This window comes from Bradyrhizobium sp. CCBAU 51753 (genome assembly GCF_015291565.1).
Taxonomy (GTDB): domain Bacteria; phylum Pseudomonadota; class Alphaproteobacteria; order Rhizobiales; family Xanthobacteraceae; genus Bradyrhizobium; species Bradyrhizobium ivorense.
Genome location: NZ_CP030037.1, coordinates 3,548,547 through 3,606,217, shown reverse-complemented (window position 1 = coordinate 3,606,217; position 57,671 = coordinate 3,548,547). Strand labels below are relative to the sequence as shown.

The following is a 57,671-nucleotide window of genomic DNA, read 5'->3' as shown; positions in this document are numbered from 1 at the left end:
GCGCGCCGCGGCGTCTGCATCAGGCGGTCGCGCGTCAATGAGAGGCGCGGCTGCATCTCGATCCGTCCCGCGTACGAGCGACGGCGCTCGTGATGCCGGGCGCGGTCATCGAGTCCTGCGGCGCAAAAGTTCCATCAGCCGACGATTTGATTCGATTTTTGCGGTTGCCGGCGGCGGTTGTGCGACCGGCCTGCGCAGCGGTGCGGCGGCGAGCTTCAGCACGCTCGACACCAGCCGCTCGATCATCTTCCCGGGCTTCTTCGGCACCGCCCGCGCCCGCTACGATGCCACCACCGCGCAGGTGTTCGGCGAGATCGGTTATGGGCTGCCGCTCGGCCGCGTCGCGCTCGAGCCGTTCGCCGGCCTCGCCTGGGCGCATCTCGACACCGGCCGCTCTGGCGAAACCGGCGGCAGCGGCGCCGCGGCGCTGGTCGGCATCAGCAACAACCAGGACGTCGGCTACTCCACGCTCGGCGGCCGCATCGCCACCAGCTTTGCCGTGTTCAACGACATGCAGCTGACGCCGCGGGCCTCGGTCGCCTGGCAATACGCCTTCGGCGATGTCACCCCGACGGCGGCGCTCGCGTTCCAGAGCATCGGAACCGGCTTCACGGTGGCCGGCGTTCCGCTCGGCCGCAGCACGGCGCTGGTCGAAGGCGGGCTCGACCTGCGGGTCGCCCCGCAGGCCAGCGTGGGGATCGCCTATGTCGGGCAACTCGGCGACCGGGTCCAGGACCACTCGGTGAAGGCCAGTTTCAACTGGAAGTTCTGAGAAACGGGCTCCGGCCACGCCCCGCGATTGGCTTCCGGACCATTAACGACGCCATTTGCTGCACTGCACACGATGCCATGCTGCTATGCAAACAAGATCGTTGTATCTGGCATCTGGTATACGTAGATTGTCTCCAATGACGCGCCGGCCCGTTGCCGGCCACCTGGAAAAGGGGACACCCCATGTCAAAGACCTCCGCTATCGCGCTTGCGCCGTCCGCCTCGGTGCTCAGCCGCCTGCTCGCCACGATCGACCGCCTGCTGATGAAGAGCGCGGAAATCTCCAACCGCAATGGCGACCTGCCGCGCTTCGGCCTGTAAGGGCTAGCGTGATTCCGGCGGGCCTAAAGCGCGATCACGCTTTGGCTTTTCGCCGGAGCATGATGTTTTCGGAAGACCGGCTCGCCGTTTTCCGGACCAGGCTCCAGCGCCGGACGCGCCCTTTCGCCGCGAAACCCGACCGACATTGAACCTTCGACCAATGGCCCCGTTTTTCGGGGCCATTTTCGTGTCCGTTGAACTAATCTTGTTGTGCGCGCCGCTGCGGCATAAGCGCACGCCAGCCATGCGACAGCTTGATCCTTGGCATATCAAATACCAAGATGGCCGGCGCGCGCGAGAAGCAGAATGACGACAAACGCGCATGGGAGGATCTATGTCGGACATGGTTCAGGCAACTGCGGCCCCCACAGCCGCGCGGGTCAGCGACACCTATCGCTGGACGCAACTTGTGATCGGCGTCGCCGCGATGGTGATGATCGCAAACTACCAATACGGGTGGACATTCTTCGTCCCCGACATCCAGAAGAAATTCGGGTGGGATCGTGCATCGATCCAGTGGGCCTTCACGCTCTTCGTCTTGTTCGAGACCTGGCTGGTGCCGGTCGAGGGCTGGTTCGTCGACAAATACGGTCCGCGGATCGTGGTGCTGATCGGCGGCATCCTTTGCGCGCTCGGCTGGGTCATCAACGCCCAAGCCACCACGCTCAACGGCTACTATCTCGGCATGATCATCGCGGGCATCGGCGCCGGTGGCGTCTACGGCACCTGCGTCGGCAACGCGCTGAAATGGTTTCCTGACAAGCGCGGCCTGGCCGCCGGCATCACCGCCGCAGGTTTCGGCGCAGGCTCCGCGCTCACGGTGGCGCCGATCCAGGCGATGATCAAGGACTCCGGCTTCCAGACCACCTTCCTCTATTTCGGTCTCGGCCAGGGCATCATCATCGTGCTGCTCGCCTTCTTCCTGCTCTCGCCGAAGCCCGGACAGGTGCCGCAGGTGGTGGCGAACGCCAATCTGCTGCAGACCCGCCGCAACTATCAGCCGACCGAAGTGCTGCGCCAGCCGATCTTCTGGCTGATGTACTTCATGTTCGTGATCGTCGGCGCCGGTGGCCTGATGGTGACGGCAAACCTGAAGCCGATCGCGGCCGACTGGAAGATCGACAACGTGCCGGTCACGCTGATGGCGGTGACGATGACCGCGGTGACGTTCGCGGCGACCATCGACCGCGTCCTCAACGGCCTGACGCGTCCGTTCTTCGGCTGGATCTCCGACATGATCGGCCGCGAGAACACGATGTTCATCGCCTTCGGCATGGAAGGCCTCGGCATCTACGCGCTCTATCTGTTCGGTCACGATCCGGTCTGGTTCGTGCTGCTGTCGGGCTTCGTGTTCTTCGCCTGGGGTGAGATCTACTCGCTGTTCCCCTCGACCTGCACCGACACGTTCGGCGCCAAGTTCGCGACCACCAATGCGGGCCTGCTCTACACCGCAAAGGGCACCGCGGCGCTGCTGGTTCCGCTCGGCAACTACATGCAGCAGACGTCGGGCCATTGGGACACGGTGTTCCTCATCGCCGCCGGCGCCAACATCCTGGCATCGCTGCTCGCGATCCTGTTGCTCAAGCCGTGGCGCAAGGTCGTGGTCTCCAAATCGACGGCGCAAGTCGCCGCGTAAACAAAACCCGACTACTGACGACGAAACGCCCGGCGAAATGCCGGGCGTTTTCGTTTCTGGGGGCGCTCCGGCGTCAGCCGAAGGCCCATGCGCGGCCCGTCATTATTGCTGCAATGCAACAGAAGATCGCCCTTGCAATCTGGAATATGGTATACCAACATCCGCCGACCGCTTGCGACGATACGCCACAACAATTGCGACACTGGGTCACAACTGAGACCCGCGCGTTCGGGGAGGACTTGATGGTTTCCAGCACTACCGCCGCCACACCGGCGCAACCTTCGTCCAGCGGCTTCCGCTGGCTCCAGCTCGCCATGGGCATCGTCTGCATGGCGATGATTGCCAACCTGCAATACGGCTGGACACTGTTCGTCGACCCGATCGACGGCGCCCACCACTGGGGTCGCGCGGCGATCCAGTTCGCCTTCACCATCTTCGTGGTGACCGAGACCTGGCTGGTGCCGGTCGAGGCCTGGTTCGTCGACAAATACGGTCCGCGGATCGTCATCATGTTCGGCGGCGTCATGATCGCGCTGGCCTGGGTGCTGAACTCCTACGCCGACTCGCTCACCCTGCTCTACACCGCCGCCGTGTTTGGCGGCATCGGTGCCGGCGCGGTGTACGGCACCTGCGTCGGCAATGCGCTGAAATGGTTTCCCGACCGCCGCGGTCTCGCCGCGGGTGCGACCGCTGCGGGCTTCGGCGCCGGCGCGGCGCTGACCATCGTGCCGATCGCCAGCATGATCGCCTCGAGTGGCTACCAGGCCGCGTTCTTCGATTTCGGCATCGGCCAGGGCCTGATCGTGTTCGTGCTCGCCTTCTTCATCCGCAAGCCCGACGTCGCGATCCCGCCGCGGAAGAAGCAGCTCAATCTGCCGCAGACCAGGATCGACTTCACCCCGCCGCAGGTGCTGCGCTCGCCGATTTTCTGGGTGATGTATCTGGTGTTCGTGATGGTCGCCGCCGGCGGCCTGATGACCGCGGCGCAGATCGCTCCCATCGCGCACGACTACAAGATCGCCAACACCCCGGTGACGCTCGCCGGCTTCCAGATGGCGGCGCTGACCTTCGCGATCTCGCTCGACCGCATCTTCGACGGTTTCGGCCGCCCGTTCTTCGGCTGGGTGTCGGATACGATCGGCCGCGAGCACACCATGTTCATCGCGTTCGGCACCGCGGCGCTGATGCTGCTGACGCTGTCGACCTGGGGCCACAACCCGCTGGTGTTTGTGCTGGCGACCGCGGTCTATTTCGGCGTGTTCGGCGAGATCTACTCGCTGTTCCCGGCGACCTGCGGCGACACCTTCGGCTCCAAGTTCGCGACCACCAACAACGGCATGCTCTACACCGCGAAGGGCACCGCCTCGCTGCTGGTGCCGGCTGCCAGCATCATCGCCACCACCTATGGCTGGCAGGCGGTGTTCGTGGTCGCGGTCGCGCTCAACGCCACCGCCGCGCTGATGGCGCTGTTCGTGATCAAGCCGCTGCGGCGCGCCTTCATCCTCGGCAGCGAGGCCGCGGCCGAGGCTGCGACGGTAACCAAGACCAGCGCCGAGACCGCTTAATCCCTGGTCCCGATACTCTCCTCCGGGACGAACTTGAGGCGCACTTCGGTGCGCCTCTTTTCTTTGAGCCAAACAGGGATGCCAGATACCAGACCGGCGACAGGCTCCCCCAACCCACCCTTTCACTTTCACACGAGATCGGCCGAAATGTCAGTAATGCTGCCTATTTCAGCTGTTTCTTGGTGGTAGATTTCGCCAGCCGCGCCATTGACAATTGGTATTTTGTATACCAGACTCCAGCCATCATAAACAAGGGAGGTTGCCATGCAAGTCGGAGATATCCTGCGCAAGAAGACCGCTCGCGTCGCGACGGTTCGCATGAACGAGACGGTGGCGATCGCCGCCCAGCTGATGCGCGCCAGCAATATCAGCGCGCTCGTGGTCAAGGATGTCGTCCGCACCGAAGGCAACACCGCTGTCGGCATGTTCACCGAGCGCGACGTGGTGCGCGCGATCGCCGAGCACGGCGCGGCCGGCGCCAACATGCGGGTGTCGCAATTCGTCTCGGTGCAGCAGCTCGTCTCCTGCACCTCGACCGACACGCTCGAGCACATCCGGCATCTGATGACCAAGCACCACATCCGCCATGTGCCCGTGATCGATAATTACAGCCTGATCGGCGTCGTCAGCATGCGCGACATCGCGGCGGCGTTCGACGAGGAAGCCACTGCGGCGAAGCAGGCCGTGCCGGCCTGAGCGCAGCGTTCCGCCTATGCTAGAGGCGCCGCGTGCGAAATCACCGGCGCTTGAGCTGATGAACCGAAACGTCAGCCCACCCCTCGCCTCGCCATCGTGAGCCCTCCATTTCCGCATGGGCGCGCCGCCCGCGCGGGATAGACTTTTGCCGGATCGGACTGCATCCTTCCGCTCGAAAACTCAAAAACCGCGCGCGGCTTGTCCGCAGCACGGAAAATTCGAGCGGAAACCGAGGGCAGGATGATCAAGACTCGCTTCACCGAAATGTTCGGCGTCGACCACCCGATCGTGCAGGGCGGCATGCAATGGGTCGGGCGCGCGGAGCTGGTCGCGGCCGTCGCCAATGCCGGCGCGCTCGGCATGATCACTGCGCTGACCCAGCCGACGCCGGACGATCTGCGCAAGGAGATCGCGCGCTGCCGCGAGCTGACCGACAAGCCGTTCGGCGTCAACCTCACCATCCTGCCCGCGATCAAGCCGCCGCCCTATGCCGAGTATCGCCAGGCCATCATCGAGAGCGGCATCAGGATCGTCGAGACCGCCGGCAACAAGCCGCAGGAGCATGTCGACGAGTTCAGGAAGCACGGCATCAAGGTGCTGCACAAATGCACCAGCGTGCGCCACGCGCTGTCCGCCGAGCGCATGGGCGTCGATGCGATCTCGATCGACGGCTTTGAATGCGCCGGCCATCCCGGCGAGGACGACACGCCCGGCCTGATCCTGATTCCCGCCGCCGCCGACAGGGTGAAAATCCCGATGATCGCGTCCGGCGGTTTCGGCGACGCCCGCGGCCTGGTCGCGGCGCTGGCGCTCGGCGCCGACGGCATCAACATGGGCACGCGCTTCATGTGCACCAAGGAAAGCCCGATCCATCAGCTGGTGAAGGAGCGCATCGTCGCCAATGACGAGCGCGAGACCGAGCTGATCTTCCGCACCATGCGCAATACCTCGCGCGTCGCCAAGAACGCGATCTCGACCAAGGTGGTGCAGATGGAGAAGGAAGGCGCCAAGTTCGAGGACGTCCGCGAGCTCGTCGCCGGCGCCCGCGGCAAGATGGTCTACGCGTCAGGCGATGCCGACGAGGGCATCTGGTCGGCCGGCCAGGTGCAGGGCCTGATCCACGACATCCCCTCCTGCGCCGAGCTGATCTCGCGCATCGTGCACGAGGCCGAGACGATCATCGCCGCGCGGCTCGGCGGCATGATGTCCGGCGCCAAGCGCCAGGCGGCGGAATAAGACGAAGCGTTACCCGTCACCCTGAGAGAATATGAAGCTTTGCCCTCATCTACCGTTGTCATCGCCCGGCTTGACCGGGCGATCCAGTACGCCGCGGCCTCTCGCTTCTATCACCGGCGTCTCTGGAATACTGGATCACCCGGTCAAGCCGGGTGATGACACCGAGCAAGCTGAGCAAACCATCCCCGTCATCCTGAGGTGCGAGCTCTTGCGAGCCTCGAAGGATCGACGGCCACCGGCCGGGCCGTTCATCCTTCGAGGGCCGCTGAAGAAGCGGCCACCTCAGGATGACGGAACTAAAAATTAATTCGCGTCAGACGACACAAACGAGAACAAGCCCATGAAAGCCTATGTGTACGGCGCCAACGGCCCCGAAATATCAGACGTCGCAAAGCCCACGCCGAAGGGCACGCAGGTGCTGGTGAAGGTTCATGCCTGCGGGCTGAACCGCGCCGATCTCGGCATGACCAAGGGCCACGTCCATGGCGCCGCCGGCGGCGTCGGCACGGTGCTCGGCATGGAATGGGCCGGCGAGGTCGCCGAGCTCGGGCCCGACGCCAAGGGCGTCAAGGTCGGCGACCGCATCATGGGCTCGGGCGGCGCGGCGTTTGCCGAATACACGCTGGCCGATCACGGCCGCCTGTTCCGCGCGCCCTCGAACATGAATTTCGACGAGGCCGCCACCCTGCCTGTCGCGCTGGCGACGATGCATAATGCCGTCGTCACCAACGGCGCGCTGCAGGCGGGCCAGAGCGTGCTGATCCAGGGCGCGAGCTCCGGCGTCGGGCTGATGGCGATGCAGATCGCAAGGCTGAAAGGCGCAAAGCTGGTGATCGGCTCGTCGACCGATGCGATGCGCCGCGGCCGGCTGAAGGAGTTCGGCGCCGACCTCGCGGTGGACTCGAAGGATCCCGGCTGGGTCGATCAGGTGCTGCAGGCGACCGGCGGCGAAGGCGTCGACCTGATCGTCGACCAGGTGTCGGGCCCGGTCGCCAACCAGAATCTGAAGGCCACCAGGGTCAAGGGCCGCATCGTCAATGTCGGCCGGCTCGGCGGCACCCACGGCGACTTCAACTTCGACCTGCACGCGGCGCGCCGCATCCAGTATATCGGCGTCACCTTCCGCACCCGCACGATCGAGGAGATCCGCGAGATCTTTGACGAAGTGCGCAAGGACATCTGGCCGGCGGTGGAGGCGCGAAAGCTGCAGCTGCCGATCGACAAGGTCTTCAAATTCGCCGACATCGGCGCGGCGTTCGCCCACATGGAGGCGAACCAGCACCTCGGCAAGATCGTGGTGACGCTGTAGCGGATTTGGCGGTGGCAAGCCGCCGCGCGCCGGTGCAGTATGCGCGCGAAAACTCCGCCCGGTAGGTGGACCATGGCAAGGCGCGCGGCTGCAATCCTCGTTCTCGGTGCTTCACTCCTCGCCGGCGGCACCTGCTGGGCGCAAACCGCCGGCTTCCCGAACAGCGCGCCAATCGTCCTCGAGGAGCCTCCCGAAGGCCAGATGGCGCCTGGAATGGTCCTGCTGGTCGACGACGGCAGCTGCGGCAAAGGCAGGGTCAAGCAGGTGACCGGCGGCGAGATCGCCGGGCTGAACGCCAGACCGCGCACCAGAAAATGCGTCGCGAGGCCCGCGCGGTGATTGCACGCACCTCGCGGCCTCTGGTTCGATCAACGGCCCTGATGCTGGCGCCGTTGCTGGGGCTGCTGTGCAGCGCTGTGGCTACCTCCGCCGCCGGCCTGCAATCGGAGCTGGTCGCGCGCGGCGACTATCTCGTCAACGGCATCCTGATCTGCGGCAACTGCCATACGCGCCGAGGGCCGTCCGGAGAAATCCTGCCGTCGCGCGAAGTCGGCGACACGGCGCTTTCCGGCGGACAGACCTGGGACGAGGCGGCCTTCAAGGTCACCGCACCGAACATCACCCAGGACAAGGACACCGGCATCGGCAATTACACCGACGCCGAGCTCAGGCAGGTGCTGCGCAAGGGCATCAAGCGCAACGGTGCGCAGGTCGCCGTGATGCCGAGCGGCTTCTACGAGATCATGACCGAGCACGATCTCGATGCGGTCATCGCCTATCTACGCACACTCAAGCCGGTCAGCAATGCGGTGCCGGCGCCGATCTACAAGACGGCGCAGCGGCACGAGATCCCGCCGGGCGGCGAGACGCCGTACACCGACGCGATGCTGAACGACAAGATTGCGCGAGGCTTCTATCTCGCGACCGTTGGGCTGTGCATGGAGTGCCACACGCCGTGGCAGCCGCAAGCGTTTGCCGACCGGCTGGGCGCCGGCGGCAACGAATTTCACGGCCCGTGGGGCGTCTCGGTCTCCCGCAACATCACGGCGAGCAAGAGCAAGGGCATCGGGGACTGGACCGACGACGAGATCAAGCGCGCCATCACGCAAGGCATCGCCAGGGACGGCGGCAAGCTCAAGCCGCCGATGAGCTTTCAATACTACGCCAACGTGTCGGCCGCCGATCTCGACGCCATCGTCGCCTACCTGCGGACCGTGCCGCCGCGCGAGTAGCGGCGGACGCTTCACCTCTTCCCGTCGGGGAGAGGCACAGGCCGCCTCCGGCGGCCGTCCTAAAAAAGAACGCCGAAGCGAAGCTTCGGCTTTGGCGAAGCGGCGGGTGAGGGCTCTTCTCTCCCGATAGACCATAACCCCTCACCCGATTTTGCTGCGCAAATCGACCTCTCCCAAAGGAGAGGTGAACCTTCAATGCCGCTCCGGCCAAAACCTGATCTCATCATGCAGCCCGCAGCCATCACCGCGCTTCGCCCGCAAACCCCTGGCGCAATTCCGACAGCCGGTCGAGCGCGGCCTGCGGCAGCGGCCCCTTCCCGGCCGCGGCCAGCGCGTCGTCGAACTGCTGCGGTGTTGCCATGCCGACCAGGATGGTGCCGACCGCCGGATGCGACAGCGCGAACCGCGTCGCGGCTTCGGTGAGGCTCGTCGCAAAGCCTTCCTTGACCAGCGGCATCAGGCGCCTTGCCCGCGCGATATCGGCATCGTAGCTCATCGCCGAACCGATCGGCTCGGGCGCCGGCCCCGCAATCGGATGCCGCTCGGCCGAGGCAGACAATGCGCCGCCGGCCAGCACGCGGATGCCCACGACACCGACGCCGGCAGCCTTTGTGTGATCGAACAATCGCCCGTAATCCTGCGCCGGATAGTCTTGCGGCAAGCTGGCCGCGGCGGATGGATTGAGCATGTTGTAGACCACCTGCGCGCCATCGAAGACTCCGGCATCGATCACCTCTCGCAGCGCCGCCGTCTCGCCGATCGCGGTCATCCCGAGGAAGTCGAGCTTGCCCTGCCGGCGCAGCCGCTCGAATGCGGGCACCACCTCGTCCAGCACCTGCCTGACGCCCAGCGCCCCTGCGCCACCATCAGCGGTAACCGGATTGTGCAGATAGAAGATGTCCACCCGGTCACGCCGCAAGCGCGAGAGGCTGCCTTCGAGCGATTGCGTGACAGTGTCCGCGACGCTGCCGACGCGATCGGGCGGTAAGCGCACCTTGGTGCCAACGACAACGTTGGCCGGCTTCAGCGTGTGCAGGACGCGGCCGAGGTTTTTTTCGGATTCGCCATTGCCGTACTGCACCGCGGTGTCGAAGTAGTTGACGCCGGCGTCAATCGCGCGCGCGACGGTGCGCTCCTGATCGGCGGCATCGCCGCGCACCATCAATCCGCCCACCGCGCCGCAGCCGAAGCCCAGGGTAGAGAGCTGTAGTCCGGTCCGCCCAAAGTTCCGCAACTGCATCGCCATTCCTCCGATGGAATGGAGAGTATGCGAGGCGGAGCGGTGATTGCTCAACCCCAGTTGCCCTCCAAGAGTTGCCCTGGCCGCCGATATTGATCCAGATCAACACATTCTGCCGTTTCCGTGATCCGATCGAAAAATTGCCTTGCTCGTTCGCTCGCTACTGCGGAGCATGAAAATGGCCAATTTCCGGATCGCCGCTATTGCATCAAGCTTCCTGATTGGTACTTGCACGGCCGCGCTGGCACAGGGGCCGACCGGCACCCCGGGTTCACCGGGCGCCACGATCACAATCCCCGGTGACCGGCTTCCGTTTCCTCCACAAAAGTTCGGGGGCAAGATCGAGCGCGACGCGACCAATTCGACGCCGTACTGGCCGTCTCGCATCGTGCCGCCGAAGGGTGCGCCAAACGTCCTGCTGATCATCACCGATGATTCCGGATATGGCGTGCCGAGCACGTTCGGCGGCGTGGTTCCGACACCGACGCTGGATCGCATCGCGGAGAACGGACTGCGCTTCACCAATTTTCATTCCACCGCACTTTGCTCGCCGACGCGCGCCGCCCTGATCACCGGGCGCAATCATCATTCGGTCGGCTACGGCGTGGTCGCCGAACAGGCGACCGGCTATCCGGGCTACGACAGCGTTATCACCAAGGACAAGGCGACGGTTGGCCGGATCCTGCGCGATAATGGTTATCGCACCGCGTGGTTCGGCAAGAACCACAACACCCCCGAATATCAATCGAGCCAGGCCGGCCCCTTCGACCAATGGCCGATCGGAATGGGCTTTGAGTATTTCTATGGCTTCATGGGCGGCGACACCAACCAGTGGCAGCCCGGCAATCTGGTCCGCAATACAACGGCTATTTACCCCTATCAGGGAAAGCCCGGCTGGAATCTGATGACCGCGATGGCGGATGACGCGATCGACTACCTGAACCGGATGAATACGCTGTCGCCGGACACCCCCTTCCTGGTCAAGTTCGCGCCCGGTGCGACGCATGCGCCACATCACCCGACCCAGGAGTGGGTGAAGAAGATCGGTGACATGCACCTGTTCGATCAGGGCTGGAACAAGCTGCGCGAGACCATCTTCGCCAACCAGAAGCGGCTCGGCGTCATTCCGCAGAACGCAAAACTGACGCCCTGGCCGGATGACCTGATCAAGACCTGGGACAAGCTGTCCGACGACGAGAAGAAGCTGTTCGTGAGGCAGGCCGACATCTTCGCCGCCTACACGGCCTATTGCGACAACGAGATCGGACGCGTCGTTCGGGCCATCGAGGAGATGGGCAGGCTCGACAACACCCTCATCATCTACATCAATGGAGACAATGGCACGAGCGCGGAGGGTCAGCCGAACGGCACGCCCAACGAAGTTGCGATGTTCAATCAGATCAATCCCTCGGTGGAAGATCAGTTGAAGTATTTCTACGACGTCTGGGGCACCGACCGGACCTACAACCACATGTCGATCGGCTGGGCCTGGGCATTCGATACGCCATTCTCCTGGACCAAGCAGGTGGTGTCGCATTTCGGCGGGACGCGCCAGGGCATGGCGATTTCCTGGCCGAAGGTGATCAAGGACAAGGGCGGCATCCGCCACCAGTTCCACCATGTGATCGACATCGTGCCCACCATCCTGGACGCGGCGAAGATCAAGCAGCCGCAATTCGTCGACGGCATCAAGCAGAGTCCGATCGAAGGCGTCAGCCTGACCTACACGTTCGACGCCAAAAACGCGAATGCCGCATCCACGCACAAGACCCAGTATTTCGAAATGTTTGCCGATCGCGCCATCTACAACGATGGCTGGATCGCCAGCACCAAGGTTCTGCGGCCGCCCTGGGTGACCGTGGCGAAGCTGCCGAGCCCGCTCGACTACTCCTGGGAGCTTTACGACCTCCGCAACGACTGGACGCAGTTCGAGGACGTCGCCGCCAAGTACCCCGACCGGCTGAAGCAATTGCAGACGCTGTTCTGGAAGGAGGCGCGGAAGTACTAGGTCCTGCCGCTCGACTCGTCGGTAGCCGCCCGGCTCATCACGCCGCGTCCGAGCCTCAGCGCAGGCCGCACCTCGTTCACCTGGACGCGCGCGATGACGGGCACTCCCAATGGCGATGCTCCGAGCATTCTCAACTCATCCTACAATTTCCGGGCGGAGGTCGAGATCCCGCAGGGCGGCGCCGAGGGCATGCTGATCACGCAAGGCGGACGATTTGGCGGCTATGGGTTCTATGTTCTGAAGAACAAGCCGGTGTTCCTGTGGAATCTGGTTGATCTGAAGCGGGTGCGCTGGGAAGGTCCCGACCTGTCGCCGGGCAAGCACGTGCTCGAGTTCGATTTCAAGTATGACGGGCTGGGTGCCGCAACGATGACATTCGGCGATTACAGCGGCATCGGAAAGGGTGGCACCGGTGTCCTCAAGGTGGACGGCAATGCCGTAGCGACGGAGAAGATGGAGCACACACTCCCCTTCATCCTGCAGTGGGACGAAGCGCTCGACATCGGCTCGGACACGGGGAGCCCGGTTGCCGATGCCGACTACAGCACGCCCTTCGATTTCACCGGAAAGCTGAACAGGATCACGCTGTCGATCGATCGACCAAAATTGTCGCCGGAGGATATCAAGAAGCTCGATAAGGCGAGAGAGGCCGCGGCGGCTGCCAAGTAGAACCCGGAGGCGCGGCACGGATCATGCGCCCTGCTGTTCATTGGCGCGCTCATCCTGCTTTGCCCGTTCCTGATCAACCTGGCGCGCGAGACGCGGATTGCCCTTCACGACATCGACCTGCGAGCATAGTGAGGCAACGGGTTTCGCTTCCGCCTTCGTTCTACCCATCCGACGGACCGATCCGCTTCAATGCTCGACCCGGTACAGGCGCCATCGCTCGGGCACGCCCTTGAGCTGGTGAATGCCGCGATCCCTAAAGCGGATGCCGGATTGCGCCATCAGATCCTTGACCGCGCTCGAGACCAAAATTTCGCCGGCGCGCGCTTTCGCGGCGACGCGTGCGCCGATGTGGAACGCGAGACCGAACACCTCCGCGCCGCTCACCCGGTATTCGCCCGCGTGCAGCCCCACCCTGATCTCGAGCCCCAAGGTGCGCACCGCCTCGCGGATCGCGGTCGCGCAACTGACCCCGGCCGCCGGCGCGCGGAACGTCGCCAGCAGCCCGTCTCCCGTCGTCACCACTTCCTTTCCGCGCAAGGTCTTCAGCTCCCTGCGGACGGCTGCATAACAGTGATTCATCACCTGGGCCCAGCGCGAGTCGCCGAGCCGTGCGGCTTTTTCGGTGGATCGGACGATATCGACGAACAGGATGGTGGCGAGCGCTTGCTTGAGCTCGGCGTCACGATCGGCGGTGCGGCGCCGGTTCGCGATATTTCCAGCCAGCGGTTCATAGCGATGGCTGCGCCGCCGCGCGATTGCGGATTTTACATAGTCCTGGGCACGCTCCACCGTGCCGCAACGAATTGTCTTGTCCCTCGGTGGGAGCGCCCAATAGACCTTTCGCCCGGCGCCGACGCCATGGACCTCCACGGCACCCCACTTCAGGAAAACCGTCGAGCCAACCCGTCGAACGCACCATGCCTTCGACGTGTATCCGGAAACGTTCGACTGATGGATTCCGATGCGAAGGAATTTGGGCATGAACGTGCTGCCGACCGCAAGACCATGTGGGCCTACCTGGGCAAAGCGTAGTCAGACATTTTTGCGTTGGCAACAGTAGTTGCAATCAAAACGCCGGACTGCGGTGTCGGCTGGGTCACACATTTTTTGCCATCGCGGCCCGCCGCGCTCTAGGATGCGCTTCCCGAAGCTATCGGCACCGTGAAGTGAAACATCGCGCCGCGGGCACGATTGGGGGTCACCCACAATCGCCCATGATGCGCCTCGATGATCGACCGGCAGATCGACAGCCCCATGCCCATGCCGTCCGGCTTGGTCGTGAACATCGGGTTGAATATTCGATCCACAGCATCGGTCGCGATGCCATTCCCGGTGTCTTCCACCGACACCATCACATATCCGGAGTCACGCACTTCGGAGCTGATGGAGAGCACCCGCTCCCCATTCGTCATGGCCATTGCGTCGATCGCGTTCGTCATCAAATTCACCAGCACTTGTTGCAGCTGAATCCGTTCGCCTGTTATCCGTGGCAGCAGTCCGTGAAGATCGGCGCGAACGGCGACCCGATGCATCCGTAATCTGTCGCGAACGGCGGCCAGCGCTCCCTGAATGACATCGTCGATATCGAGCGAAGTGTGGGTCCGCGCACCCACCTTGAAATGCGCCCGGATATTTTCGATGACGGCGTCCGCACTCTGTCCGGCGGCCTCGACGCGCCGCAATGCGTCTCTGGCACGATCGACGTTAGGGTCGGGATCGACACGATCGAGCCAATTCAGTCCGGCCTTCGCACTGGCCGCAATCGCCGTCAGCGGCTGTTTGATTTCGTGCGCAATTGAAGCCGAGACCGTGTCGCCGGTTAACAGTCGCGCCTCGCGCTCGCGACGATGCGCCAGGACCGCGCGCAGCAGTTGCGTGTAAAGCGTGGTTATCTCATGCAGCAGGACGGAGAGCACCAGGATGCTGGACACGAACGCGAAGATTCGGGCCGCGATCCAGGCAGCACTGAATCGCGCCGGACCGACAAACGCGCTCAAGTAGATCTCGATTGCATACGCGCAAAGGGCCACCATCAGCCACAGATCGAGCACCGACAGCCGGCGGAACCAGAGCAAGGTGATTGCAACCGCGCACCACACGATGAGGCAACTGGCAAGATAACGCCAGAAGGTGGAAAAATGCACCCGATCGATTGCGATCGCAGGCAAATACGCATCGCTCGCGATGACCAGAACGGTCGCGATGCACACGATGGCCGTGGACATCGCGACGTGCGAGAGGATGGTCGCGCCCACCGAGCCCTCCCACGATCCCTTGGGCGGATCGGCATCCTTGAGAAGCGCGTATCCGATGATGAAGGCAGGAAAACCGAAGTACCGCAGCACCGAGAGCCAAGCCGTGCTCTGTAGTCCCGCGCCCAGCAGGCCGCCCGGGGCGAACACCCCCGGAAAGGTCAGCAGCCACGGGATGACCATAAGTCCTGCGAAGAGATACGCACTCGCAACGGCAAGGGTGGCCCGCGAACGCGAGATGGCGGACTGGTTGAGCAGCAGCACCGCGGTGATCAAGTCATTCACGACAATCGCCGTGCCATAGCACGGGACGAAGGCATCGATCCGCGGAAGCTGGAAGGTCGAGAGCGGCCCGGCCACGATGGAGAACGCAACCAGCGAGGCGAGCACGACGCCAAGGGCTAGCCGTCTCTGCGTCCGGCTGGGCGGTAAAGTCACAAGGGTGAGAGGCCGCTCCTCCGGGACAGCAGAGACTGCACGCATCGCCGCAACCTCATCAGCTGAAATGCTCTTGACCGCCCCCGCGTTCGAGACGGCCCATCGTACCCCGCGAGGATACTGAACCGGAAGCGGTAAGGTGCGCCTGCGGGCACATGCCGGCCAAGACTGACGTCAAGGCCCCTCGGCAATGTCCGTTTACGTCAGGCTAAAGCTGCGTAGCTCCGCTACTGAAGCGTGTCGTTTCGACCCCGTCGGTGTGCTGTCATATCGTCCTTGTCCGAACAGCCTGCTAGAGCAGATTCTGATCAGACGCGATCATAGCCGGCAGCGGCGAAGAAGTTCAGACACTCTTGGGCGGTGAAGGCGGCCAAGGCGAGGGCGATAGCGTTGACCAAAGCCTCGATAGATCTGGCGGCCGCCTTTCGAAGGGCGGCTTTGAGCTTGGCGAAGGCCATTTCGATCGGATTGAGGTCGGGCGAATAAGGCGGCAGATAGAGGAGCCGAGCGCCCGCTGCATCGATTGCGATGCCGACCTCGGCCCGCTTGTGTGCTGCGAGATTGTCCATCACCACGATGTCGCCGGGCCTGAGTGTCGGCACGAGGACTTGCGTCACGTAAGCCTCGAACGCCGAACCATCCATGGGGCCATCGAGGACCATCGGCGCCGTCATGCCAGTCGCCCTGAGCGCGCCGACGAAGGTCGTCGTCTTCCAATGACCATGCGGGAGCGCTGCAACACAGCGCTGGCCGTACGGCGAACGGCCATAGAGCCGCGCCATCTTGGTCGAGGCTCCGGTCTCGTCGATGAACACCAACCGGTGGATGTCGATCTCAGGCTGGGATGCCTTCCACGCCGCGCGTTCAGCGGCGACGTCCGGCCGATCCTGCTCGCTGGCGTGCGATGTTTTTTTTGAACGTGATGTTGCGGCGATCGAAGAACCGCCAGACCACGCTCGGCGCGAAACGCTCGCCGTGGACTTTGAAGAGATGATCGGCGATCTCGGCCAGCGTCATGTCAGGCGTAGCCTCGACCAGGGAGAGGATCTCTGCAGCATGCCCCTCGATCCGAGCCGAACGCCGGTCGCCACCCTGCGCTCCCGCCTCACAGGCGCCGGTGCTTCGCCACTCGCTGACCAGTTCGATCGCTGTCGACGGCGCCACGCCGAACCGGCCGGCGGCGCCCCGACAGCTCATGCCTTCATCTTCCACGGCCCGAACAATGCGAAGGCGAAGATCCGGCGAGAGGGGTTTAGCCATGGGGGCTGGCCTCCATCACCAGCCCTCAGGGTGAATCACGATTTGCCCCGGAAGGGAATCCCTTTCGATTCCGCCAGATCGGAAAATGCTCTAGACGCAGCCGTCGCCCGAAGTGTTGCGCATTCGACACGACGGGCAAGTCACCGGCAAAATCCGTCAAGCCCTCATCGCAAAAATATTTCGGTTTACACGAACGGAAAATTATCCTATGGTGCGCCGGTCTCACCCGATCGAGGGGCGCTTCGCGATCGTCACGAACGTTGCGGTGAGATGCGGTGGCCGCTGCGGCGCACGAGACGAACGTGCCGCAGCGGACGGTGAAATCGTGCAGGCCTGACGCCCTAGTGGCAGGTGTCCTCTCGCAAAACGCGCAAGCGTTTTTGCGAAGGCGGTGACAACAAAGCCCAGTCTCGCCGGGGTGAGCACGTATAGGCCGTAAAACCATCGCGCAGGGAATGCCGGAGTGCCTCCGCTGAACCTGTATGCTCGTGTGCGTCACTTTCTACCCATTGGCACACGAGACCGCGGGTGCAGCGCGCCCCCGGCATTCCCTGCGCCCTCTGTTTTCAGAGAGCGGAACGACAGACAAAACTCGGGCAATTCATGTCGCGAGAATGTGGAGCCGCATCTTGATGGCCAATGGACTTAACCAACACCGTCATCCTGAGGTGCTCGCCCGGCAGCGCAATTGCGCTGCCGGGCGAGCCTCGAAGGATGAATCGGCCCCGCTGGTGGCCGTCGATCCTTCGAGGCTCGCCAAAGGGGCTCGCACCTCAGGATGACGGGACTGATGGCCGAGTTTGTTGAGTCAGAATGATCCCCAGCGTCGTCCGTCCCGGCGCCGGGACGACGGCGCGCTGTTGGCGCGACCGTCGGCCCGCGCAAATGCGCGTCTGGACTCGGAATAGTTCGCAACACGGAGGCTGTTGCAAGTGAGTTGCGATAGCGTGTCGCTGACGACACTTGAAGTTCACCGCCTCCCTGCTAGACAGCCGCGCATGAACTCCACCAGCGCATCCAGCAGCAAGACGTCCGTCGCCGCCATCTCGATCCTCGCCAGCGGCAGCATGGCGGCCGCCAAATTCGTCGTCGGCGTCGCGATCGGCTCGCTGGCGCTGATCTCCGAGGCGTTGCACTCGACGATCGACCTCGTCGCCACCATCATCACCTGGGCGGTGGTGCGGGTATCGGACCAGCCGGCGGATGCCGAGCATCATTACGGCCACGGCAAATTCGAGAGCGTTTCGGCGCTGTTCATCATCGCCCTGCTCTACGTGCTGGCCGGCGGCATCCTGGTGCAGGCCTACAGCCATCTGCGCGAGGGATCGCCGCCGCCGTCGATCTCGGCCGTTCCGTTCGTCGTGCTCGTGCTCGACATCGCCGTCAACCTGTGGCGCGCCCGCGCGCTGCACCGCGCGGCGCGCGACACCAAGAGCCAGGCGCTCGCCGCCGACGCGCTGCATTTTGCCTCCGACGTGATGGGATCCGCGGCCGTCATCGTCGGCCTCGTGCTGGCCGCGTTCGGCTTCTGGTGGGGCGATGCGGCGGCTGCGATCGCGGTCGCGGTGATGATCGCCCTGCTCGGCCTGCGCATGGCGCGCGAGACCGTCGAGACCCTGCTCGACCGCGCCCCGGAGGGCGCGCAGGAAAAGGCCACCGCCGCGATCAAGGCGGTATCAGGCGTCCTCGGCGTCGATCGCCTGCGCGTCCGCATGGTCGGCGCGACCCATTTCATCGATGCGATCGCCACCGTGCCGCGCACCTACCCGATCGACCGCGTCGAGGAGATCAAGCGCAGGGCGCAGCAGGCGGTGTCGAAGGCGCTCGGCGATGCCGACCTCACCTTCACCGCGGTTCCGGTCGCGCGCGACAATGAGAGCGTGCGCGAGCGCATCATGGTGATCGCGCGCAACTCCGGCCTCGCCATCCACCATGTCACCGTGCACGATCTCGGCGGCAAGCTGACCGTCAGCATCGACCTCGAGGTCGACGGCGAGATGGAACTGGAGGCCGCGCATGCCATCGCCCACGATCTGGAGCGCGCGATCCGCGAGGATTTCGGCGAGGATGTCGAGGTCGACACCCATATCGAGCCGCTCGAGCCCGAACTGCCGCTCGGAACCGACGCCGCGCCCGAGCGCGTCGAGGCCATCAAGGCGGCGCTGACCGGCTTCGCCGCCGGCGGCGCCATCCATGACATCCATAATGTGCGGGTCCGCGACACCGAGGCCGGCGAGATCGTCAACTTCCACTGCCGCGCAGTACCGTCGATGAGTGTGATCAAGGTGCACGATGGCGTCGACGAGATCGAACGCGCGCTGCGCCGCGCCTTCCCGACCATCAAGCGCGTGATCAGCCACGCCGAACCGGCACGAGCATGATCCGGTAAAGTGCGAGGCGGTTTTCCGAAGAGATCATGCTCAAACAAAGACGTCTGTAATTTTACGGAGTCGTTCTTGGTTCGGACTCAATTAGCGACTACCGATTCTGTATTGAGCAAGAATTATTTCGCATTAACGAATCGTTGACTCTCGACAGCCTGCGAAATCTGGATTCAAATCATCATGATTCGGATGCAGCGTGGGGAGCATCCGGACCGGGTAAAACAGCAGCTTAGAGTGGGGGTCTAAGGCATGGCGCGCGCGCATGCAGCGAACGCGTGCGTCCAATCCGATTCGATCAAGGGATTGGCGCAGTCGATCGCGAAACCGGCCTATCACAGGCTCTTGACGGCCGAGCCTGCATTGCGCCGCGCTGTTCCTACGCTGATCATCGCGTTCCTGATCACGATCTGCCTCGGCGCCTTCGTGCAGGTGGTCGACCAGACCCGGCAGAAGCGCGGCTCGATGAAGCGCGACCTCGCCGCGCTGTCCGACATTCTCGCCGAACGTCTCGACCGCCTGACCTCGGTGCGCCGCGACCGGCTGGCCAATATCGAGCACATGCAGGAACTGCTGCCCGACCTCATTCCGTCCTGGGGCATCGCCTACGGCCGCCACGTCATCATCACCAGCGCCGATCACCGCGTGCTGGCCCGCGTGCCGATCGACGGCCTCGGCGAGAACGATCGTATCCTCGATATCGTCTCCACCGCGCAGCTGATGGTTGCGCCCGGCCAGCAGGGCGTGGTCAGCGACATGACGCTGCCCAATGGCTCGAGCGCGCTGGCGATCTCGCGGCTCGTCAAGTCGCTGCCCGGCCAGGTCGTGGTGATCCAGGAGATGAACGAGCCGATCTGGGGATCGGATGCCGCGCTCTCGATCACGCTGTCGGCGACCACGAGCTTCGTGGTGCTGATCCTCGGCTTCGCCTTCCACTGGCAGTCGACCCGCGCCCGCGAGGGCGATCTGATCAACGACGCCGTGCGCGGCCGGATCGACACCGCGCTCAACCGCGGCCGCTGCGGGCTGTGGGACTGGGACCTATCGCGCGGCCGCATCTTCTGGTCGCAGTCGATGTTCACCCTGCTCGGGCTCGACAGCCGCAACGACCTGCTCACCTTCGGCGAGGTCAATGCGCTGGTGAATTCCGACGACATCAACCTGTTCGACATTGCCGACCAGCTGATCTCCGGCAAGATCGACCACATCGACCAGAGCTTCCGCATGCAGCATGTCGGCGGCCACTGGATCTGGCTGCGCGTGCGCTGCGAGCTCAGCCATGCCGCGGCCGACAGCGGCCTGCATCTGATCGGCATCGCAATCGACGTGACCGAGCAGAAGAGCCTCGCGGAAAAGTCGGTCGAAGCCGATCTGCGCCTGCGCGACGCGATCGAGACCATTCCGGAGGCCTTCGTGCTGTGGGATGCCGACGACCGCCTGGTGCTCTGCAACTCGCACTTCCAGCGGCTGCACAAGCTGCCCGATTCCGCGGTGATCCCCGGCACCTCCTACGAGACCGTGATCGAGGTCGGCAGCATGCCGGAGGTGCGCACGAAGTTGCACGAGAGCGGCGTGCCGGCGCCCGGCGCGCGCACCTTCGAGGCCCAGCTCGACGACGGCAGCTGGCTGCACATCAGCGAGCGCCGCACCAAGGACGGCGGCTACGTCTCGGTCGGCACCGACATCACCCGCATCAAGGCGCACGAGCAGAAGCTGGTCGAGAACGATCTGCGGCTGCGCGCCACGGTGATCGACCTGAAACGCTCGCAGGCCGAACTGGAGCGGCAGGCCGCCGAGCTGGTCGACCTCGCCGCGAAATATGCCCAGGAGAAGACCCGCGCCGAGGTCGCCAACGCCGCGAAGTCGAAATTCCTCGCCAATATGAGCCATGAGCTGCGCACGCCGCTCAACGCCATCATCGGCTTCTCCGAGATCATGGGCTCTGGCCTGTTCGGCCAACTCGGCTCGGACAAGTACCAGGAATACTGCCACGACATCCTGACCTCGGGAAAATACCTGCTCGATGTGATCAACGACATCCTCGACATGTCGAAGATCGAGGCCGGCCGCATGAAGTTCGACATGGAGCCGCTCGACCTCTCCGGCATCCTCGCCGAGTCGCTCCGGGTGGTGTCCGGCCGCGCCGAGCACAAGGGGCTGTCGCTGGAGTCGGATATCGAAAGCACGATCTCGGTGGTCGCCGATCGCCGCGCGGTCAAGCAGATCATCGTCAATTTGCTGTCCAACGCGGTGAAATTCACGCCCGACAACGGCCGCGTGCTGGTGCGCGGCCAGATGCTCGACGACTCGATCGTGCTGTTGATCGCCGACAGCGGCATCGGCATCGCGCCGGACTCGCTGCGGCGGCTCGGCAAGCCGTTCGAGCAGGTCGAAAGCCAGCTCACCAAATCCTACCAGGGCTCCGGCCTCGGGCTGGCGATCGCGCGCTCGCTGACCAACCTGCACGGCGGCACCATGCGGCTGCGCTCCAAGCTCGGCGTCGGCACCGTGGTCCGCATTACCCTGCCGCGCGACCCGCGCACGCAGGCCAAGCTGTCCCGGGCGGCGTAAACCAAACTACTTCGCCAGCACCTCCTCCAGCAACGCCGGATCGCCGAGGATCGCGAGCGTCTCGCGCGGCGTCAGATGGTCGACCGCCTCGTCAAAGCTCTCGCTGGCCTCGATCCGGGCGCGCGCCAGCGCAAGGTGAAGATCGATCTGGCCGGGGCCACAGCGCCGCGCCGGCGGCAGCGCCGAGAGATGACGATGCCGCAATCCGGCATCCTGCCGCAACGTCGCGAGCGCCGGCGCGGGCGCGTGTGCAGGCGATGACGCGAGCTCGTTGGCGCGCACCAGCACGGCCGGCGGCTTTGCCTCCTCCGGCGTCACGAACAGCGCGCGCAGCGCCGGCTTCGCCGTCCAGGCCCCGATCGGGATCGCAAACAGCAGGCCGACGATCACCGGCGACATCCACAGCAGCAGCGGCAACGACACCGCGTATGCGGCTGCCGCCATCGCGACGCCGCACGCGGTCGGGACGCCGTATTTGCGGTACAACTCGCGCCGCTCGACCTCGCCATCGTCGCGTCGCTGCGTCTGCCAGCCGGCGTCGCGGCCGAGCAGGATCTCGACGACGGCGATCGACTGGAACACCATCATGACAGGTGCGATCATCGCCGAGATCAAGAGCTCGGCAATCACACCTGAAAGCGCCCGAAACCCGCCGCCGAATTGCCTGCGCGTATCCCGCCTGGTCAGCAGCAAAACAAAACCGAGCAGCTTCGGCACGATCAGCAGCGCCATCGTCAGACCGAACACCCAGGCGGCGAGCACGGGGTCCTGTGCCGGCCAGTTGGGAAACAGCGCAAAACCCTTCGGAAAATACTCCGGAAGAATGAAGCGCGCCTGCAACGAGATCAGGATTCCGAGCAGCAGGAACGAGAGCCAGAGCGGCGCGGTGATGTAGGAGCCGATCCCGGTCATGAAATGCAGCCGCGAAATCCAGTGCAAATGGCGCGTGCGCAGCACGGCGAGATGCTGCAGATTGCCCTGGCACCAGCGCCGGTCGCGCGCGGCGAAATCCAGGAGCGACGGCGGCACCTCCTCAAAACTGCCGCCGAGCGTCGGCGCCATGTAGATGCCCCAGCCGGCGCGCCGCATCAGCGCCGCCTCGACGAAATCATGGCTCAGGATGTGGCCGCCGAACGGCTTGCGTCCGGACAGTTCAGGCAGGCCGGCCTGCTCGGCGAAGGCCGCAATCCTGATGATGGCATTGTGGCCCCAATAATTGCCTTCGGAGCCGTGCCACCACGCGACGCCGGCAGCGATCATCGGCCCGTACAGCCGGCCGGCAAACTGCTGCAGCCGGCTGAACAGGCTGCGCGCATTGACGATCACCGGCAGCGTCTGGATCAGCGCCGCCTGCGGATGCTGCTCCATGGCATGAACCATCCGCACCATGGTGTCGCCCGACATCAGGCTGTCGGCGTCGAGAACGATCATGTGCTGGTAGGCGCCGCCGAACCGCGTGATCCACTCGCCGATATTGCCGGACTTCCGCGCAACGTTGTCGGCACGGTGCCGGTAGTAGAGCCGGCCGGCGCCGCAGGCCTCGCACAGGTCGAGGAACGCCTGCTCCTCGGCGATCCAGATATCGGGGTCGCGGGTGTCGCTCAGCACGAACCAGTCGAAGCGTTCGGCCTGCCCGGTCGCCGCGATCGACTCGTAAATGGCGCGCAGCCGCGCCATCAGTTGATGCGGGTCCTCATTGTAGGTCGGCAGCAGCACCGCAGTCCGGCTCGCAACCTCCGGCAACGGGCCGTCGTCGCGGATCGGCAAGGCGTTGCCCTGGCGCCGCAGCAGAACGAAAAACCCCGCGAGCGCCGACGCGAACGAAAAGGCGATCCAGGCGAGCAGCGCGACGAACAGCACGAGCACCATGCCTTCCATGATCGTCACGCCGCCGACCTGGACCACCATGTACATCTCGTAGGCCCCCGCGCCGGTCAGCGCCGCCGTCAGCACCAGGACGGAAGCGCGGCGCATCGTCATGCCTCTCCCCACCGACACCGGCTTGCCCACCGCGCGCGGCGGCCGGCCCAGATCGGCCGCGGACATCGCAAGCGGGCTCTCGCGCGGCAGAAAACCGTCGGCCGCGCGCGCGACATCGGCGTCAGGCGACGTGACTATGGCGCCCATCGATAGACCCAGATCTCCGAAAGCGGCTTGTCATCCCGGGCCAGATGCGCCCGCAGCTCGATCGGCTCCTTCTTGACGGCACACTGGAAGCTGAGCCGCCACCCGCCGGTATTCGGATTTGGCTGGGTGACGATGTTGGTGACCTCGGATTTATCGGCCGTCACCACGCCCTTGACGCTGTCGGGATCGATGCCCTTCAGATTGTCGCCGAACAGGTCGAGCACGAACAGCTTGCCGCCTTCGCCACGCGCACCGATCCCGGTGCGCGTGAAGCGCGCCAGCGAATGCGGCTTTGGCGCGTCCGGCCCCCAATGCAGGCGATAGGTGAGATTGGTCTCGCTCTTGGCCTTCAGCGGCGCCTTCGGCCGCCAGAACGCGGCGATATTGTCGTGGATCTCCTCCTTGGTCGGGATCTCGAACAGGATGACCGCGCCCTCGCCCCAGTCGCCGATCGGCTCGACCCACAGGCTTGGGCGCATCTCGAAGCGGGATTCGATGTCCTGATAGGCGAAGAAATTCTTCTCCCGCTGCATCAGACCGAAACCGTGCGGATTGACGTCCTGGAACGTCGAGATCTGCAGATCGCGCGGATTGCTCAGCGGGCGCCACAGGCTCTCGCCCTTGCCGTTGTAGATCGCAAGCCCGTCGGAATCATGCACGGACGGTCGAAAGTCATCGACATCGTTGCGGTCATTGGGCCCGAAGAAGAACATGCTCGTCATCGGCGCGAGGCCGGCGTGCTCGAGATCGGCGCGCGGATAGAGCGAGGCCTCGACGTCGAAGACGGTGGTCTTGCCCGGCCGGATGGTGAAACGATAGCTCGCCGCGCAGCTCTTGCTGTCGAGCAAGGCATGAATGACGAGCGCGGTCGCGTTGGGCACCGGCCGCTCGAGCCAGAACGCCTTGAAGAACGGAAACTCCTCGCCCTTGGCCTCGCCGGTGTCGATCGACAGACCGCGCGCCGACAGACCGTAGGTCTCGCCGGCGGCGACGGCGCGGAAATAGCTCGCCCCCAGGAAGACGCAGACCTCGTCCTGATAGTCCGGCTTGTTGATCGGCGCGTGGATGCGAAATCCGGCAAAGCCGAGATCCCCGTCGGTGAACGCAGGCACGTTCGGCCCGAACGAAAAATTGTCCTTGTTGTAGCGGATCGCGTTGGCCTTGCCGTCGGCGACCTCGAAGATGGTGACCTTGTTCCTGTAGAAGAAGCCGCGATGGAAGAACTGCACCTCGAACGGCAGCTTCGCATCGCGCCACAGCGCCCGCTCCGGCGAGAAGCGGATCGAGCGGTATTGATCGTATGTCAGATCCTTCAGGCCGCCGGGCAGCGTCTCGTCCGGCGCCTCGAACGACTTGCTGGCGAGATTGCGGGCAAGTTCCCGCACCATGGATGGATTGAACGGCGTGTCCAAGGTATCAGCCGCGGCTGCGGCGTTGCGCCACGGTGAAAGCATCAGTGCCGGCAAAACGGCCGATCCATGGAGGAGTTGACGACGATTCAAGGCAGCTCCTGCTCGCTGATCGGGACGCCGCAATGAAACCGCCGAGTCGTCGGGGAGTTCCATTATTACCGCGTTGACCGCACCAAGCGGCGCGATGCTTCCAAAGCAGGCAACAAAGCGGCAAACGCGCGGCGCGACTGGTCTGGCGATCGTCTCGGAAGGGAACCGTGAAGAAAGAGCGTCGGCCGATGGCGCGGGCTACGCCGTCTCCAGCGTCGGCGCGACCTCGCGCGCAACCTGCACCAATGCGGCGATCAGCGGCGTCATCGGATCGCGTTGCGGGATCACCATGCCGATGCTGTAGTTCACCAGGGGGTCCACGATCGGAATGCTGCGGACGGCGTTGGCGAGCCCGAGCGTCTCGGCAAGCTTGGCCGGCATCACGCTCGCCCAGCGGCCGGTCTTCACATGGGTGTAGAGCACGAGCAGCGAGTTCGAGGTCAGCGTCGGCGTCACCTCGGCGCCGACCGAGGTCAGCGCGCGATCGATGATGCGGCGGTTCTGCATGTCGGGCGTGAGCAGGCAGAGCGGCACGGTGCCGACCTCCTTCCACGTCACCTCCTTGCGGTCACCGAACTTCGCGTCGGGCGCCGTCAGCAGGCGGTAGCTCTCGTTGTAGAGCGGGATGGTGCGTACCTTGCCGATCGGCTCGTTCTCGATATAGGTCAGCCCGGCATCGACCTCGAGATTTTCCAGCAGGCCGAGCACATCCGCCGAGGTGCAGGACTGGATGCGGAAGCGCACGTCGGGATGGCGTGCCCGGAACGGCGTTGTCAGCGACGCCACCATGCCGAGCACGGTCGGGATCGCCGCGATCCGGATCTCGCCCGACAGCTTGTCCTTGAGGCTGTTGATCTCCTGCCGCATCGCCCGGGCATCGCCGACAATGCGCCGCGCCCAATCAAGGGTCCGTTCACCTTCCGGCGTGAATCCCTGGAAGCGGGAGCCGCGTTGCACCAGCATGACGCCGAGGATCTCCTCGAGCTGCTTGAGACTGGTCGACATGGTCGGCTGGGTGACGCCGCAGGCTTCCGCAGCCCGGCCAAAATGACGCTCCTTGGCCAGCGCCAGCAGAAGTTCAAGCTTGTCGATCAAGGTATCAAACCCCATCAGAAAAACGGTGTCCCGATGCAGTCACAAGTAGCACGATCGCGGGGCGATCCGTAATCCCAAAGCGCGCCCGAAGTCCGTGATTTCCCATCATTATTGCGATCACAAATCAACCGATCGCACAACGCTATTAATCGCCTTTCGCAATCGCCGCATGAGACAGCTTTATTGATGTTTCGAGCGATTCCAACTCTATGGAGGAAGCAAAAAATCTGATCGTGAGAATCGCGAATGACATCGGGATACGAACCCTGGGACGAGGCGCGCGGCGCTGAAATCATCGCCGAACATGCCGCCCTGGAGGGCGCCACGCTGGTGATCCTGCACGCGCTGCAGGAGGTCTTCGGCTACGTGCCGGAGCCGGCGGTCCCGATGGTCGCGCAGGCCCTCAATTTGTCGCGCGCCGAGGTGCACGGCGTGTTCACCTTCTACCACGACTTCCGCAAGCAGCCGGCCGGACGCCACGTCCTGAAGCTCTGCCGCGCCGAGGCGTGTCAGGCCGCCGGCGGCGATGCGCTGGCCGCACGCGCGGAGGCGAAACTCGGCGTTGCCCTCGGCAACACCACCGCCGACGAGCGCGTGACGCTGGAGCCGATCTACTGCCTCGGCCTGTGCGCCACCGCGCCCTCGGCGATGCTGGACGGCCGCGTGATCGGCCGGCTCGACGAGGCGCGGATCGACGCGCTGGTTGCGGAGGCGCAGCGATGACGATGCGGATCTTCATCTCCCGCGATGCCGGTGCGGTCGCCGTCGGCGCCGACGAAGTCGCGCTGGCGTTCGAGCAGGCCGCGGCCAAGCGCGGCGTTGCGGTCGAGATCGTGCGCACCGGCTCGCGCGGGCTCTACTGGCTGGAGCCGATGGCGGAACTGGCGACCGCGCAGGGCCGCGTCGCGTTCGGTCCGGTCACCGTCTCCGACGTCGCGTCGCTGCTCGATGCGATGGCCGGCAACGGCCAGCATCCGCTGCGGCTTGGCGTCACGGACGAGATCCCCTGGCTGAAGCGGCAGACCCGCCTCACCTTCGCACGCTGCGGCGTGATCGATCCGCGCTCGGTCGTCGACTACCGCGCCCATGGCGGCTACAAGGGCCTGGAGCGGGCGCTGAGGCTGACCTCCGACCAGATCCTCGCCGACGTCACTACCTCGGGCCTGCGCGGCCGCGGCGGCGCCGGCTTCCCCACCGGCATCAAGTGGAAGACCGTGGCGCAGGCCAGCGCCGATCGCAAATACATCGTCTGCAACGCCGACGAGGGCGACAGCGGCACCTTCGCCGACCGCATGATCATGGAAGGCGATCCCTTCGTCGTGATCGAGGGCATGACGATTGCTGGCATCACGGTCGGCGCCACCAAGGGCTACATCTACATCCGCTCGGAATATCCGCACGCGGTCGAAGCGATGAATGCGGCAATCACGGCGGCCCGGTGCGCCGGCTACCTCGGCACGCGCATCGGCGGCTCGGCACATGAGTTCGATCTCGAGGTCCGCGTCGGCGCCGGTGCCTATGTCTGCGGCGAGGAGACCTCGCTGCTGGAGAGCCTCGAGGGCCGCCGCGGCATCGTGCGGGCAAAGCCGCCGCTGCCGGCGCACAAGGGCCTGTTCGGCCGCCCCTCCGTGATCAACAACGTGCTGTCGTTCGCGGCGATCCCCTTCATCCTCGACAACGGCGCCAAGGCCTATGCCGATTTCGGCATGGGCCGCTCGCGCGGCACGATGCCAATCCAGCTCGCCGGCAACATCCGATATGGCGGGCTGTTCGAGACCGCGTTCGGCGTTACGCTCGGCGAGCTCGTCGACGAGATCGGCGGCGGCACGTTCACCGGGCGGCCGGTGCGCGCGGTGCAGGTCGGCGGTCCGCTCGGGGCGTATTTCCCCCGCGCCCTGTTCGACACGCCGTTCGACTATGAAGCCTTCGCCGCGCGCGACGGCCTGATCGGCCATGGCGGCATCGTCGTGTTCGACGACAGCGTCGACATGGCAAAGCAGGCGCGCTTTGCGATGGAGTTCTGCGCCGTCGAATCCTGCGGCAAGTGCACGCCGTGCCGGATCGGCTCGACCCGCGGCGTCGAGACCATCAGCAAGATCATCAACGGCGAGCGCGTGGCGGAAAACCTCGCGGTGGTCGAAGACCTCTGCAACACCATGAAGTTCGGTTCGCTGTGCGCGCTCGGCGGCTTCACGCCCTACCCCGTGCTGAGCGCACTGAAACACTTCCGGGAAGATTTTGGTCCCGCACCGGCCCGCCTGCAGGCCGCGGAATAAAGGAGATCACGATGTCGCTGATCCAGGAAACCGATTTCGGCACGCCAAAATCCAAATCCGAGACGATGGTCACGCTGACCATCGACGGCAATCAGATCACCGTGCCCGAAGGCACCTCGATCATGCGCGCGGCGATGGAAGCCGGCACCCAGATCCCAAAGCTGTGTGCGACCGACATGGTCGATGCCTTCGGCTCCTGCCGCCTTTGCCTGGTCGAGATCGAGGGCCGCGCCGGCACGCCGGCGTCGTGCACCACGCCTGTCATGAACGGCCTCGTCGTCCACACCCAGACCGAGCGGCTGAAGCAGCTGCGCAAGGGCGTGATGGAGCTCTACATCTCCGACCATCCGCTGGACTGCCTGACTTGCGCGGCGAACGGCGACTGCGAATTGCAGGACATGGCGGGCGCGGTCGGCCTGCGCGACGTGCGCTACGGCTATGAGGGCGAGAACCACGTCTTCGCCAAGTCGCACGGCTGCGACAACGACAACTGGATGCCGAAGGACGAATCCAATCCGTACTTCACCTACGATCCCTCCAAGTGCATCGTCTGCTCGCGCTGCGTGCGCGCCTGCGAGGAGGTGCAAGGCACCTTCGCGCTGACGATCTCCGGCCGCGGCTTCGACAGCCGCGTCTCGCCCGGCATGAGCGAGAGTTTTCTCGGCTCCGAATGCGTGTCCTGCGGCGCCTGCGTGCAGGCCTGCCCGACCGCGACGCTGACCGAAAAGTCCGTGATCGAGATCGGCCAGCCCGAGCACTCCGTCGTCACCACCTGCGCCTATTGCGGCGTCGGCTGCGCCTTCAAGGCCGAGATGCGCGGCGAGGAAGTGGTGCGCATGGTGCCCTGGAAGGACGGCAAGGCCAATCGCGGCCATTCCTGCGTCAAGGGCCGCTTCGCCTGGGGCTACACCACCCACAAGGAGCGTATCCTCAAGCCAATGATCCGCGAGCGGATCGAGGATCCCTGGCAGGAAGTGTCCTGGGACGAGGCGTTCAACTTCGCCGCTGCGAAGTTCAAGGGCATTCAGGCCAAGTACGGGCGCGATGCGGTCGGCGGCATCACGTCGTCGCGCTGCACCAATGAAGAAACCTATCTGGTGCAAAAACTGATCCGCGGCGGCTTCGGCAACAACAATGTCGACACCTGCGCCCGCGTCTGTCACTCGCCGACCGGCTACGGCCTGTCGCAGACCTTCGGCACCTCGGCCGGCACCCAGGATTTCGACTCGGTGGAAGACACCGACGTCGTGATGATCATCGGCGCCAACCCGGCTTCGGCCCATCCGGTGTTCGCCTCGCGGCTAAAGAAGCGGCTGCGCCAGGGCGCCAAGCTGATCGTGGTCGATCCGCGCCGCACCGAGATGGTGGAATCGCCGCATGTGAAGGCGCTGCATCTGCCGCTGATGCCCGGCACCAACGTTGCCGTGGTGACTGCGCTGGCCCACGTCATCGTCACCGAAGGGCTCGTCAACGAGGCCTTCGTCCGCGAGCGCTGCGACTGGAGCGAGTTCGAGGAATGGGCGGCCTTCGTCGCCCAGGACAAGTACAGCCCGGAAGCAACCGCGATCATGACCGGGGTCGATCCGCAGGTGCTGCGCGAGGCGGCGCGGATCTACGCCACCGGCGGCAACGGCGCGATCTATTACGGGCTCGGCGTCACCGAGCACAGCCAGGGCTCGACCACGGTGATCGCGATCGCCAACCTCGCGATGGCGACCGGCAATATCGGCCGTCCCGGCGTCGGCGTGAACCCGCTGCGCGGCCAGAACAACGTGCAGGGCTCCTGCGACATGGGCTCGTTCCCGCACGAGCTGCCCGGCTATCGCCATATCTCGGGCGATGCGGTGCGCGAGCAGTTCGAGGCGATGTGGAACGTCAAGCTCAACAAGGAGCCGGGCCTGCGCATCCCCAACATGTTCGACGCCGCGATCGAAGGCACCTTCATGGGCCTCTACGTGCAGGGCGAGGACATCCTGCAGTCCGACCCCAACACCAAGCACGTCGTGGCGGCGCTGTCGGCGATGGAATGCGTGATCGTCCACGACCTGTTCCTGAACGAGACCGCGAACTACGCCCACGTCTTCCTGCCCGGCTCGAGCTTCCTGGAGAAGGACGGCACCTTCACCAATGCAGAGCGCCGCATCCAGCGCGTCCGCAAGGTGATGACGCCGCGCAACGGCTACGCCGACTGGGAGGTAACGATCCTGCTCGCCAGGGCGATGGGCTTCGAGATGCACTACAACCATCCGTCCGAGATCATGGACGAGATCGCGGCGCTGACCCCGACCTTCACCGGCGTCTCCTATGCCAAGCTCGACGAGCTCGGCTCGGTGCAGTGGCCCTGCAACGAGAAGGCGCCGGAAGGCACGCCGGTGATGCATATCGGCGGCTTCGTGCGCGGCAAGGGCAAGTTCATCGTCACCGAATATGTCGCGACCGACGAGCGCACCGGTCCGCGCTACCCGCTGCTGCTCACGACGGGGCGCATCCTCAGCCAATACAATGTCGGCGCGCAGACCCGCCGCACCGAGAACGTGGTCTGGCATTCCGAGGACCGGCTGGAGATTCATCCGCACGACGCCGAGCAGCGCGGCGTGCGCGACGGCGACTGGGTGCGGCTGGCGAGCCGCGCCGGCGAGACCACGCTGCGCGCGGAGATCACCGACCGCGTGTCACCGGGTGTGGTCTACACCACGTTCCACCACCCGGACACCCAGGCCAACGTCATCACCACCGACTTCTCCGACTGGGCGACCAACTGTCCGGAGTACAAGGTCACCGCGGTGCAGATCTCGCCGTCGAACGGTCCGTCCGACTGGCAGAAGGCCTATGACGAGCAGGCCCGGCACTCCCGCCGCATCGCGCCCGTCGTGGAGGCCGCGGAGTAGCGATGCGCGAACCCGTCCACCAGGCGCAGCGGAAAGTCTGGCGCAATGGCGCCCTCAGTGACGGCGCGCGCCTGATCCCGGAGGAGACGGCGCTGGCGCTGACCTATAATGGCGGCACCTACGCGGTGATGATGGGCACGCCCGAGGATCTCGGCGATTTCGCCGTCGGCTTCAGCCTGAGCGAAGGCGTGGTGCAGTCGGCCGACGAAATCGAGACGCTCGACATCGTCGAGCTCGACGACGGCATCGAACTGCGGATGTGGCTGAAGTCCGAGAAAGCCGAGCGGCTCGCCGAGCGTCGGCGGCACATTGCCGGCCCCACCGGCTGCGGGCTCTGCGGAATCGATTCCATCGCCGAGGCGGTGCGTCCGGCGGCCATCGTGCCGGCGGGGCGCGCCTTCACGCCGCGCGAGATCATGGCCGCGGTCGCGGCGGTGCCGCCGTTGCAGGAAATCAACCACCAGACCCGCGCCGTGCACGCCGCCGCGTTCTGGACCAAGACAGGCGGCATCGTCGCGCTGCGCGAGGATGTCGGCCGTCACAACGCGCTCGACAAGCTCGCGGGCGCTTTGGCGCGCGACAAGGTCGCGACCAGCGAGGGCATGGTGCTGTTGACCAGCCGCGTCTCGGTTGAGATGGTGCAGAAGACCGCCGCGATCGGCGCGCCTCTGCTGGTCGCGGTATCCGCGCCGACCGCGCTTGCGGTCAAGATGGCCGATGCCGCCGGCATCACGCTCGCCGCGATCGCCCGGTCGGACGGATTTGAAATCTTCACGCATCCGGAACGCGTCGCAGGCGCGGTGGCCGGCAAGGAGTCCGCTTATGTCATCGTCGCCTGACAAACTGGTCTACATGGCGAACCAGATCGGAAAGTTCTTCCAGAGCCAGGGCCACGACCGCGCGGTGCAGGGCATTTCCGAGCACATCTGGAAGTTCTGGGACCCGCGGATGCGCAAGCAGATCTTCGCCCATCTCGACGCCGGCGGCGCCGGCCTCGAGCCCAACGTCCGCGACGCCCTGCAGAAGCTGAGGCTGCAGGCGTAGCTACCGGAAGCTGCAGAGCGGGAGAAGACACCCCGTATCTCAGTACGATTGGTCCCGGTACGGCATCGTCAAGCCATAGAAGTTCAGGTCTTCAATGCTGCGACAGCAAGACTGTCGCAAGCCGGCCTCTCGTCACCATGACGCAGCATCCCGACCTGTTGTGGCCCGGCACCACTGCGCTCGGGGCATGATGATGAGATCGAGTTCACGCACGCGGTGCAGGCGCGCGCGTGCATCGGACGAGCGCTGTTCCGGGCTCACACCCGAAGGCGACGTTTTGGTTTCGCCGATGTATCGCCGAGGACCTTTTCTGCATCGGCATCCTCGCAGCTCCAGGCCATGATTGAGGCGCCGGATGCGTGGCAGATTCGCGGCGGTCAGGTGTCGAGTGACGACACGATTAGTTCGCAATGACCACCTAGACCATCGCTGAAGCAAAAAACAGAGCGAGAGCACGACGCGATGAGTGATAGCACGGGCGCAACGCCGTTCCCCCTCGGAGTCTTTGTCGGGAACCCAAACTATTTTGATTCAAATGAGGAGGCGAGTTTCGAGACAAACTTCAACGCTTTCTCGACCCTCATGAAAACCAAGCCGCAATTCCTCGATCAGTATGGCGACGAGCGCCTGCCGATCTCGGATTGGGTTGGTCAATCAAGCTGGAATGCAGCCTCGATGGCGCAGTCACCCGTACTCGATGGGGTCACGCCGGTGATCGGCCTGCCCATGAGTTCGACGGCATCGGGCGCGGGAACCCCTGATCAGTTCTACAAGAACTTCGCGTCCGGCGCGTACGATTCGGTGCTGACGAACATGGTCAAGGCCTGGGCCGACAATGGCTTCACAACACAGATTTGGCGGCCTGGCTGGGAGATGAATATTGATACCATGCCCTCCTACGCTGGCGACGACGCCGCGACGCGCGCCGATTGGGTGAAGGCGTTCCAGCACATCTACACCGTCTTGCACGCCGCGGGCGCAGCGGCGGGCGTGAACATCCAGGTGGCGTGGAATCCGAGCGTGACGAACTACAGCCACGCCGGCAACGTCATCGAGACTGCCTACCCCGGAGACCAGTATGTCGATATCATCGCCGCCGATGTCTACGGCGACGTGTTTCCGTACGGCTCGCCGACCCACTTGTATGACTGGGACAAGAGCGGGCAAGTCCTCGACTCGTCCAAGCCGGTCTACGACTCCAGCGTTCAGCAGTGGGCGTCAGATCCGGCAAACCTCCAGCACTACTATACCTACCCGGCTTCCAACCAATGGTCGCTTGACGGCAGCGACGGCCATGCGACGACGCTTCAGCAACTGATCGATCTCGCCAAATCGGCAGGAAAGCCGTTTGCCATTGCTGAGACGGGTGCAGGCAATACGCATGACGGCGCGGGTCTCACAGACAATCCGACATTCGTGAACTGGCTTTCGAACACGCTGGTTCAGTCGGGGGTCAAGGTCAGCTTCGTGAACATCTGGGATTCGAACTCCGGCGGATCATACGGCTTCACGAGTTCCACCGACGACAAGCCGCTCGAGGCAGCGGCATGGGCGAAGTATTTTGGCGACCCACCCGTATCCGGATCGGCCTCAACCGTGGCGTCGAGCTCGTTGGACAGCCACGCGGCCGGCGACAGCTCCGCGAGCGTCAACCAACCGGCCGCCGCTGAAGCCGCCGCGGCCCAAAGCACTCCGGCAGTCGAGACGACGAGGGATACCTTTCATTTCAACTTCGCGCCTGCCGTAGCCAATCCGACCACCCTCGCGCACATGGATGGCATTACTGACAACGGCTCAGCTCTCCAGGCCCATGCTGACGCAAATTCCGCGAGCATGGGCAGCTTCACGGCAGACGGGGACGCGGCTCACGGCAGCTTGACCGCGCTCGCGAACGACGCCCGCATGGCCGCAGGGCACGACGTAGCCTTCGGCCATTCGGGGGGCGCAAGTCCCGCAAGCGCTCACGATGCGGGATTGCACTCGGGCCACTTCTTCACGTTCTAGTTTCAGGACCTGCCACACTACCGTCGACGGCGTCTGCTTGGCTCCGAAACGGACGCAAGAGCAGACACGTCGATATCGACGCGATGGGGCGCGAAGGACCAGCCATGGACAAGACTCTGATCTACGACGTGGGCGCCCACAAGGGTGAGGACACCGAATTCTATCTGAAGAAAGGATTTCGCGTCGTCGCCATAGAGGCGATGCCGGAATTCTGCGAGTCCATCAGCAAGCGATTTTCGGAGCACGTCAGCTCGGGCGCTCTAACCGTGATCAACGTTGCGGTTTCGAATTCGCCCGGAAACGTCAAGTTCTATGTCGACGATCGCGTTTCGGAGTGGGGAACAACCAATCCGGACTGGTCCGAACGCAACAAGAACTTCGGCGCAGGTAAGGGACGGACGTTGACGATACCCGCCGCCAAACTAGCGGACATTCTGAACGAGCACGGCGTCCCGAGATATTGCAAGATCGATATTGAAGGCAATGACCTCGAAGCGTTGGCGTCGCTTGAGGGCCTTCGTGAACTGCCAGAATTCGTCTCCATCGAATCTGACAAGACGAGTTGGAAGAAGCTTATCCAAGAGTTCGAGACCTTTGAAAAACTGGGATACCGGAAATACAAGATACTGGATCAGTCACTCGTCTCCATGCAGAAATGTCCAGCAGCTCCGAAGGAAGGAAACTTTGTTGATTGGCGGTTCAAGACCGGAAGCAGCGGTCTTTTCGGAGATGAATTGCCGGGTAGATGGCTCGGCGCACTCGAAGCCATCGAAGCCTACAAGAGCATATTTCGCGGATATGCGATCAATGGAGACCTCGGACTATTCGGTGGTGGCCCCAAAAGCATGTTCAATATGGTCGGCAAGATTCAAGAGAAGGTGTTTCGCCTCAAGGGCTCCAAACATTACTTGAATCCGGCCATGCAATTCCCGCCGCCCGGTTGGTACGATACCCACGCGGCGAGAGAGTGATCGCCCCTAATCCTGAAGACAGAGCCCGCTCCGGCAAGCCGGAGCGGCAGAACAATATTTCCCTGCGCTCCCGCCGAGCCGCGGGCACGACATGACGCGCTCAGGCGGAGAAACGAAAATAGAGTATCAAATTACCTCTTGACGCCCCTGGCCTACCCGGATCGCGCTTCCGCCGGCCCGCTCCCGCCAACGGCGACCCGAGCCAGTACTTTACCGGAATTGAACGCTTTGGCATCATGTTGGCATGTGCCCCGGATAGCCGGGGCCTCCGCTCCGATCGAAAGGACGTTAAGGGAAGCGCCATGTTGGGGATCGTTCTGGCGAGTGGCATTTGCGGATTGCTGCTGGGGCGCTACTTCAGGGTCTATGTATGCCTTCCCGCGATCCTCCTCCTCGTTCCGGTGACCTATGTTGTCGGACACACCGACGGTTTGGCGACATGGATCGTCGCGTTTATTTCCAGCGCGGTCGCGCTGCAAGGATGCTTCCTGATCGGTGCGATGATCCGCATTTTCATTGAAAACTTCGAGCCGCGGCGGGCGCCGTCGGAAGATTTCATTTAACTGATCGGCGTGGGCAGCGGACGGAGCGAGCGGTAGAGCACGAGCGATCCACCCGATGATCGTCAGCAAACTAGTTCTGCCCGAGGAGGTACATTCGCTTAGGGAGTTTCGTCAGCGAGAACTGCCTGGATTCGCGACGGTCAACATCGCGCTTCAGGCATTCGAGTTCAAGGCCTTGTTCCCCTGGCATCTCTCCGTTCTCATCCGCTACGTCGATTGCATCGAGCATCGACTGCCTTCTGACGATGAACAGAAGCTGCTTTACTCCTTCGAAGGTCGGCTTGATCCGCTCATCAAGGCGAACAACAACGCCTTGTTTCTCGCTCGCGTTACCCACGATTGCTTCAGGGAGATCATCTGGCGTGTGCGCGATCCTGATGCGGTCGATGCAGTCCTGCGTCAGATCCTGAGCAACAAGGACTATCGGCGCGAGTTTGATTATCGAATCGATGACGATCCCAAATGGGAGAAGGCCGCGTGGCACTTGGGCAGCCGCCCAACAGCGCACTGATCCGCCTCGCGCAGGGTTCTCACCGTCGCCCTGAGCAGCGCGCTCTTGCGCGCGTCTCGAAGGGTCGACGGCCCGGCTGGTGGCCGTGCATCCTTCCAAGCTCGCAAGAGCTCGCACCTGCAGCGACAATGGCGAAGCCATTGCGCGGGGATGACGGGGCCAACACTATTTGGCCCTAGCCCACGATCGCGGTGAACACCCGCCGCACTTCGCTCTGGGTCTCGCGCAGGCGGGCTTCCAGTGAGGAAAAATCCGGCGTGTCGCCGGCGCGGGCCATCACGCGACGCAAATCCTCGCCGGCGGATTCCGGGTTGAACTTGCCGGTGACGCAGAGCCGCAGGATCTGCGTCAGATCATGATAGAGCCGCGCGGCCGAGCGCAGGATCTCGGCTTCGGACTGGCCGAGCAGGCCGAGCCTGGCGGCATTGTCGAGCACCTGCAGCGTCGACACGCTGAGGATCTCGGGCTTCACCGAGGCGTGCGCGAGCTGCAGGTACTGCGCGATGAAATCGATGTCGACCAGCCCGCCGGCGGCGAGCTTGAGGTCCCAAACATCGTCCTCGCCCTTCTCCAGCGCGATGGCGCGCCGCATGTCGGCGACGTCGGCCGCCGTCGACGCGGTGTCGCGCGGCCGCGTCAGCACGCTGCGGATGATCGCCTCGATCCGCTCGCGAAATTCAGGTGATGCCGAGATCACCCGGGCGCGGGTCAGCGCCATGTGTTCCCAGGTCCAGGCCTCGCGCTCCTGGTAGTCGGCGAAGGCGTCGATCCGCGAGGCAACCGGGCCGGCGCGCCCCGACGGGCGCAGCCGCATGTCGACCTCATAGAGCACGCCGTAATTGGTCCGCGTCGTGAACGCGCTGATCAGGCGCTGGGTGAAGCGGGCAAAATACTGCGCGCCGTGCAGCGAGCGCTCGCCGTCGGAATCCGGCGCCTCGCCGTCATAGTCGTAGAGCAGGATCAGGTCGAGGTCGGAGGATGCCGTCATCTCGCGGCTGCCGAGCCGGCCCATCGCGATGATCGCGGTCTCCTGGCTCTTGATGCGGCCGTACTGCGCAGCGAACTGGTCGGTGACGAGGCCATGCACGGTGTGCACGATGCCCTCGGCGACGTCGGCAAAGGCCGTGCTGGCGTGCTGTGCCGACACCGTGCCTGACAGGATCCTGGTGCCGATCAGGAACAGGCTCTCCTGGCCGAACAGCCTGAGCCGATCGAGAAAGTCCTCGTAGGACGAGGCATCCTGCAGCGTCGCGGCGAGCCGCCCCGACAGCTCCTTCTTGTCCGGCATCGCGCCGAAGAAGCGCGGATCGATCAGGCCGTCCATGATCTGCGGCTGCCGCGCCAGCATGTCGCCGAGCCGTGGTGCCGCACCAAGGATTAACGCCACCAGCGCGACGAAGTCGCGGTTCTGGCTGAGCAGCGAAATCAGCCGCCCGCCCCGCTGCAGCGCGCCAAGGAAACGGTCGAACGCCGCCACCGCGTCGTCGGGTTCCTCGGCGTGGGCAAGGCCGTCGATCAGGCCGGGAATGAATTCGAGGAATGCCGCGCGGGTCGCCTCGACGCGCAGTGCGCGGTAGTCGCCCGCGATCCACTGCTGCACGGTGCCGGCGACCGCGACCGGCTTCTTGAAGCCGAGATTGGCGAGATGCTCGATCAGGCGGGCGTCCTCCGGCCCAGCGCCGTAATTGATATCCGGCAGCCTTGCGGTGCCGGTCGGATCGTCGCCCTCGAACAGCTTGCTGTAATGGTTCTGCACGATCTTGAGCTGGCCGAGCAGATCGCCGGCGAAGGCTTCGCGGCTCGCGTAGCCGAAGAAATGCGCGAAACGCTCGACCGCTTCCGGCTCCTCGGGCAGCGCATGGGTCTGCTCGTCGGCGATCATCTGCAGGCGGTGCTCGACCCGGCGCAGGAATTCGTAGGCCATGGTCAGCTCGTCGCGCGCCTCGTGCGTGATCCAGTTGCTGGCGGCGAGCACGTCCAGCGCCTCCAGCGTCGGCCGCACCCGCAAGTCCGGATGCCGGCCGCCGGCGATCAGCTGCTGGGTCTGGGCGAAGAACTCGATCTCGCGAATGCCGCCGCGGCCGACCTTGACGTTGTGGCCCTCGACCGAGACCTCGCTCTGGCCGCGATAGGTCTGCATCTGCCGCTTCATGTCGTGAACGTCGGCGAGCGCGGCGAAATCCAGGTGCTTGCGCCAGACGAACGGCGCCAGCTCGGCGATCAGCGCCTCGCCGGCCTTGGGGTCGCCGGCGCAGGGCCGCGCCTTGATCATCGCGGCGCGCTCCCAGGTGCGGCCCTCGCGCTCGTAATAATGCAGCGCTGCGTCGGTGGAGATCGCGACCTGGGTCGAGGCCGGGTCCGGGCGCAGCCGGAGATCGACCCGGAAGACGTAGCCCTCACCCGAGCGCTGCTGCAGCATCCGCGCCATCGCCTGGGTAACGCGGACGAAGAACGGCTGCGGCTCGATGTCCTCGGCGAGCGAGGTAGCGCCGCGATCGAAGAACACGATCAGGTCGATGTCGCTGGAATAGTTCAGCTCGCCGGCGCCCATCTTGCCCATCGCGAGCACGATCAGGCCGGAGCCGAGTTCCGGATGTTCGGGATCGGGAGCCGTCATCCGGCCGCGCGCGACCTCCTGCCTGAGCAGATAGCGCAGCGCCGATTGCACCGAGGTGACGGCGATGTCGGTCAGCGCCGCGGTCACCTGCATCACCGGCCAGACGCCGCCGATGTCGCACAGCGCGATCATCAGCGCCGCCTCCGCCTTCATGCGGCGGAGCAGCTGCATCACGTCGGCCTCGCTGCCGGCGGCGACCACCTCGCGCGAAGTGGTCTCGATCAGGCCCACCAGATGCGACTCCGGGTCGCATGACAGGATCCGGATCAGCCGTGCCGCGTCGGCGCGCGCCAGCTCGAACAGATATGGCGAGAATTCGGCGATGCCGCGCAGGATGTCGCGGGCGAACGGATGATGCAGCAGCGCCTCGAGCGCGCCCGATTGCGCCGGCTCGAGCTCGGCGAACCAGTCGGTCAGGCGTTGTTCGGCGGATGCGGAAGCGGCGACGTGCGGTCCGTCCGCAAAGCGCGCGGCCAGAGCCTGTCGATCCGCGTTTCCCGGCGCGGCGGCATTCATGCCGCCTTCTGTGGCACATCCTGCGTTTGAGCCGCAAGCCTGTCACTGCTGCCCACCCGCGCCGGCAGCACGAGGGTCGCAACCAGCCCGGGGTGGGCATCGCCGAGCCGCAGCTCGCCGCCATGCAGCGTGGCGACCGCCGAGGCCAGGCTGAGGCCGAGCCCGGAACCGGGCAAGGTGCGGCTCGCCTCGAGCCGCACGAAGCGCTCGACGGCGTGTTTACGGTCGCCCTCTGGAATGCCGGGACCGTGGTCGGTGACGCTGAGCAGGACCTGGTCGCCGTCGCGGCGCGCCTCGATCAGGATCTCCCTGGCGTCCGCGCCGAGCGGCTGCGCGCCCACGGGCTTGCCGTATTTGATGGCGTTCTCGACCAGGTTGGCGAGCGCCTGGCTGATCAATTCGCGGTTGCCGTGGACCGGTGCCGGCGTGGTCTTCACGTTGAGCATCATGCCGTCGTCCTCGGCGAGCGGCTCGTACAATTCGTGGATGCCGTTGGCGACGTCGGCGCCGTCGAAATCGTCCATGTTGCCGCGCGCCTGCCCGGACTCGGCGCGCGCAATCATCAACAGCGCGTTGAAGGTGCGGATCAGGCCGTCGGACTCCTCGATCGTCCGCTCCAGCGCCGCGCGGTAGTCGGCCTCGCAGCCGGACTTCGCCAGCGCCTCCTCGGCACGGTTGCGCAGCCGCGTCAGCGGTGTCTTGAGATCGTGGGCGATGTTGTCGGAGACCTCCTTGAGGCCGGTCATCAGCGCCTCGATGCGCTCCAGCATGGCGTTGAGGTTTTCCGCCAGACGGTCGAGCTCGTCGCCGCTGCGGCCGACCGGCAGCCGGCCGGACAGATCGCCGGCCATGATGCGTTTCGTGGTGCCGGTCATGGCGTCGATCCGGCGCAGCACGCGGCGGGCGACGAAGATGCCGCCGCCGATGCCGAGCACGACGACCACCAGGATCGACCATTGCGCGGCCTTGGCGACGATGCCGAACAGCCGCCGCCGCTCCTCGAGATCGCGCCCCACCAGCAGGCGGAAGCCGTTGTCCATCTCGGTGACCCGCACCAGCGCGCGATGATCGGTCTTGTCCTGGTCGTCGAACCGGCGATAGGCGGTCTCGCTCCAGCCCGGGACGCTCATCACGCCCGGCGCCAGCGAGCCGACATTGCCGGCCAGCGCCTGCCCGTTCGGCGCGGTCAAGAGATAGAGGTTGGCGCCCGGGCGCAGCGCGCGGTTGCCCATCGTAGTATACAGCCCGTGCAGGCCGCGGCGGTTATAGATGCTGGTGATCTCGCCGACCTCGACATTGACCGTCGTGGTGATCTGCTCAGTGATCAGCCGCCGCGTGTTCCAGGCGAAATACGCCAGCAGTGACGCGGCAAACAGCGCGAACAGGAACAGGTAGACCAGCGTCAGCCGAAACGCCGTGGTGCGGATCAGTTTGCCGAAGGCGGTCACGATCTACCTGATGCCGTCGCGGATCATGTAGCCGGCGCCGCGGATCGTGTGCAGCAGCGGCCGCTCAAAACCCTTGTCGATCTTGGAGCGCAGCCGCGAAATGTGCACGTCGATCACGTTGGTCTGCGGATCGAAATGATAGTCCCAGACGTTCTCCAGCAACATCGTGCGCGTCACCACCTGCCCGGCGTGCTTCATCAGATATTCGAGCAGGCGGAACTCGCGCGGCTGCAGGGTCAGCTCATCCTTGCCGCGGGCGACGCGATGCGACAGACGGTCGAGCTCGAGATCGCCGACCTTGTAGGTGGTCTCCTCGGCCGGCCCGACATTGCGCCGCGACAGCACCTCGACGCGGGCGAGCAGCTCGGCGAAGGAATAGGGCTTTGGCAGATAGTCGTCGCCGCCGGCGCGCAGGCCCTTGATGCGGTCGTCGACCTGGCCGAGCGCCGAGAGGATCAGCACCGGGGTGCGGTTGCCCTTGTCGCGCAGCGATCCGATCAGCGACAGGCCGTCCCGCTTCGGCAGCATGCGGTCGACAACCAGCACGTCGTAATCGCCGGTCTCGGCCATCGACAGCCCCTCCTCGCCATCCGACGCAAGATCGGCGATGTAGCCGACTTCGCGGAATGCCTTGACCAGATAGTCGGCGGACTCGCGGTCGTCTTCGATGATCAGGATGCGCATTTGCGGAGCGGTTGCGGTCACGGGAATTGGCCTTTCTCAGCATGGCGCGGCCGGCCTGCACATGCAAGCCGACCGCGCATCGTCGCAAATAATTGCTGACGCGCGATCCGGCCGGAAAAACCGGCTTCCGCTATTCGGGATCAGGCGGCGGGGAAAAAAGCGGGCGGCGAGGCTGGGGGACCTCACCGCCCTTAGACCTTCCGACAGAGGGGGGCATGTTCCATCGAAAGGACCTGTGGGAGCGAGCAAAAGGCCCGCCCCCCGGAAAGCGCCGTCGGCGGGGGCGACTGATGCCGGCGACACTTCCCTACTCATAGATAGTTATCCCTTGGCCAAAGGCACTGCCACGAAGCGCGACGAACCGCCGCTCTTCACGCGCATGAGAACGCTGTTCTTGTTGTCGCTGCGGGCCGAGGTGATGGCATCGCGGACCTCGCCGGCGGTGCCGACGGTCTTGCCGCCCACCTCCAGGATCACGTCGCCTTCCTTGAAGCCCCGCTCGGCGGCAGCACTCTTGGGATCGACTTCGGTCACGACCACGCCGTCCTTGCCGGCACCGGCTACGCTGTTGGCGGGAGCCACCGTCAGGCCGAGCTTCGGCACGTCGGTGCCGCGGTTCGGGCTGCCCTTGTCGCTGTTGTCGGTGTCGGCCTTGGCCTCGAGATTGTTCGGCAACTGGCCGAGCGTGAGGTTGATGGTCTTGTCCTGACCCTTGTGCAGCACGTTGAGCTTCACCGAGTTGCCGGGAGGCAGGCCGCCGATGGTGCGGGCGAGCTCGCGCGCATCCTTCACCGGCTCGCCGTTGACGGCGGTGATGACGTCACCGGACTCGATGCCGGCCTTGGCCGCGGGGCCGTTGGCCTGCGGTTCGGCAACCAGCGCGCCTTCCGCCTTCTTCATGCCGAGGCTGTCGGCGATGTCGGAGGTGACAGGCTGAATCTGGACGCCGATCCAGCCGCGGCTGACCGTGCCCTTGTCCTTGAGCTGGGCGACGACGCTCTTCACGGTCTGAGCGGGGATCGAGAACGCGATGCCGACGCTGCCGCCGGACGGCGAGTAGATCGCGGTGTTGACGCCCATCACCTCGCCCGACACGTCGAACGCCGGACCACCCGAGTTGCCCTTGTTCACGGGCGCGTCGATCTGGATGAAGTCGTCATACGGGCCGTTGCCGATGTCGCGGCCGGAGGCGGACACGATGCCTGCGGTCACGGTGCCGCCGAGACCGAAGGGATTGCCGACCGCCAGCACCCAGTCGCCGATCCGCGGCTTGCTGTCGGAGAGTTTTGCGAACTGGAAGTTGGAACCGCCCTCGACCTTGATCAGCGCGAGGTCGGTGCGCGGATCGGTGCCGATCACCTTGGCCGTGTAGGTCTTGCCGTCATCGGTGGTTACTTCGACCTTGTCGGCGCCGTCGACGACGTGGTTGTTGGTCACGGCATAGCCGTCGGCCGAGATGAAGAAGCCGGAGCCCTGGCCGGTGATCGCACGGCCGCCGCCACGCGGTCCGCCGCGCAGACCCGGGGGCAATCCGTCCGGACCGCCGAAGCGGCGGAAGAAGCGCTCCATCGGCGAACCCGGCTGGAACGGCGAGTCCTCGCTGTTGCCGCTGTCGTCCTTGGAAAGTTTCTCGTTGATGTTGACCTTGACCGAGATCACCGACGGCTTCACGCGCTCGACGATGTCGGCGAAGCCGACCGGCTGCTGAACCTTGCGGACCTCGTTGTTGACTTGGGCGTGCGCCGGGGTCGTGAACAGATCAGCGGGATTGTGCGAGGGGCTGAAACCATAAGTGGCGGCACCGAGGCCGGCGACGACCGTCGCCATCAGCGCGAGTTTGCGGGCAGAGAACAGCGAGCGCTTCGGCGCCATGTAGGATGGAAGGGACGAGAGGTCGGGACGGTCGGTCATTCTTGAAATCTCCAAGGCCAGAATCAGTTTGTTTGGGGCAGGACCTGATGGGCCTGAACATGGGGTCATCAGCCTTACAGCGCGCTGGCTGCGGAATTAAACTTTGGTAATCAAGCTGCGCGCCGATGCGGCAGAATAGCGCAGGCAAATGAATGGCTTACGGAGGAACTAAAGCGGCTTGTCCGGCGCGGATTGCGCGGCCAGAAGCCGTTCCAGCCGGGCCTTTTCGTCGGCCGTCAGCGCCGGGTCGGCGGAGGCGTCGCCATTGGTCTTGTTTGGCCGGCGCCGGCTGAAATGCCACAGCGCAAAACCGCCCGCCAAAAGCGCGAATGGCGGGGTGAGCCAGAGCAACAGCGTGTGCTCGTTGACCCGCGGCTTGAGCAGCACGAATTCGCCGTAGCGGGCGACCAGGAAATCGATCACCTGGCGGTCGCTGTCGCCGGCGGCAAGCCGCTCGCGCACCAGCAGCCGAAGGTCGCGCGCCAGCGGCGCCTCCGAATCGTCGATCGACTGGTTCTGGCAGACCATGCAGCGCAGCTCCCGGGAGAGCTCGCGGGCCCGCGCCTCCTTCGCCGGGTCCGTCATGATCTCGTCGGGCAGCACGGCATGTGCCGGCATCGCGCCAAGCGCGAAGGTCATGGCAAGCATGCCGGCAGCGAGGGTGCGCGACCACATCATTCGGCCGCCTGCAAGGCACGCGCCGCCTTGGCGGGCTTCGGCGCGCCGACCCGCAAGCGGCGATCCGACAGCGACAGCAGGCCGCCAAAAGCCATCAGCACCGGTCCCCACCAGATCATCAGCACCAGCGGCTTGTGATAGATCCGCACCGCGATCGCGCCGTCGGCCGAGGTGTCGCCCAGCGAGATATAGAGCTGGCTCGCGCCGCGGGTCAGCAGCGCGGCCTCGGTCGTCGAGGCCCCGCGCGTGGTGAAATTGCGCTTCGACGGCGTCATCACGCTGACATTTTGCCCATCGCGCCTGACGGTGAACTGGGCCAGCATCTCGCGGAAATTCGGCCCCTGCCGCGGCGTCAGGCCGTCGAGCTTTAGCTCGTAGCCGGCAACCTTGGCGACATCATTGGGCTTCATCGCGCCGATATATTCGCTGTTCCAGGTGGTCTCGCAGACGATCCCGATCAGGGCGACGCCAAGCCCGGCATGGGCGAAGATCGTGCCCCAGGTCGCACGCGGCAGGCCGCGCGCCCGGCGCAGCGAGATCGACAGCGGGATCCGGAACAGCCCGACCCGCTCGGCGAGATCGCACAGCGCGCCCATGATCACGAACACCGCAAGCCCGATCGCGAGCGGCGCCAATGTCGCGCCGCCATAGGTCCACGCCCAGACCAGCGCGATCGCAACCAGCGCGGTAATGCCGGCCGCCAGCAGCCGCTGCGCCGCGCCGAGCAGGTCGCCGCGCTTCCAGGCCAGCAGCGGCCCGAACGGCACCGCGATCAAGAGCGGCACGAACAGCGGCGCGAAGGTGAAGTTGAAGAACGGCGCGCCGACCGAGATCTTCTCGCCGGTCAAAACCTCGAGCGCCAGCGGATACAGCGTGCCGATGAACACGGTCGCGCAGGCCACGGTGAGCAAAAGGTTGTTGAGCACCAGCGCGCCTTCGCGCGAGATCGGCGCGAACAGCCCGCCCTGCTTCAGCGCCGGCGCGCGCCAGGCATAGAGCGACAGGCTGCCGCCGATGAACACGAACAGGATCAGCAGGATGAAGACGCCGCGCGTCGGGTCGGTGGCGAAGGCGTGCACCGAGGTCAAGACGCCGGAGCGCACCAGGAAGGTGCCGAGCAGCGACAGCGAGAAGGTCAGGATCGACAGCAGCACGGTCCAGACCTTGAGCGCGTTGCGCTTCTCCATCACCAGCGCCGAATGCAACAGCGCGGTGCCGGCGAGCCACGGCATCAGCGAGGCGTTCTCGACCGGATCCCAGAACCACCAGCCGCCCCAGCCGAGCTCGTAGTAGGCCCAGTAGGATCCCATTGCGATGCCGAGCGTCAGGAAGATCCACGCCATCAGCGTCCACGGCCGCACCCAGCGCGCCCAGGCGGCGTCGATCCGTCCCTCGAGCAGCGCGGCGACCGCGAACGAGAACGAGATCGAGAAGCCGACATAGCCGAGATAGAGCATCGGCGGATGCACGGCGAGGCCGATGTCCTGCAGCACCGGATTGAGGTCGCGGCCCTCGATCGGCGGATTGGCGATACGCAGGAACGGATTCGAGGTGATCAGGATGAAAAGGTAGAACGCGCTGGCGACCCAGGCCTGCACCGCCAGCACATGCGCGCGCAGCGACAGCGGCAGATTGTTGCCGAAGGCGGCGACGAGGCCGCCGAACAGCGCAAGGATCGACACCCACAGCAGCATCGATCCTTCATGGTTTCCCCAGACGCCGGTGATCTTGTAGATCAGCGGCTTCAGCGAATGCGAATTCTCGTAGACGTTGACGACGGAGAAATCCGAGGTGACGTGCAGCGTCACCAGCGCGGCGAACGAGGCCGCGACGAACAGCAATTGCGCCAGCGCCGCCGAGCGCGCGACATTCATCAGCGCGGCGTCGCGCCAGCGCGCGCCGAGCAGCGGCACCACGGACTGGATCAGCGCCAGTCCGAGTGCGAGCACCAGGGCATAATGTCCGCTTTCAGCGATCATCGCATCGCTCCCTGGGTCGGCGCCACCGAGGCGCTCGGCTTCTCGCCCGGCTTGTCACCTGGTTTGCCGTAATCGTCCTTCCAGTGGCCCTGCTTCTTCAGGGCATCGGCGACGTCCTTCGGCATGTAGGTTTCGTCATGCTTGGCCAGCACCGTGTCGGCGCGGAACACGCCGGCTGCGTCAAGCGCGCCCTCGGCGACGACGCCCTGCCCTTCGCGGAACAGGTCCGGCAGAATGCCCTTGTAGGCGACCGGCAGCGTCGCGCCGCCATCGCCGACAGTAAAACTCACCGCCAGATTGTCGCCGCGCTTAAGCGAGCCCGGCTCGACCAGCCCGCCGAGGCGGAAGCGTTTGCCGGGACCGAGATGCTTCCCGGCGACCATCGAGGGCGTCGAGAAGAACACGATGGAATCGCGCAGCGCATTCAGCACCAGGCCCGCAGCGATCGCGAGCACCGCGAGCGCGCAGCCGATCAGGGTCAAACGCCGTTGCTTCCTGGTCATGATCCATCCTTGCGCATGATGGTCTCCGAAATCCGCTGCACACTTTTCGGTGTCATGCGCTATCCATCCAGCCCGAGAGTCTTCAGCCCCTCATTGAGCTGACGCAACCGCTCCGCATCGTTGGCGACCGCCTGGCGGGCATCGGCGCGCGCGCTGATCGCCTTGTCGCGCTCGCCCATCACGAGGTAGGCGCGAACCAGCCGCAGCCAGCCCTCGACATCGTCGCCGTTCTGCTTCAGCCGCGTCGCCAGCCGATCGACCATGCCCTGGATCATCGAGCCGCGATCGGCCTCGCTCATGTCCTTGGCCGCGGCCACCGCGCCGTCGGGCAGCGCCGGCGCCGAGACGCCGCCGACCCGCACCAGCGCGGCCTGCACCAGCGGCCGCCACGGCGCATCGGCCGGTGCCTTCGCCAGCATCTTTTGCCAGATCGCGGCGGCATCGGGCTTGCGGCCGTCCTGCTCGGCGGCGAGGCCCAAGAAGTAATTTGCCTTGGCGTCGTCGGCATTCAGCGCCACCGCGCGCTCGAACTCCGCCTTGGCTTCCGCAGTGACGACGCCGCCGGCCGTCCCCAGCAGCGCCTCGCCGAGATCGGCGCGGCGATCGGCGCTGTCGCCGGCATAGGTAATGGCATTGCGATAGGCGCGGACCGCATCATCGTAGCGGCCGAGCCGCGACAGCACCGGCGCCAGCACGGTCCAGCCGCGGCCGTCGGTCGGGTTCTTCTCCAGATGGGCCTCGACCTGCGCCACCAGATTGGTCAACGGCTGGTTGGCGTCGGCGACCCGGCTGCGCTCGGAGAGCGGGAAATCGCCGAGCTGCGGCGAGCCGAGGATGAGATAGAAGCTTGCGGCAATCACCGGCAATCCGACCAGCGCCAGGGTCGCGGCGGCGCGTCGCAGCCCGAGACTGCCCTTCGGCGGCCCCTCACGGCCGCTCTGGTCGGCGGCCGCCAGCAGCCGGCGGCTGATTTCGATCCGCGCGGCGTCCGCCTCGGCGGCGCCAATGATGCCGCCAGCCATGTCACGGTCGATTTCGGCGAGCTGGTCGCGGTAGACCACGACCTCGCTGCCGCCGCCGTCGGTGCGCCCGCTTCGGCTGAGCGGCCACAGCACGGCGAAGATCGCCGCGACCGTCATCAGCGCGAACACAAACCACAGCGTCATCAAGCGGTTCCCGGATGGAACGGCGGCTTCCGGCAAGCCGCCTTAGAATCGCTTTACACTACCGGCGGCGAGGGCGGCAATTGACAATTGCTGGATCGATCAACCCGGAAATCGCACGGTTTTCGCGATCTTGCGGCGGTATTCGCTAGCTGGCGCGGGAGGACTTCCGTTCGCCGGTCACGGCGTTCTCGGCCGCCCGGTTCATCAGCGAGGCATAGTCGTGGCCGAACAGCACCTCGCAGAAGCGGATCGCGGCCTTGACCTGCTGCTGGCGGAAGGCACGCACCCGCGCGTCGCCGCCGCGCAGCGACTGCACCAGCCCCTCGGTCGACTGCTCGACATAGTGCTGCAGGTCGGAGAAGGTCCGCAGCGTCACCTCGTTGATGGCGAGCTCGCCGGCATAGGTGCGGCACACCGCGACGAAATCGATCAAGGCGGCGGCGTCCTCGACCTCGGACATGTCGATCTTGGCGCCGGCGGAGATGTCCTTGTCGGCGCGCTGGCGCAGGATGCGGCGGACCCGGCCCGGCACGCTGTCGATCTCCGACTGCAGCGCGTTGGAGGTATCGGCGCGGACCGAGGTGAGCTGGCGGCCCCAGGTCGAGTCGTTGCGCAGGTCGAGCTCGGTGCGCAGGCCGCGGACGCCGTCATGCAGGGTCTTGAGCTGCTCGCCGACATATTCGAAGCGTGCGCGCCGGATGTCGGTGCGCAGGCAGGCCGCGACGAACGACAAATCGTGCAGCGCGATGGTGACGGCGATCCCGTAGGGCGTGGCCGCAACCCGCAACTCGTCGTCGGAGGCCGCCATCTTGATGGCGAGGCGGATGATCTGCCAGGGCGCGGCCAGCCGCTGCGCGATCAAGGACAGCGCAAACGGCAGCAGTTGCGAGGTCTGCAGCGACGGCACCTTTAGCGCATCGGTGGCGGAGGCGATCTGGGCGTCGGCAAACACCCGGATCTGGCTTGGCAGCCGGTTGCCCAGCGTCTCCAGCGCCTCGCGCGCCTGCAGGACGACGCCGATCGGCAGCAAATCCTCGACCACGCTGGGCGGCCCGACGCGGGCCAGCGCGCGCTGGCGATCGTCGCTCTGCACCGGCGTCGCGATCTTGAGAATGGCATCCGCAGCCACGAGCTGGAATTTGCGCGCAGCGGCCTCCATCGGACCGTTGTCCGATGCGGCGGCGAGCGCCGCCTCGAAGGCGCGGGCCGCGTCAGGAGCGCCCTCGCGGGCCAGCCACTGCCAGACCGGCAGCAGTGAGGCGCGCCGGATCTGGCCCGGGCGGGTCGGAAAATTGGTCTCGGCGAGGAACGGCTCGAGCGGCCGGAACAGCAGCCGCGCCGGGTCGTCGGTGCGCGGCGGGATCGCCTCGTCCGCCTCGGCGCCGCGGACGATCTTGCGGAGCTGCTCCAACACCAGATTGGCGACGGAAATGTCCTCGCCGCGCTCGACCGCGCGCTCGAGCTCGCGCATCAGCAGCGCCTGCGACTGCGGCGGAAGCTGCGCAAGATAGTCCCTCAGCCGCTCGGTCGATGTCTGGCTCATGCGCCCGGTGATGAAAGCTTGGTGCCCCGCGGACTGCCGTACCCCGCGTCCGACTGCCCATCATAAAGGCGGCCGCGTTAAGAAGCCGTTTAGGAATAATGACCGCCCCGGCGGGGCCGTCGCAGGGGCGCGCTGCCAATATGGCGAAAACAACCCCATGCAAAGTAGCCGGCGGCGGCCGGCGCTCGACCAGGCCACTTGACACGTCGGGCAACTCACCGTTACTCTTCCAATATTCCGAAATCGTGCAAGCCCCCCTCGCCCCGCCGCGGCGGGACAGTAGCGGCCTAGACCGTCGGCAGCACGAGCTCGGCCCGCAGGCCGCCGATCGGGGCGTTGCTCAGCGTGAGGCTGCCGCCGTAGAGGCCCGCCAGGTCGGTCACGATCGACAGGCCGAGCCCCGAGCCCGGCTTGGATTCGTCGAGCCGCTGGCCGCGCCGCGACACCTGGGCGCGCTCGGCCTCGGACAGGCCGCGGCCATCGTCATCAACCATGACGCGCAGTTTCGGCACGGCGCCCGGCGCCTCCGGCGTGACCACGACCACCTCGATGAACACCTGCGAGGCCGCCCATTTGCAGGCGTTGTCGACGAGATTGCCGACCATCTCCTCCAGGTCCTGCCGCTCGCCGCGGAAGCGCGCCGCCGGATCGGCCTTCACCTCGATCGCGATCTCGCGATCGCGATGGATCTTCTCCATGGTCCGGCGCAAGCCCTCGATCGCCGGCGCCACCTCGGTGATGGTGCTGACGATGGTGGCGCGGGCGGCGATGCGGGCGCGCTCCAGATGATGCGCGACCTGGTCCCGCATCACCTCGGCCTGCTCCAGCACCTTGCTGGCAAAGGGATCGGCGGCATGGGCGCCCGCTTCGTTGACGATCACCGACAGCGGCGTCTTGATGGCATGCGCGAGATTGCCGACATGGGTGCGCGAGCGCTCGACAATCTCCCGGTTGGCATCGATCAGTGCGTTGGTCTCGCGCGCCAGCGGCGCGATCTCGACCGGAAAGCGGCCCTCCAGCCGCTCCGCGCGGCCGGAGCGGATGTCGGCGATCGCCTCGGAAATGCGCTTGAGCGGCGCCAGGCCATAGCGGACCTGGAAGATCGTGGTCAGCAGCAGCACGACGCCGAGCGCGGTGAAGGTGCCGCCGAGGTAATAGTCGAAGCTGCGCGTCTCATCGAAGATCTCGGTGGCATCGCCGGCGACGCTGACCAGGAATTTGCCGTCGGCGCCGAGATCGACCGGCCGCTCCACCATGCGCAGGCTCTGGCCTTCGGGACCATCGACATAGCCGAGGCGGACGCCGGCGGCGGACAGGTCGACGCCGTGCTCCTCGAGCTTCGGCAGCTTCTTGTCCCACAGCGAGCGCGAGGCGCGGGTGTCGCCCTTCTCGGTGTCGGTGCGGGTGATCTGCCAGTACCAGCCCGACAGCGGCAGGTCGAACAGCGGCTCGCCGAGCGACTGGAACTGGCGGTCCGCCGGCTCGTCCGGCGTCGCCACCTCGGCGATCAGGGTGCGCAGGTACAGATTGAGCCGCCGATCGAAGGCGCGCTCGGTGGCATCGCGATAGACCGACGACAGGATGACGCCGGTGATCGCCAGGATGATCACCAGCCAGGCGGTCGCCGAGACGAACAGACGGGTCGCAAGTGAACTTCCGCCCATCAGGGCACGGTCGCGAAAGTCATGGCAGCGAAAATCATGGCAGCGGGCCTCGGCATGGCAAATCAGTCCTTAAAGTCAAGGATCATGCCGATGCCCGCACGCCGATCAAGCGCCGGAGGGCGGCGGCGCCAGCATGTAGCCGAGCCCGCGCACGGTCTGGATGATATCGACCTCGAGCTTCTTGCGGATGCGGCCGACGAACACCTCGATCGTATTGGAGTCGCGGTCAAAATCCTGGTCGTAGAGATGCTCAACCAGCTCGGTGCGCGACACCACCCGCCCGGTGTGGTGCATCAGGTAATCCAGCAGATTGTATTCGTGCGAGGTCAGCTTGATCGGGTTGCCGTTGACGCTGACCCGCTTGGTGCGGGTGTTCAGGATCACCGGGCCGCAGACCAGTTCGACCTGGGCGTGTCCGGTCGAGCGGCGCAGCAGCGCGCGGATCCGCGCCAGCACTTCCTCGAGGTGAAACGGCTTTGCGACATAATCGTCGGCGCCGGCGTCGAAGCCCTGAACCTTATCGCTCCAGCGGTCGCGCGCGGTCAGGATCAGGACCGGCATCACCCGCTTGTTGCGCCGCCAGGCCTCCAGCACCGAAATGCCGTCCATCTTCGGCAGGCCGATATCCAGCACGACGGCGTCATAAGGCTCGCTGTCGCCGAGGAAATGCCCCTCCTCGCCATCGAATGCACGGTCGACCACATAGCCGGCATCGGTCAGCGCCGTGGTGAGCTGACGATTCAGATCCGGATCATCCTCAACGACGAGCAGACGCACTTTGGCCTCCGAGAGTGAGCATTGCGATTCCCGACATCAAATGAGGCTTTCGGCGGTGAATGGCCTATGAACAAATCGAACCGGGGCAGATTACCGTTTGTTCAGGAACGGTATTATTCAATCGACTGCCACAGAAAAATCTTTGGGTCGAGGTGGCCAGCCCGGCCGACCGCCCCGCCGGGAAAATAGCTGCAAAACGAGTAACTTACGCCAGGATAACTGGGCTGAGCCGGCAGCCGATCTTCGGCGCCGCGAAGCGGGAAGGCTCAGACCAAGAAAACTTGCCAGGCGAGCAGTCGAGACCCAGGTCCTACACCTTAAGATAGCGTACACGATAGATCGCTACTCAGTTGCAAGATCCACCGGCTTCGGCACCTTGCATGCCGATGCAGCACCGCTTCGCAATGAAGCAAGCAAAGTCCACAAATGCCTTGCATTGCACTGACGACCACGACGTGCGGCAGCACGCGCCCGTCGCGAACCTGCTTCTGGTCCAACTCTTGAATCTCGCGCTCGAGCGCCGCAATTGGCGCCCGCAATCTTCGATTGTCCGGATCAATGCCAATGCGCTTCTCGAGCTTGCGATATCGCTCAAGCTTTTTTCTCGAGCTCCGCGCGCCTGTCCCGTTCCGTCATGGAAGCCTCCAATCATCCGGAACGACGCAGCCGAGCTTGTGTTGCGCCTGTTGTTCGAACAGATAGGAATATGCGCGGTGTGATACAGTTTCTGCGTGAAGATATCTGCCAATTTTGGATACCATGACCTCGATGAAGCCAGCAGTGTTTTTTGATCGCGATGGTGTTCTCAATGAAGACCATGGCTATTTGTTCGAGCCGGGCAAGCTGCAATGGATCGAGGGCGCGCGCGAGGCGGTGAAGGCGGTCAATGATGCCGGCTATTTCGCCTTCGTGGTCACGAACCAGTCAGGCGTCGCAAGAGGCTTCTATGCCGAACGCGACATCGAGGTCCTGCACCTCTGGATGAGCGATGAGCTCGCCAAGGTCGGTGCACGCATCGATGCGTTCGAGTACTGCCCGCATCACCCCGATGCCGTCGTCGAGCAGTATCGCGTTGCGTGCGTTTGCCGCAAACCGGGTCCGGGGATGATCCGCACGCTGCTCGGCCGTCACGCCGTCGATGTCGCGCGAAGCTTTCTGATCGGCGACAAGGCCAGTGATGTCGAAGCCGCCGAGGCCGCCGGCATCAGGGGGCACTTGTTCCAGGGAGGGAACCTGGAGTACTTTGTGGGACAGCTCCTGCGTCAGAGCGGGTGTGCGGCGACGCCGGACCGTCCGAGCGCTTCATTCTGAGGCAGTTGCTTCGGACATGCCTTTACCTTGGCGTCGACGCGGACCGGTGGGCTTGCCGCCGTTTACCTTGTGCGGACAATTGTACGTTTTGTGCGTCGCGGTCGGCTATATGGTCGAGATGCCGGTCGCATGACCCCAGATAGAGTATTTCAGTGTTGGTTTCGAAGGTTTGTAGGCTCTACACGATCGTTGGCAGGATAGCGTTTGCGCCTCGCAAACTGCGTTGGTCGAGGGGAGACCGGCCTTGACCGACGCAGGAATCCGGAGGCTGTTGATCTGTGCTGCCTGGCTGGCGCTGATCGTGATCGCGATCACGACGGTGGCGCCGATCTACGATCGCCCCACGTTTGGCCACGCGCGCATCGAGCGTCTCGTCGCATTCATGGCCTTGGGCGCCATGTTCGCATGGAGCTATCCAAATCGACTACTCTTCAGCGTCCTGATCGTGTCCTGCGGCGCGTTCGGGCTTGAAGCGCTGCAATTGATCACGCCGGACCGCCATGCCCGCCTCCTCGACGCGTTTGTGAAGCTGGCCGGCGGCTGGAGCGGCCTCGGTTTTGGGCACCTCACCATGTCTTTCATGCGCGCAGGCCGGCTGCGCCTCGGGAGCCAGGGCGACGGCTAAAGCGCGATGCGACCAGGTTGAATTGTCATCGCGCTTTAGCTTTTTTGTATGGTCTCCACGCAAACGCTTCGCTTTGTCGCGAGGGAAAACCGCTTCGCAGTTTTCCGCATCATGCGCTAGGCCCGCTGGTAATCATCCTGGATGCGGATGATGTCGTCCTCGCCGAAGTAGCTGCCGGTCTGCACCTCGATCAGCTCGAGCTGGATCTTGCCCGGGTTCTCCAGCCGGTGCACCGCGCCGATCGGGATGTAGATCGACTCGTTCTCGTGCACGGTCTTGATCAATTCGTTGACGGTGACCTGCGCGGTGCCGCGCACCACGATCCAGTGCTCGGAGCGATGGTGATGCTTCTGCAGGCTGAGACGTCCGCCCGGCTTGACGACGATGCGCTTGACCTGGTGGCGGTCGCCATTGTCGACCGACTGGTAGGAGCCCCAGGGCCGATGCACCTTGATGTGGCTCTCGGTCACCTCAGGCGCCGTCACCTTCAGTTTGGCGACCAGCCGCTTCAGTCCGTTGGCGTCCTGCTGCCGCGACACCAGCACCGCGTCCTGGGTCGCGATCACGACGAGATCGTCGACGCCTTCGAGCGCGACCAGCGCGCGGTCGGTGGTGACGTTGCAGTTGCGGGAATCCTCGAACACCGCCATGCCGCGCGAGGCGTTGCCCTGGCTGTCCTTCTCGGACAGCTCCCAGACCTGGCGCCACGAGCCGATGTCGGACCAGCCGCAGGCCACCGGCACCACCGCCGCGCGCGCGGTCTTTTCCATCACCGCATAGTCGATCGAGATCGCCTTCGCCGCGGCAAAGGACGGCGTATCGAGCTTGACGAAGCCGAGATCGCGCTCCGCGTTGGCGACCGAGGCCTCGACTGAAGCGACGCTGTCGGCATCGACATTGCGGTATTCATCGAGCAGCACCGCGGCGCGGAACATAAAGTTGCCGCTGTTCCAGAGATAGCCGGCATCGATATAGCCGGCCGCGGTCGCCGCATCCGGCTTCTCGACGAACTTTGCCACCGCCCTCACCTCGCCGGCGATGGTCTCGCCCGGGTTGATGTAGCCGTATTCGGTGGCGGGCCGTTCCGGCCTGACGCCGAAGGTGACGATGCGGCCGCGCTCTGCCGCGACCAGGCCCTCGCGGCAGGCGGCGACGAAGGCCGGCGTATCGCGCACCAGGTGATCGGCGGCGAGCGCCAGCACGATCGCATCAGCGTCGCGCGTTTGCGCGAACGCGGCGCCGACCGCAATTGCGGGGCCAGAATCGCGACGCATCGGCTCGAGCAGCACATCGGCCTCACGGCCGATCTCGGCAAGCTGCTCCAGCACCATGAAGCGATAGGTTTCGTTGGTGATCACCATCGGTCGCGCGAACAGTGTGGTGTCCGACACGCGAAGCAACGTCTCCTGGAAGGTCGAGCGCGCCCCGAACAGCGACAGGAACTGCTTCGGATGCACCTCGCGCGAGGCCGGCCACAGCCGCGTGCCCGCGCCGCCACACATGATCAAGGGGATAATTTGCCGTACCATCGGTATGCCTCAAGCTTGACAAGATCTCGTCATGGCGCAGCAAGAATGGTGCCACCAGCAGCAACACGAGCTCTGCTGATTCAAGCGTCCGCGCTTGCTGCAAGAAAGACGACGACAACTTCATCCCTGTGAAAGTTGGCCGAACAAGGACCATGCCACCACACTTGCACCGTCATATTTCTGTCTCCTGCGATCGGTCTGCGGCCTTCGTCTCTCGACCCACGCCTCTGCGGAGATCGGGACAGCGCAGTTGTTGCTTACCCATTCCACCCGTCCAAATGCCGTTGTATTGTCCATACCGACGAAGGACGTTCGCCCTCGACATGGTTACACTTTTAGAAAGAACTTTCCCGTGTGATGACGACGGCTATCCGACACCGACCCGCCAGAGGCGCACATGCAGCCGGCACATCCAATCCAACAACGTAGAGACGCTGAATGATCCTGGTAACTGGAGGCGCCGGCTATATCGGCTCACACGCTTGTGTTGCCCTGCTGTCAGCGGGTGAAGACGTCGTTGTCCTGGACAATTTCTGCAACAGCAGTCCGCTGGCGCTGGAGCGGATCCAGCAGATCTGCGGCAAGCGGCCCACGGTGGTCGAAGCCGATATTCGCGACCAGAGCGCGATCGAGGAGGTGCTGGTCCAACACGGGTGCACAGCGGTGATGCATTTTGCCGGCCTGAAATCCGTGCAGGATTCGGTCGCCCAGCCACTCGAGTACTACGACCAGAACGTCATCGGCTCGCACCGTCTGCTCCGCGCCATGCAAAAGACCGGCGTGAAGAAGATCGTGTTCTCTTCATCCGCGACAGTCTACGGCACGCCGAAATTCCTGCCCTACACCGAGGATCATCCGCTCAACGCGATCAATCCGTATGGCCGCACCAAGCTCATGATCGAGGACATGCTGCGCGATCAATATACCAGCGATCCGACCTGGGCCGTGGCGATCCTGCGCTACTTCAATCCGGTTGGCGCCCACGAGAGCGGCTTGATCGGTGAGGACCCGAAGGGTGTTCCCAACAATCTGGTGCCATTCGTCGCGCAGGTCGCGATCGGGCGGCGTGAACGGCTCAGCGTCTGGGGCGGCGATTACGATACGCCCGACGGGACCGGCGTCCGAGACTATATCCATGTGATGGATCTCGCCGACGGCCATGTATCCGCGCTTTCGCTGCTGAGCAGCCCGAAATGTTTTGCCGTCAATCTGGGCACGGGTGCGGGAAGCAGCGTGATCGAGGTCATCCGCGCCTTTGAAGCGGCGAGCGGAAAGCAGATTCCATACGACATCAAGCCGCGCCGCGCCGGCGATCTTGCCGCCTATTACGCCGCAACCGACTACGCCACCAAGCTGTTGGGTTGGAAAGCAACCCGCTCGCTTGAAACGATGTGTGCCGATCACTGGCGGTGGCAAAGCTCCAATCCAAACGGATACGCCTGAGAGGTCGCTTGCAGCCGGATGCTGACTATGGGCGCGGCGGCTTCTTGATCGGTCACGTCTAACCGGTCATTTCGGAGCCGCGCCCTCGTCCGGCTTGCCGCCATTCGCCACACATTTGTTGTAATAGTCGATTTGCGCGCGCCCCGATCCTTTGGCGCTTCCCGCCGCCGGATTTCCGGGCAGACGCGGCGGAAATTGTGCCGCCGTGAGCGCTTGGCACTTTCGGGCGACTTCGGCCGTAATCGCCGAAGCGACATTGGGAACCAGGCTTGCCGCCAGGCCTGCCAGCACCAGCGTGCATCCGAACTTCAAGCTGGGGAACATCGGATCCTCATCTCACCTGCCGGGCAGCGCCGACAACTCGCCGCCACTGTTGGCACATATTCTAGTCAGAATGCCGCGATTTGGTTCAAGCGAAAAGCCCATATAACGTAACGGGAATCGCAGCTGGCTAAGTCTGCAACCATGCAGAGAACGACCCGGCAGGAAGCGGTGGCTTCAGACAATTTGACGCGGAACGATGATGGCCCGTTGGATCACGGTTCCGACGAGGTGCAATTCGCGCTTGTCATCGCCCGCATGATCGACACCGTCGAACGCAACCCGGACCACCTGCGCCAAGCGGTCTACGATCTCGCCCGTTACAAGCTGCGCGAGCAGTTCACTTCCCAAGATGAAAAGGGCATCGAGCGGATGCAGCTCGCCCTCGAA

45 protein-coding genes and 1 pseudogene (1 of these 46 only partly in view) are annotated in these 57,671 nt (G+C 64.8%); 26 read left to right on the top strand and 20 right to left on the bottom strand.

What is annotated here, in order from left to right:
- The first annotated feature begins 37 nt into the window (after positions 1 to 37).
- From XH93_RS15915 to XH93_RS15875, 9 genes are all read left to right on the top strand, one after another.
- Positions 38 to 772: an autotransporter outer membrane beta-barrel domain-containing protein gene (locus XH93_RS15915; RefSeq protein ID WP_194474247.1), complete on the top strand. Its 735-nt coding sequence runs from the start codon at positions 38 to 40 to the stop codon at positions 770 to 772.
- Between the two features lie 182 nt (positions 773 to 954).
- On the top strand, positions 955 to 1,092 hold the full coding sequence (locus tag XH93_RS15910; protein ID WP_172628105.1) for a hypothetical protein: 138 nt from the start codon (positions 955 to 957) through the stop codon (positions 1,090 to 1,092).
- A gap of 334 nt (positions 1,093 to 1,426) precedes the next feature.
- Positions 1,427 to 2,728 carry an oxalate/formate MFS antiporter gene (oxlT, locus tag XH93_RS15905; protein WP_139482426.1) on the top strand — a complete coding sequence of 434 codons (1,302 nt, stop codon included), beginning with the start codon at positions 1,427 to 1,429 and terminating at the stop codon, positions 2,726 to 2,728.
- 242 nt (positions 2,729 to 2,970) lie between these two features.
- Positions 2,971 to 4,293, top strand: a complete 1,323-nt coding sequence (gene oxlT / locus XH93_RS15900) for an oxalate/formate MFS antiporter (protein ID WP_194474246.1) — start codon at positions 2,971 to 2,973, stop codon at positions 4,291 to 4,293.
- Positions 4,294 to 4,557: 264 nt separating this feature from the next.
- Positions 4,558 to 4,989: a CBS domain-containing protein gene (locus XH93_RS15895; protein WP_139861070.1), complete on the top strand. Its 432-nt coding sequence runs from the start codon at positions 4,558 to 4,560 to the stop codon at positions 4,987 to 4,989.
- Between the two features lie 240 nt (positions 4,990 to 5,229).
- Entirely contained in the window at positions 5,230 to 6,225 is a 996-nt protein-coding gene (locus tag XH93_RS15890; RefSeq protein WP_194474245.1) for a nitronate monooxygenase family protein, read from the top strand.
- Positions 6,226 to 6,565: 340 nt separating this feature from the next.
- Complete coding sequence (locus XH93_RS15885) at positions 6,566 to 7,534, top strand: zinc-binding dehydrogenase (protein ID WP_194474244.1); 969 nt, start codon at positions 6,566 to 6,568, stop codon at positions 7,532 to 7,534.
- Positions 7,535 to 7,606: 72 nt separating this feature from the next.
- Positions 7,607 to 7,873, top strand: a complete 267-nt coding sequence (locus XH93_RS15880) for a DUF6719 family protein (protein WP_194474243.1) — start codon at positions 7,607 to 7,609, stop codon at positions 7,871 to 7,873.
- 41 nt (positions 7,874 to 7,914) lie between these two features.
- The gene (locus tag XH93_RS15875) at positions 7,915 to 8,766 is read left to right on the top strand and encodes a c-type cytochrome (RefSeq protein WP_194474242.1); all 852 of its coding nucleotides are present in this window, start codon (positions 7,915 to 7,917) and stop codon (positions 8,764 to 8,766) included.
- Between the two features lie 241 nt (positions 8,767 to 9,007).
- Here the strand turns inward: XH93_RS15875 and XH93_RS15870 are convergent, their stop codons facing one another.
- Positions 9,008 to 10,006 carry an aldo/keto reductase gene (locus XH93_RS15870; RefSeq protein ID WP_194474241.1) on the bottom strand — a complete coding sequence of 333 codons (999 nt, stop codon included), beginning with the start codon at positions 10,004 to 10,006 and terminating at the stop codon, positions 9,008 to 9,010.
- Positions 10,007 to 10,178: 172 nt separating this feature from the next.
- Here XH93_RS15870 and XH93_RS15865 point away from each other — a divergent pair.
- Positions 10,179 to 12,683 (top strand): annotated as a pseudogene (locus tag XH93_RS15865) (arylsulfatase).
- 186 nt (positions 12,684 to 12,869) lie between these two features.
- Here the strand turns inward: XH93_RS15865 and XH93_RS15860 are convergent.
- The 3 genes from XH93_RS15860 to XH93_RS15850 form a co-directional block, all read right to left on the bottom strand.
- Positions 12,870 to 13,664 carry an adenylate/guanylate cyclase domain-containing protein gene (locus XH93_RS15860; protein WP_194474240.1) on the bottom strand — a complete coding sequence of 265 codons (795 nt, stop codon included), beginning with the start codon at positions 13,662 to 13,664 and terminating at the stop codon, positions 12,870 to 12,872.
- A 149-nt stretch (positions 13,665 to 13,813) separates the two neighbouring features.
- Positions 13,814 to 15,418, bottom strand: a complete 1,605-nt coding sequence (locus XH93_RS15855; protein WP_194474239.1) for an MASE4 domain-containing protein — start codon at positions 15,416 to 15,418, stop codon at positions 13,814 to 13,816.
- 263 nt (positions 15,419 to 15,681) lie between these two features.
- Positions 15,682 to 16,633 (bottom strand): IS630 family transposase gene (locus XH93_RS15850; RefSeq protein ID WP_139480399.1). Its coding sequence is split into 2 segments (ribosomal slippage): positions 15,682 to 16,288 and positions 16,287 to 16,633, totalling 954 coding nucleotides; the frame shifts between segments, so codons are not numbered across the junction.
- Positions 16,634 to 17,631: 998 nt separating this feature from the next.
- On the opposite strand from XH93_RS15850, the gene XH93_RS15845 reads away from it, so the two are divergent.
- Entirely contained in the window at positions 17,632 to 19,014 is a 1,383-nt protein-coding gene (locus tag XH93_RS15845; RefSeq protein WP_194474238.1) for a cation diffusion facilitator family transporter, read from the top strand.
- A gap of 252 nt (positions 19,015 to 19,266) precedes the next feature.
- Positions 19,267 to 21,585 (top strand): PAS domain-containing sensor histidine kinase, encoded by a 2,319-nt coding sequence (locus tag XH93_RS15840; RefSeq protein WP_194474237.1) that lies wholly within the window; start codon positions 19,267 to 19,269, stop codon positions 21,583 to 21,585.
- Between the two features lie 6 nt (positions 21,586 to 21,591).
- Here the strand turns inward: XH93_RS15840 and mdoH are convergent, their stop codons facing one another.
- The 3 genes from mdoH to XH93_RS15825 form a co-directional block, all read right to left on the bottom strand.
- Positions 21,592 to 23,712 carry a glucans biosynthesis glucosyltransferase MdoH gene (gene mdoH, locus XH93_RS15835; protein ID WP_194474236.1) on the bottom strand — a complete coding sequence of 707 codons (2,121 nt, stop codon included), beginning with the start codon at positions 23,710 to 23,712 and terminating at the stop codon, positions 21,592 to 21,594.
- Complete coding sequence (locus XH93_RS15830; protein ID WP_194475160.1) at positions 23,700 to 25,166, bottom strand: glucan biosynthesis protein G; 1,467 nt, start codon at positions 25,164 to 25,166, stop codon at positions 23,700 to 23,702. The genes mdoH and XH93_RS15830 overlap by 13 nt, the downstream gene beginning before the upstream one ends.
- 246 nt (positions 25,167 to 25,412) lie before the next feature.
- On the bottom strand, positions 25,413 to 26,309 hold the full coding sequence (locus tag XH93_RS15825) for a LysR family transcriptional regulator (RefSeq protein WP_139482415.1): 897 nt from the start codon (positions 26,307 to 26,309) through the stop codon (positions 25,413 to 25,415).
- Positions 26,310 to 26,555: 246 nt separating this feature from the next.
- On the opposite strand from XH93_RS15825, the gene XH93_RS15820 reads away from it, so the two are divergent.
- The 9 genes from XH93_RS15820 to XH93_RS15780 all read left to right on the top strand — a co-directional run bounded on the left by XH93_RS15820 (position 26,556) and on the right by XH93_RS15780 (position 36,566).
- A complete protein-coding gene (locus tag XH93_RS15820; protein WP_194474235.1) occupies positions 26,556 to 27,032 on the top strand; it encodes a formate dehydrogenase subunit gamma in 477 nt (158 codons plus the stop codon).
- Positions 27,029 to 28,585, top strand: coding sequence for an NADH-quinone oxidoreductase subunit NuoF (locus tag XH93_RS15815; protein ID WP_194474234.1), 1,557 nt, complete (start codon positions 27,029 to 27,031; stop codon positions 28,583 to 28,585). The genes XH93_RS15820 and XH93_RS15815 overlap by 4 nt, the downstream gene beginning before the upstream one ends.
- An 11-nt stretch (positions 28,586 to 28,596) precedes the next feature.
- Positions 28,597 to 31,473, top strand: a complete 2,877-nt coding sequence (gene fdhF, locus XH93_RS15810; protein ID WP_194474233.1) for a formate dehydrogenase subunit alpha — start codon at positions 28,597 to 28,599, stop codon at positions 31,471 to 31,473.
- A 2-nt stretch (positions 31,474 to 31,475) separates the two neighbouring features.
- The gene (gene fdhD / locus XH93_RS15805) at positions 31,476 to 32,312 is read left to right on the top strand and encodes a formate dehydrogenase accessory sulfurtransferase FdhD (protein WP_194474232.1); all 837 of its coding nucleotides are present in this window, start codon (positions 31,476 to 31,478) and stop codon (positions 32,310 to 32,312) included.
- Positions 32,296 to 32,517, top strand: a complete 222-nt coding sequence (locus XH93_RS15800; protein WP_139482410.1) for a formate dehydrogenase subunit delta — start codon at positions 32,296 to 32,298, stop codon at positions 32,515 to 32,517. Before fdhD ends, XH93_RS15800 begins: the two co-directional genes overlap by 17 nt.
- Before the next feature lie 462 nt (positions 32,518 to 32,979).
- Positions 32,980 to 34,521, top strand: coding sequence for a hypothetical protein (locus XH93_RS15795; protein WP_194474231.1), 1,542 nt, complete (start codon positions 32,980 to 32,982; stop codon positions 34,519 to 34,521).
- A gap of 104 nt (positions 34,522 to 34,625) precedes the next feature.
- Positions 34,626 to 35,492, top strand: coding sequence for an FkbM family methyltransferase (locus tag XH93_RS15790; protein WP_194474230.1), 867 nt, complete (start codon positions 34,626 to 34,628; stop codon positions 35,490 to 35,492).
- A 302-nt stretch (positions 35,493 to 35,794) separates the two neighbouring features.
- Positions 35,795 to 36,055 carry a hypothetical protein gene (locus XH93_RS15785; protein WP_194474229.1) on the top strand — a complete coding sequence of 87 codons (261 nt, stop codon included), beginning with the start codon at positions 35,795 to 35,797 and terminating at the stop codon, positions 36,053 to 36,055.
- Between the two features lie 55 nt (positions 36,056 to 36,110).
- Entirely contained in the window at positions 36,111 to 36,566 is a 456-nt protein-coding gene (locus XH93_RS15780; RefSeq protein WP_194474228.1) for a DUF695 domain-containing protein, read from the top strand.
- Positions 36,567 to 36,741: 175 nt separating this feature from the next.
- Here the strand turns inward: XH93_RS15780 and XH93_RS15775 are convergent, their stop codons facing one another.
- From XH93_RS15775 to XH93_RS15725, 11 genes are all read right to left on the bottom strand, one after another.
- On the bottom strand, positions 36,742 to 39,699 hold the full coding sequence (locus XH93_RS15775) for a bifunctional [glutamine synthetase] adenylyltransferase/[glutamine synthetase]-adenylyl-L-tyrosine phosphorylase (protein ID WP_194474227.1): 2,958 nt from the start codon (positions 39,697 to 39,699) through the stop codon (positions 36,742 to 36,744).
- The gene (locus tag XH93_RS15770) at positions 39,696 to 41,147 is read right to left on the bottom strand and encodes a HAMP domain-containing sensor histidine kinase (protein WP_194474226.1); all 1,452 of its coding nucleotides are present in this window, start codon (positions 41,145 to 41,147) and stop codon (positions 39,696 to 39,698) included. The genes XH93_RS15775 and XH93_RS15770 overlap by 4 nt, the downstream gene beginning before the upstream one ends.
- Before the next feature lie 3 nt (positions 41,148 to 41,150).
- Entirely contained in the window at positions 41,151 to 41,831 is a 681-nt protein-coding gene (locus tag XH93_RS15765) for a response regulator transcription factor (RefSeq protein ID WP_029878846.1), read from the bottom strand.
- A gap of 321 nt (positions 41,832 to 42,152) precedes the next feature.
- Positions 42,153 to 43,742, bottom strand: a complete 1,590-nt coding sequence (locus XH93_RS15760) for a Do family serine endopeptidase (protein WP_194474225.1) — start codon at positions 43,740 to 43,742, stop codon at positions 42,153 to 42,155.
- Between the two features lie 168 nt (positions 43,743 to 43,910).
- The gene (locus XH93_RS15755; RefSeq protein WP_194474224.1) at positions 43,911 to 44,420 is read right to left on the bottom strand and encodes a cytochrome c-type biogenesis protein; all 510 of its coding nucleotides are present in this window, start codon (positions 44,418 to 44,420) and stop codon (positions 43,911 to 43,913) included.
- A complete protein-coding gene (locus XH93_RS15750) occupies positions 44,417 to 46,399 on the bottom strand; it encodes a heme lyase CcmF/NrfE family subunit (protein WP_194474223.1) in 1,983 nt (660 codons plus the stop codon). The genes XH93_RS15755 and XH93_RS15750 overlap by 4 nt, the downstream gene beginning before the upstream one ends.
- A complete protein-coding gene (ccmE, locus tag XH93_RS15745) occupies positions 46,396 to 46,902 on the bottom strand; it encodes a cytochrome c maturation protein CcmE (protein WP_194474222.1) in 507 nt (168 codons plus the stop codon). The genes XH93_RS15750 and ccmE overlap by 4 nt, the downstream gene beginning before the upstream one ends.
- Positions 46,903 to 46,961: 59 nt before the next feature.
- The gene (gene ccmI, locus XH93_RS15740; protein WP_194474221.1) at positions 46,962 to 48,068 is read right to left on the bottom strand and encodes a c-type cytochrome biogenesis protein CcmI; all 1,107 of its coding nucleotides are present in this window, start codon (positions 48,066 to 48,068) and stop codon (positions 46,962 to 46,964) included.
- A gap of 145 nt (positions 48,069 to 48,213) precedes the next feature.
- The gene (locus XH93_RS15735) at positions 48,214 to 49,611 is read right to left on the bottom strand and encodes a hypothetical protein (protein ID WP_194474220.1); all 1,398 of its coding nucleotides are present in this window, start codon (positions 49,609 to 49,611) and stop codon (positions 48,214 to 48,216) included.
- A gap of 287 nt (positions 49,612 to 49,898) precedes the next feature.
- Positions 49,899 to 51,275 (bottom strand): sensor histidine kinase, encoded by a 1,377-nt coding sequence (locus XH93_RS15730; protein WP_194474219.1) that lies wholly within the window; start codon positions 51,273 to 51,275, stop codon positions 49,899 to 49,901.
- A gap of 105 nt (positions 51,276 to 51,380) precedes the next feature.
- Positions 51,381 to 52,052, bottom strand: coding sequence for a response regulator transcription factor (locus tag XH93_RS15725; protein WP_139482397.1), 672 nt, complete (start codon positions 52,050 to 52,052; stop codon positions 51,381 to 51,383).
- 380 nt (positions 52,053 to 52,432) lie between these two features.
- Here XH93_RS15725 and XH93_RS15720 point away from each other — a divergent pair, with 380 nt between their 5' ends.
- From XH93_RS15720 to XH93_RS15710, 3 genes are all read left to right on the top strand, one after another.
- Complete coding sequence (locus XH93_RS15720) at positions 52,433 to 52,771, top strand: hypothetical protein (RefSeq protein WP_194474218.1); 339 nt, start codon at positions 52,433 to 52,435, stop codon at positions 52,769 to 52,771.
- Positions 52,772 to 52,820: 49 nt separating this feature from the next.
- Positions 52,821 to 53,363: an HAD-IIIA family hydrolase gene (locus XH93_RS15715; protein ID WP_194475159.1), complete on the top strand. Its 543-nt coding sequence runs from the start codon at positions 52,821 to 52,823 to the stop codon at positions 53,361 to 53,363.
- Between the two features lie 244 nt (positions 53,364 to 53,607).
- Entirely contained in the window at positions 53,608 to 53,988 is a 381-nt protein-coding gene (locus XH93_RS15710) for a VanZ family protein (RefSeq protein ID WP_139482396.1), read from the top strand.
- Positions 53,989 to 54,104: 116 nt separating this feature from the next.
- Here XH93_RS15710 and XH93_RS15705 read toward each other — a convergent pair whose 3' ends face one another.
- Positions 54,105 to 55,517 (bottom strand): mannose-1-phosphate guanylyltransferase/mannose-6-phosphate isomerase, encoded by a 1,413-nt coding sequence (locus XH93_RS15705; protein WP_194474217.1) that lies wholly within the window; start codon positions 55,515 to 55,517, stop codon positions 54,105 to 54,107.
- A gap of 438 nt (positions 55,518 to 55,955) precedes the next feature.
- Between XH93_RS15705 and galE the strand changes: the two genes are divergently transcribed.
- Entirely contained in the window at positions 55,956 to 56,960 is a 1,005-nt protein-coding gene (galE, locus tag XH93_RS15700) for a UDP-glucose 4-epimerase GalE (protein ID WP_194474216.1), read from the top strand.
- 66 nt (positions 56,961 to 57,026) lie between these two features.
- Here the strand turns inward: galE and XH93_RS15695 are convergent, their stop codons facing one another.
- Positions 57,027 to 57,284 (bottom strand): hypothetical protein, encoded by a 258-nt coding sequence (locus XH93_RS15695; protein WP_229173229.1) that lies wholly within the window; start codon positions 57,282 to 57,284, stop codon positions 57,027 to 57,029.
- 141 nt (positions 57,285 to 57,425) lie between these two features.
- Here XH93_RS15695 and XH93_RS15690 point away from each other — a divergent pair, with 141 nt between their 5' ends.
- On the top strand, positions 57,426 to 57,671 hold the start of the coding sequence (locus XH93_RS15690) for a hypothetical protein (RefSeq protein ID WP_194474215.1). Its footprint extends 924 nt past the window's final position; 246 of the gene's 1,170 nt are visible here — the first part of the coding sequence; the start codon lies at positions 57,426 to 57,428; the stop codon falls past the right edge of the window.

What these genes read in the sequence shown, in the direction of transcription:
- XH93_RS15815 (WP_194474234.1), top strand. Translation starts at nt 27,029, where the DNA reads ATGACGATGCGGATCTTCATCTCCCGCGATGCCGGTGCGGTCGCCGTC.
- fdhF (WP_194474233.1), top strand. Translation starts at nt 28,597, where the DNA reads ATGTCGCTGATCCAGGAAACCGATTTCGGCACGCCAAAATCCAAATCC.
- XH93_RS15895 (WP_139861070.1), top strand. Translation starts at nt 4,558, where the DNA reads ATGCAAGTCGGAGATATCCTGCGCAAGAAGACCGCTCGCGTCGCGACG.
- XH93_RS15755 (WP_194474224.1), bottom strand. Translation starts at nt 44,420, where the DNA reads ATGATGTGGTCGCGCACCCTCGCTGCCGGCATGCTTGCCATGACCTTC.
- XH93_RS15730 (WP_194474219.1), bottom strand. Translation starts at nt 51,275, where the DNA reads ATGGGCGGAAGTTCACTTGCGACCCGTCTGTTCGTCTCGGCGACCGCC.
- XH93_RS15845 (WP_194474238.1), top strand. Translation starts at nt 17,632, where the DNA reads ATGAACTCCACCAGCGCATCCAGCAGCAAGACGTCCGTCGCCGCCATC.
- XH93_RS15830 (WP_194475160.1), bottom strand. Translation starts at nt 25,166, where the DNA reads ATGCTTTCACCGTGGCGCAACGCCGCAGCCGCGGCTGATACCTTGGAC.
- ccmE (WP_194474222.1), bottom strand. Translation starts at nt 46,902, where the DNA reads ATGACCAGGAAGCAACGGCGTTTGACCCTGATCGGCTGCGCGCTCGCG.
- XH93_RS15715 (WP_194475159.1), top strand. Translation starts at nt 52,821, where the DNA reads ATGAAGCCAGCAGTGTTTTTTGATCGCGATGGTGTTCTCAATGAAGAC.
- XH93_RS15840 (WP_194474237.1), top strand. Translation starts at nt 19,267, where the DNA reads ATGGCGCGCGCGCATGCAGCGAACGCGTGCGTCCAATCCGATTCGATC.
- XH93_RS15790 (WP_194474230.1), top strand. Translation starts at nt 34,626, where the DNA reads ATGGACAAGACTCTGATCTACGACGTGGGCGCCCACAAGGGTGAGGAC.
- oxlT (WP_194474246.1), top strand. Translation starts at nt 2,971, where the DNA reads ATGGTTTCCAGCACTACCGCCGCCACACCGGCGCAACCTTCGTCCAGC.
- XH93_RS15860 (WP_194474240.1), bottom strand. Translation starts at nt 13,664, where the DNA reads ATGCCCAAATTCCTTCGCATCGGAATCCATCAGTCGAACGTTTCCGGA.
- XH93_RS15765 (WP_029878846.1), bottom strand. Translation starts at nt 41,831, where the DNA reads ATGCGCATCCTGATCATCGAAGACGACCGCGAGTCCGCCGACTATCTG.
- fdhD (WP_194474232.1), top strand. Translation starts at nt 31,476, where the DNA reads ATGCGCGAACCCGTCCACCAGGCGCAGCGGAAAGTCTGGCGCAATGGC.
- XH93_RS15695 (WP_229173229.1), bottom strand. Translation starts at nt 57,284, where the DNA reads ATGTTCCCCAGCTTGAAGTTCGGATGCACGCTGGTGCTGGCAGGCCTG.
- XH93_RS15780 (WP_194474228.1), top strand. Translation starts at nt 36,111, where the DNA reads ATGATCGTCAGCAAACTAGTTCTGCCCGAGGAGGTACATTCGCTTAGG.
- XH93_RS15880 (WP_194474243.1), top strand. Translation starts at nt 7,607, where the DNA reads ATGGCAAGGCGCGCGGCTGCAATCCTCGTTCTCGGTGCTTCACTCCTC.
- XH93_RS15855 (WP_194474239.1), bottom strand. Translation starts at nt 15,418, where the DNA reads ATGCGTGCAGTCTCTGCTGTCCCGGAGGAGCGGCCTCTCACCCTTGTG.
- XH93_RS15820 (WP_194474235.1), top strand. Translation starts at nt 26,556, where the DNA reads ATGACATCGGGATACGAACCCTGGGACGAGGCGCGCGGCGCTGAAATC.
- XH93_RS15875 (WP_194474242.1), top strand. Translation starts at nt 7,915, where the DNA reads ATGCTGGCGCCGTTGCTGGGGCTGCTGTGCAGCGCTGTGGCTACCTCC.
- XH93_RS15870 (WP_194474241.1), bottom strand. Translation starts at nt 10,006, where the DNA reads ATGCAGTTGCGGAACTTTGGGCGGACCGGACTACAGCTCTCTACCCTG.
- XH93_RS15775 (WP_194474227.1), bottom strand. Translation starts at nt 39,699, where the DNA reads ATGAATGCCGCCGCGCCGGGAAACGCGGATCGACAGGCTCTGGCCGCG.
- mdoH (WP_194474236.1), bottom strand. Translation starts at nt 23,712, where the DNA reads ATGGGCGCCATAGTCACGTCGCCTGACGCCGATGTCGCGCGCGCGGCC.
- XH93_RS15915 (WP_194474247.1), top strand. Translation starts at nt 38, where the DNA reads ATGAGAGGCGCGGCTGCATCTCGATCCGTCCCGCGTACGAGCGACGGC.
- XH93_RS15795 (WP_194474231.1), top strand. Translation starts at nt 32,980, where the DNA reads ATGAGTGATAGCACGGGCGCAACGCCGTTCCCCCTCGGAGTCTTTGTC.
- XH93_RS15750 (WP_194474223.1), bottom strand. Translation starts at nt 46,399, where the DNA reads ATGATCGCTGAAAGCGGACATTATGCCCTGGTGCTCGCACTCGGACTG.
- ccmI (WP_194474221.1), bottom strand. Translation starts at nt 48,068, where the DNA reads ATGACGCTGTGGTTTGTGTTCGCGCTGATGACGGTCGCGGCGATCTTC.
- XH93_RS15760 (WP_194474225.1), bottom strand. Translation starts at nt 43,742, where the DNA reads ATGACCGACCGTCCCGACCTCTCGTCCCTTCCATCCTACATGGCGCCG.
- oxlT (WP_139482426.1), top strand. Translation starts at nt 1,427, where the DNA reads ATGTCGGACATGGTTCAGGCAACTGCGGCCCCCACAGCCGCGCGGGTC.
- XH93_RS15885 (WP_194474244.1), top strand. Translation starts at nt 6,566, where the DNA reads ATGAAAGCCTATGTGTACGGCGCCAACGGCCCCGAAATATCAGACGTC.
- XH93_RS15705 (WP_194474217.1), bottom strand. Translation starts at nt 55,517, where the DNA reads ATGGTACGGCAAATTATCCCCTTGATCATGTGTGGCGGCGCGGGCACG.
- XH93_RS15720 (WP_194474218.1), top strand. Translation starts at nt 52,433, where the DNA reads ATGCCGATGCAGCACCGCTTCGCAATGAAGCAAGCAAAGTCCACAAAT.
- galE (WP_194474216.1), top strand. Translation starts at nt 55,956, where the DNA reads ATGATCCTGGTAACTGGAGGCGCCGGCTATATCGGCTCACACGCTTGT.
- XH93_RS15735 (WP_194474220.1), bottom strand. Translation starts at nt 49,611, where the DNA reads ATGAGCCAGACATCGACCGAGCGGCTGAGGGACTATCTTGCGCAGCTT.
- XH93_RS15890 (WP_194474245.1), top strand. Translation starts at nt 5,230, where the DNA reads ATGATCAAGACTCGCTTCACCGAAATGTTCGGCGTCGACCACCCGATC.
- XH93_RS15785 (WP_194474229.1), top strand. Translation starts at nt 35,795, where the DNA reads ATGTTGGGGATCGTTCTGGCGAGTGGCATTTGCGGATTGCTGCTGGGG.
- XH93_RS15910 (WP_172628105.1), top strand. Translation starts at nt 955, where the DNA reads ATGTCAAAGACCTCCGCTATCGCGCTTGCGCCGTCCGCCTCGGTGCTC.
- XH93_RS15800 (WP_139482410.1), top strand. Translation starts at nt 32,296, where the DNA reads ATGTCATCGTCGCCTGACAAACTGGTCTACATGGCGAACCAGATCGGA.